At 72.1% G+C, this 53,271-nt stretch carries 60 protein-coding genes and 1 pseudogene; 29 read left to right on the top strand and 32 right to left on the bottom strand.

Features of this window, described 5'->3' with window-relative positions:
• Nucleotides 1–73: 73 nt before the first annotated feature.
• From FLX08_RS30745 to FLX08_RS30735, 3 genes are all read right to left on the bottom strand, one after another.
• A complete protein-coding gene (locus tag FLX08_RS30745; protein WP_142623764.1) occupies nt 74–607 on the bottom strand; it encodes a hypothetical protein in 534 nt (177 codons plus the stop codon).
• 97 nt (nt 608–704) lie between these two features.
• Nucleotides 705–1,478, bottom strand: coding sequence for an SDR family NAD(P)-dependent oxidoreductase (locus tag FLX08_RS30740; protein ID WP_142623763.1), 774 nt, complete (start codon nt 1,476–1,478; stop codon nt 705–707).
• Nucleotides 1,479–1,548: 70 nt separating this feature from the next.
• Nucleotides 1,549–2,118: a MarR family winged helix-turn-helix transcriptional regulator gene (locus FLX08_RS30735; RefSeq protein WP_244313020.1), complete on the bottom strand. Its 570-nt coding sequence runs from the start codon at nt 2,116–2,118 to the stop codon at nt 1,549–1,551.
• 96 nt (nt 2,119–2,214) lie between these two features.
• Here FLX08_RS30735 and FLX08_RS30730 point away from each other — a divergent pair, with 96 nt between their 5' ends.
• The 5 genes from FLX08_RS30730 (at nt 2,215) to FLX08_RS30710 (ending at nt 9,996) form a co-directional block, all read left to right on the top strand.
• On the top strand, nt 2,215–5,523 hold the full coding sequence (locus tag FLX08_RS30730) for an efflux RND transporter permease subunit (protein WP_341874359.1): 3,309 nt from the start codon (nt 2,215–2,217) through the stop codon (nt 5,521–5,523).
• Nucleotides 5,524–5,705: 182 nt separating this feature from the next.
• Nucleotides 5,706–6,410 carry an ArsR/SmtB family transcription factor gene (locus FLX08_RS30725; RefSeq protein WP_142623761.1) on the top strand — a complete coding sequence of 235 codons (705 nt, stop codon included), beginning with the start codon at nt 5,706–5,708 and terminating at the stop codon, nt 6,408–6,410.
• The gene (locus tag FLX08_RS30720) at nt 6,407–7,723 is read left to right on the top strand and encodes an MFS transporter (RefSeq protein WP_142623760.1); all 1,317 of its coding nucleotides are present in this window, start codon (nt 6,407–6,409) and stop codon (nt 7,721–7,723) included. The genes FLX08_RS30725 and FLX08_RS30720 overlap by 4 nt, the downstream gene beginning before the upstream one ends.
• A 57-nt stretch (nt 7,724–7,780) precedes the next feature.
• Nucleotides 7,781–9,208, top strand: coding sequence for an adenylosuccinate lyase (gene purB / locus FLX08_RS30715; protein WP_142623759.1), 1,428 nt, complete (start codon nt 7,781–7,783; stop codon nt 9,206–9,208).
• A gap of 8 nt (nt 9,209–9,216) precedes the next feature.
• Nucleotides 9,217–9,996, top strand: a complete 780-nt coding sequence (locus FLX08_RS30710; protein WP_208761765.1) for a GNAT family N-acetyltransferase — start codon at nt 9,217–9,219, stop codon at nt 9,994–9,996.
• A gap of 45 nt (nt 9,997–10,041) precedes the next feature.
• On the opposite strand, the gene FLX08_RS30705 is transcribed toward FLX08_RS30710, so the two are convergent.
• Complete coding sequence (locus FLX08_RS30705; protein WP_167530630.1) at nt 10,042–10,779, bottom strand: HAD family hydrolase; 738 nt, start codon at nt 10,777–10,779, stop codon at nt 10,042–10,044.
• Nucleotides 10,780–10,876: 97 nt separating this feature from the next.
• Here FLX08_RS30705 and FLX08_RS30700 point away from each other — a divergent pair, with 97 nt between their 5' ends.
• Nucleotides 10,877–11,410: an ArsR/SmtB family transcription factor gene (locus tag FLX08_RS30700; protein ID WP_244313018.1), complete on the top strand. Its 534-nt coding sequence runs from the start codon at nt 10,877–10,879 to the stop codon at nt 11,408–11,410.
• Nucleotides 11,407–11,853, top strand: coding sequence for an SRPBCC family protein (locus FLX08_RS30695; protein WP_142623757.1), 447 nt, complete (start codon nt 11,407–11,409; stop codon nt 11,851–11,853). Before FLX08_RS30700 ends, FLX08_RS30695 begins: the two co-directional genes overlap by 4 nt.
• Nucleotides 11,854–11,893: 40 nt before the next feature.
• Here FLX08_RS30695 and FLX08_RS30690 read toward each other — a convergent pair whose 3' ends face one another.
• The 3 genes from FLX08_RS30690 to FLX08_RS30680 form a co-directional block, all read right to left on the bottom strand.
• Nucleotides 11,894–12,652 (bottom strand): MerR family transcriptional regulator, encoded by a 759-nt coding sequence (locus tag FLX08_RS30690; protein WP_142623756.1) that lies wholly within the window; start codon nt 12,650–12,652, stop codon nt 11,894–11,896.
• 107 nt (nt 12,653–12,759) lie between these two features.
• A complete protein-coding gene (locus FLX08_RS30685) occupies nt 12,760–13,905 on the bottom strand; it encodes an RNA polymerase sigma factor (RefSeq protein ID WP_142623755.1) in 1,146 nt (381 codons plus the stop codon).
• Complete coding sequence (locus FLX08_RS30680; protein ID WP_142623754.1) at nt 13,902–14,309, bottom strand: YciI family protein; 408 nt, start codon at nt 14,307–14,309, stop codon at nt 13,902–13,904. Before FLX08_RS30680 ends, FLX08_RS30685 begins: the two co-directional genes overlap by 4 nt.
• Before the next feature lie 109 nt (nt 14,310–14,418).
• On the opposite strand from FLX08_RS30680, the gene FLX08_RS30675 reads away from it, so the two are divergent.
• Both FLX08_RS30675 and FLX08_RS30670 read left to right on the top strand, forming a co-directional pair.
• Nucleotides 14,419–15,273, top strand: a complete 855-nt coding sequence (locus FLX08_RS30675; protein ID WP_244313017.1) for a MerR family transcriptional regulator — start codon at nt 14,419–14,421, stop codon at nt 15,271–15,273.
• Entirely contained in the window at nt 15,270–15,824 is a 555-nt protein-coding gene (locus FLX08_RS30670) for a GyrI-like domain-containing protein (RefSeq protein ID WP_142623753.1), read from the top strand. The genes FLX08_RS30675 and FLX08_RS30670 overlap by 4 nt, the downstream gene beginning before the upstream one ends.
• Nucleotides 15,825–15,832: 8 nt before the next feature.
• Here the strand turns inward: FLX08_RS30670 and FLX08_RS30665 are convergent, their stop codons facing one another.
• Both FLX08_RS30665 and FLX08_RS30660 read right to left on the bottom strand, forming a co-directional pair.
• Complete coding sequence (locus FLX08_RS30665; RefSeq protein ID WP_142623752.1) at nt 15,833–16,924, bottom strand: tyrosine-type recombinase/integrase; 1,092 nt, start codon at nt 16,922–16,924, stop codon at nt 15,833–15,835.
• Nucleotides 16,925–16,977: 53 nt separating this feature from the next.
• Nucleotides 16,978–17,433 carry a ribosomal protein L7/L12 gene (locus tag FLX08_RS30660; protein WP_142623751.1) on the bottom strand — a complete coding sequence of 152 codons (456 nt, stop codon included), beginning with the start codon at nt 17,431–17,433 and terminating at the stop codon, nt 16,978–16,980.
• 215 nt (nt 17,434–17,648) lie between these two features.
• Between FLX08_RS30660 and FLX08_RS30655 the strand changes: the two genes are divergently transcribed.
• The 3 genes from FLX08_RS30655 to FLX08_RS30645 all read left to right on the top strand — a co-directional run bounded on the left by FLX08_RS30655 (nt 17,649) and on the right by FLX08_RS30645 (nt 20,424).
• Entirely contained in the window at nt 17,649–18,476 is an 828-nt protein-coding gene (locus tag FLX08_RS30655; RefSeq protein ID WP_167530629.1) for an MBL fold metallo-hydrolase, read from the top strand.
• Between the two features lie 146 nt (nt 18,477–18,622).
• Nucleotides 18,623–19,480: a helix-turn-helix domain-containing protein gene (locus FLX08_RS30650; protein WP_167530628.1), complete on the top strand. Its 858-nt coding sequence runs from the start codon at nt 18,623–18,625 to the stop codon at nt 19,478–19,480.
• Nucleotides 19,481–19,542: 62 nt separating this feature from the next.
• Nucleotides 19,543–20,424: an NmrA family NAD(P)-binding protein gene (locus FLX08_RS30645; protein WP_167530627.1), complete on the top strand. Its 882-nt coding sequence runs from the start codon at nt 19,543–19,545 to the stop codon at nt 20,422–20,424.
• Nucleotides 20,425–20,446: 22 nt separating this feature from the next.
• Here FLX08_RS30645 and FLX08_RS30640 read toward each other — a convergent pair whose 3' ends face one another.
• Nucleotides 20,447–21,397, bottom strand: coding sequence for a DUF2218 domain-containing protein (locus tag FLX08_RS30640; RefSeq protein WP_341874358.1), 951 nt, complete (start codon nt 21,395–21,397; stop codon nt 20,447–20,449).
• 117 nt (nt 21,398–21,514) lie between these two features.
• Here FLX08_RS30640 and FLX08_RS30635 point away from each other — a divergent pair, with 117 nt between their 5' ends.
• Nucleotides 21,515–22,150 (top strand): ArsR/SmtB family transcription factor, encoded by a 636-nt coding sequence (locus tag FLX08_RS30635; RefSeq protein WP_167530626.1) that lies wholly within the window; start codon nt 21,515–21,517, stop codon nt 22,148–22,150.
• Here FLX08_RS30635 and FLX08_RS30630 read toward each other — a convergent pair.
• Nucleotides 22,042–22,890, bottom strand: coding sequence for a phosphotransferase enzyme family protein (locus FLX08_RS30630; RefSeq protein WP_142623745.1), 849 nt, complete (start codon nt 22,888–22,890; stop codon nt 22,042–22,044). The genes FLX08_RS30635 and FLX08_RS30630 overlap by 109 nt on opposite strands.
• 74 nt (nt 22,891–22,964) lie before the next feature.
• Here FLX08_RS30630 and FLX08_RS30625 point away from each other — a divergent pair, with 74 nt between their 5' ends.
• From FLX08_RS30625 to FLX08_RS30615, 3 genes are all read left to right on the top strand, one after another.
• Nucleotides 22,965–23,870 (top strand): aminoglycoside phosphotransferase family protein, encoded by a 906-nt coding sequence (locus FLX08_RS30625; RefSeq protein WP_142623744.1) that lies wholly within the window; start codon nt 22,965–22,967, stop codon nt 23,868–23,870.
• A 12-nt stretch (nt 23,871–23,882) separates the two neighbouring features.
• Complete coding sequence (locus tag FLX08_RS30620; protein ID WP_208761764.1) at nt 23,883–24,398, top strand: ATP-binding protein; 516 nt, start codon at nt 23,883–23,885, stop codon at nt 24,396–24,398.
• 108 nt (nt 24,399–24,506) lie between these two features.
• Entirely contained in the window at nt 24,507–24,926 is a 420-nt protein-coding gene (locus FLX08_RS30615) for an ester cyclase (RefSeq protein WP_167530625.1), read from the top strand.
• Nucleotides 24,927–24,977: 51 nt separating this feature from the next.
• On the opposite strand, the gene FLX08_RS30610 is transcribed toward FLX08_RS30615, so the two are convergent.
• Together FLX08_RS30610 and FLX08_RS30605 are read right to left on the bottom strand one after the other, a co-directional pair.
• Entirely contained in the window at nt 24,978–25,745 is a 768-nt protein-coding gene (locus FLX08_RS30610) for a group II truncated hemoglobin (RefSeq protein ID WP_142623742.1), read from the bottom strand.
• 57 nt (nt 25,746–25,802) lie between these two features.
• The gene (locus tag FLX08_RS30605; protein ID WP_142623741.1) at nt 25,803–26,690 is read right to left on the bottom strand and encodes a LysR family transcriptional regulator; all 888 of its coding nucleotides are present in this window, start codon (nt 26,688–26,690) and stop codon (nt 25,803–25,805) included.
• 179 nt (nt 26,691–26,869) lie between these two features.
• Here FLX08_RS30605 and FLX08_RS30600 point away from each other — a divergent pair, with 179 nt between their 5' ends.
• Entirely contained in the window at nt 26,870–28,105 is a 1,236-nt protein-coding gene (locus FLX08_RS30600) for an MFS transporter (RefSeq protein WP_142623740.1), read from the top strand.
• An 11-nt stretch (nt 28,106–28,116) separates the two neighbouring features.
• On the opposite strand, the gene FLX08_RS30595 is transcribed toward FLX08_RS30600, so the two are convergent.
• Entirely contained in the window at nt 28,117–29,064 is a 948-nt protein-coding gene (locus FLX08_RS30595; protein ID WP_142623739.1) for an alpha/beta hydrolase, read from the bottom strand.
• 41 nt (nt 29,065–29,105) lie between these two features.
• Here FLX08_RS30595 and FLX08_RS30590 point away from each other — a divergent pair, with 41 nt between their 5' ends.
• Nucleotides 29,106–29,582 carry a MarR family winged helix-turn-helix transcriptional regulator gene (locus FLX08_RS30590; protein ID WP_142623738.1) on the top strand — a complete coding sequence of 159 codons (477 nt, stop codon included), beginning with the start codon at nt 29,106–29,108 and terminating at the stop codon, nt 29,580–29,582.
• 97 nt (nt 29,583–29,679) lie between these two features.
• On the opposite strand, the gene FLX08_RS30585 is transcribed toward FLX08_RS30590, so the two are convergent.
• Nucleotides 29,680–31,029, bottom strand: a complete 1,350-nt coding sequence (locus tag FLX08_RS30585) for a nitroreductase/quinone reductase family protein (protein WP_142623737.1) — start codon at nt 31,027–31,029, stop codon at nt 29,680–29,682.
• A 550-nt stretch (nt 31,030–31,579) separates the two neighbouring features.
• Between FLX08_RS30585 and FLX08_RS30580 the strand changes: the two genes are divergently transcribed.
• Nucleotides 31,580–32,311, top strand: a complete 732-nt coding sequence (locus FLX08_RS30580; protein ID WP_142623736.1) for a dienelactone hydrolase family protein — start codon at nt 31,580–31,582, stop codon at nt 32,309–32,311.
• A 13-nt stretch (nt 32,312–32,324) separates the two neighbouring features.
• Here FLX08_RS30580 and FLX08_RS30575 read toward each other — a convergent pair whose 3' ends face one another.
• Entirely contained in the window at nt 32,325–32,663 is a 339-nt protein-coding gene (locus FLX08_RS30575) for an HIT family protein (protein ID WP_280117143.1), read from the bottom strand.
• A gap of 249 nt (nt 32,664–32,912) precedes the next feature.
• Between FLX08_RS30575 and FLX08_RS30570 the strand changes: the two genes are divergently transcribed.
• Nucleotides 32,913–33,338, top strand: coding sequence for a VOC family protein (locus FLX08_RS30570; RefSeq protein WP_208761768.1), 426 nt, complete (start codon nt 32,913–32,915; stop codon nt 33,336–33,338).
• 324 nt (nt 33,339–33,662) lie between these two features.
• On the opposite strand, the gene FLX08_RS30565 is transcribed toward FLX08_RS30570, so the two are convergent.
• The 6 genes from FLX08_RS30565 to FLX08_RS30540 form a co-directional block, all read right to left on the bottom strand.
• Nucleotides 33,663–34,532, bottom strand: coding sequence for an ABC transporter ATP-binding protein (locus FLX08_RS30565; RefSeq protein ID WP_142623733.1), 870 nt, complete (start codon nt 34,530–34,532; stop codon nt 33,663–33,665).
• A gap of 20 nt (nt 34,533–34,552) precedes the next feature.
• Nucleotides 34,553–35,353: an ABC transporter permease gene (locus FLX08_RS30560; protein ID WP_142623732.1), complete on the bottom strand. Its 801-nt coding sequence runs from the start codon at nt 35,351–35,353 to the stop codon at nt 34,553–34,555.
• The gene (locus tag FLX08_RS30555; RefSeq protein WP_142623731.1) at nt 35,350–36,039 is read right to left on the bottom strand and encodes a hypothetical protein; all 690 of its coding nucleotides are present in this window, start codon (nt 36,037–36,039) and stop codon (nt 35,350–35,352) included. The genes FLX08_RS30560 and FLX08_RS30555 overlap by 4 nt, the downstream gene beginning before the upstream one ends.
• A 31-nt stretch (nt 36,040–36,070) precedes the next feature.
• On the bottom strand, nt 36,071–36,988 hold the full coding sequence (locus FLX08_RS43060; protein ID WP_142623730.1) for an anti-sigma factor family protein: 918 nt from the start codon (nt 36,986–36,988) through the stop codon (nt 36,071–36,073).
• Complete coding sequence (locus FLX08_RS30545) at nt 36,985–37,539, bottom strand: RNA polymerase sigma factor (RefSeq protein WP_142623729.1); 555 nt, start codon at nt 37,537–37,539, stop codon at nt 36,985–36,987. The genes FLX08_RS43060 and FLX08_RS30545 overlap by 4 nt, the downstream gene beginning before the upstream one ends.
• Nucleotides 37,540–37,695: 156 nt before the next feature.
• Nucleotides 37,696–38,631, bottom strand: coding sequence for an RNA polymerase sigma-70 factor (locus FLX08_RS30540; RefSeq protein WP_142623728.1), 936 nt, complete (start codon nt 38,629–38,631; stop codon nt 37,696–37,698).
• A 191-nt stretch (nt 38,632–38,822) separates the two neighbouring features.
• Here FLX08_RS30540 and FLX08_RS30535 point away from each other — a divergent pair, with 191 nt between their 5' ends.
• Nucleotides 38,823–40,163: an FAD-binding oxidoreductase gene (locus FLX08_RS30535; protein ID WP_142623727.1), complete on the top strand. Its 1,341-nt coding sequence runs from the start codon at nt 38,823–38,825 to the stop codon at nt 40,161–40,163.
• 15 nt (nt 40,164–40,178) lie between these two features.
• On the opposite strand, the gene FLX08_RS30530 is transcribed toward FLX08_RS30535, so the two are convergent.
• Both FLX08_RS30530 and FLX08_RS30525 read right to left on the bottom strand, forming a co-directional pair.
• Entirely contained in the window at nt 40,179–41,132 is a 954-nt protein-coding gene (locus FLX08_RS30530) for a diacylglycerol/lipid kinase family protein (protein WP_142623726.1), read from the bottom strand.
• Nucleotides 41,133–41,161: 29 nt separating this feature from the next.
• The gene (locus FLX08_RS30525; protein WP_142623725.1) at nt 41,162–41,560 is read right to left on the bottom strand and encodes a DUF3224 domain-containing protein; all 399 of its coding nucleotides are present in this window, start codon (nt 41,558–41,560) and stop codon (nt 41,162–41,164) included.
• 200 nt (nt 41,561–41,760) lie between these two features.
• On the opposite strand from FLX08_RS30525, the gene FLX08_RS30520 reads away from it, so the two are divergent.
• Nucleotides 41,761–42,555 carry an ATP-binding protein gene (locus FLX08_RS30520; RefSeq protein ID WP_142623724.1) on the top strand — a complete coding sequence of 265 codons (795 nt, stop codon included), beginning with the start codon at nt 41,761–41,763 and terminating at the stop codon, nt 42,553–42,555.
• Nucleotides 42,556–42,600: 45 nt separating this feature from the next.
• Here FLX08_RS30520 and FLX08_RS30515 read toward each other — a convergent pair whose 3' ends face one another.
• Nucleotides 42,601–43,050 (bottom strand): universal stress protein, encoded by a 450-nt coding sequence (locus tag FLX08_RS30515; protein WP_208761763.1) that lies wholly within the window; start codon nt 43,048–43,050, stop codon nt 42,601–42,603.
• A 197-nt stretch (nt 43,051–43,247) separates the two neighbouring features.
• Between FLX08_RS30515 and FLX08_RS30510 the strand changes: the two genes are divergently transcribed.
• Genes FLX08_RS30510 through FLX08_RS30500 form a run of 3 tightly spaced genes read left to right on the top strand, consistent with a single transcriptional unit; the run spans nt 43,248 to nt 45,758 of the window.
• Nucleotides 43,248–44,183, top strand: coding sequence for an ABC transporter ATP-binding protein (locus tag FLX08_RS30510; RefSeq protein ID WP_208761762.1), 936 nt, complete (start codon nt 43,248–43,250; stop codon nt 44,181–44,183).
• Between the two features lies 1 nt (nt 44,184).
• The gene (locus FLX08_RS30505) at nt 44,185–44,958 is read left to right on the top strand and encodes an ABC transporter permease (RefSeq protein WP_142623722.1); all 774 of its coding nucleotides are present in this window, start codon (nt 44,185–44,187) and stop codon (nt 44,956–44,958) included.
• Nucleotides 44,958–45,758: an ABC transporter permease gene (locus tag FLX08_RS30500; RefSeq protein WP_142623721.1), complete on the top strand. Its 801-nt coding sequence runs from the start codon at nt 44,958–44,960 to the stop codon at nt 45,756–45,758. The genes FLX08_RS30505 and FLX08_RS30500 overlap by 1 nt, the downstream gene beginning before the upstream one ends.
• A gap of 14 nt (nt 45,759–45,772) precedes the next feature.
• Here the strand turns inward: FLX08_RS30500 and FLX08_RS43520 are convergent, their stop codons facing one another.
• From FLX08_RS43520 to FLX08_RS30490, 3 genes and pseudogenes are all read right to left on the bottom strand, one after another.
• On the bottom strand, nt 45,773–46,201 hold the full coding sequence (locus tag FLX08_RS43520; RefSeq protein WP_425280652.1) for a DNA glycosylase AlkZ-like family protein: 429 nt from the start codon (nt 46,199–46,201) through the stop codon (nt 45,773–45,775).
• 133 nt (nt 46,202–46,334) lie between these two features.
• A pseudogene (locus FLX08_RS43515) lies at nt 46,335–46,814 on the bottom strand (DNA glycosylase AlkZ-like family protein); the annotation flags it as partial.
• Between the two features lie 129 nt (nt 46,815–46,943).
• Nucleotides 46,944–47,366, bottom strand: coding sequence for a VOC family protein (locus tag FLX08_RS30490; protein WP_142623720.1), 423 nt, complete (start codon nt 47,364–47,366; stop codon nt 46,944–46,946).
• 135 nt (nt 47,367–47,501) lie between these two features.
• On the opposite strand from FLX08_RS30490, the gene FLX08_RS30485 reads away from it, so the two are divergent.
• Nucleotides 47,502–48,530, top strand: a complete 1,029-nt coding sequence (locus FLX08_RS30485; protein ID WP_142623719.1) for a helix-turn-helix transcriptional regulator — start codon at nt 47,502–47,504, stop codon at nt 48,528–48,530.
• 77 nt (nt 48,531–48,607) lie between these two features.
• On the opposite strand, the gene FLX08_RS30480 is transcribed toward FLX08_RS30485, so the two are convergent.
• Together FLX08_RS30480 and FLX08_RS30475 are read right to left on the bottom strand one after the other, a co-directional pair.
• Nucleotides 48,608–49,213: a YdeI/OmpD-associated family protein gene (locus FLX08_RS30480; RefSeq protein WP_244313013.1), complete on the bottom strand. Its 606-nt coding sequence runs from the start codon at nt 49,211–49,213 to the stop codon at nt 48,608–48,610.
• A 25-nt stretch (nt 49,214–49,238) separates the two neighbouring features.
• A complete protein-coding gene (locus FLX08_RS30475) occupies nt 49,239–49,688 on the bottom strand; it encodes a carboxymuconolactone decarboxylase family protein (RefSeq protein WP_142623718.1) in 450 nt (149 codons plus the stop codon).
• A 173-nt stretch (nt 49,689–49,861) separates the two neighbouring features.
• On the opposite strand from FLX08_RS30475, the gene FLX08_RS30470 reads away from it, so the two are divergent.
• Nucleotides 49,862–50,812: a helix-turn-helix transcriptional regulator gene (locus FLX08_RS30470; RefSeq protein WP_142623717.1), complete on the top strand. Its 951-nt coding sequence runs from the start codon at nt 49,862–49,864 to the stop codon at nt 50,810–50,812.
• Nucleotides 50,813–50,866: 54 nt separating this feature from the next.
• On the opposite strand, the gene FLX08_RS30465 is transcribed toward FLX08_RS30470, so the two are convergent.
• Nucleotides 50,867–51,682: a helix-turn-helix domain-containing protein gene (locus tag FLX08_RS30465; protein ID WP_142623716.1), complete on the bottom strand. Its 816-nt coding sequence runs from the start codon at nt 51,680–51,682 to the stop codon at nt 50,867–50,869.
• Nucleotides 51,683–51,843: 161 nt separating this feature from the next.
• On the opposite strand from FLX08_RS30465, the gene FLX08_RS30460 reads away from it, so the two are divergent.
• Nucleotides 51,844–52,605, top strand: coding sequence for an SDR family oxidoreductase (locus FLX08_RS30460; protein ID WP_142623715.1), 762 nt, complete (start codon nt 51,844–51,846; stop codon nt 52,603–52,605).
• A gap of 21 nt (nt 52,606–52,626) precedes the next feature.
• Here FLX08_RS30460 and FLX08_RS30455 read toward each other — a convergent pair whose 3' ends face one another.
• On the bottom strand, nt 52,627–52,950 hold the full coding sequence (locus tag FLX08_RS30455) for a VOC family protein (protein ID WP_142623714.1): 324 nt from the start codon (nt 52,948–52,950) through the stop codon (nt 52,627–52,629).
• Between the two features lie 113 nt (nt 52,951–53,063).
• On the opposite strand from FLX08_RS30455, the gene FLX08_RS40900 reads away from it, so the two are divergent.
• Complete coding sequence (locus tag FLX08_RS40900) at nt 53,064–53,207, top strand: hypothetical protein (protein WP_167530624.1); 144 nt, start codon at nt 53,064–53,066, stop codon at nt 53,205–53,207.
• Nucleotides 53,208–53,271: the final 64 nt, after the last annotated feature.

Genomic DNA, 53,271 nt, shown 5'->3' with positions numbered 1-53,271 from the left:
GCCCCGGCGCGGCCGGCCCGGCGGCTCGCAGGATCGGCGGATCAGCGGTATGGCCGGTGGTGGTCACGTCGGGTCACGAGCCGTGGCGGATCGGCATGTCCTGGGTGATCGAGCACAACTCCGGATCGGTTCCGCAGAAGCCGGACTCCACGTCGAACCTGCCGTGGTCGGTGATGGCCTGCTGCGCCTGGCCCCGGACGAAGGCGGGGCTGATGACGCCGGTCAGGTTCTGGTTGTAGTGGCCCGCGCCGGACTGCCCTTGGCCGCCGCCTGCGCGCCCGCCCTTGATGACCTGGCCGCCGCCCGTACGCCCTCTTCTGCTCAGCTGCCCGCCGCCTCCGCCCGGACCGGGCGTGCGCGCGACACTGAGCTTCGCACGGGGGTGATGCGGGGCGACGCGGGCCATCGCCGGCTGGGCGGCCACGACCCCCGCCGCGGCGATCACGAGCGCGGCCACGACCAGCCGCCGGGTCGAACGGCCCCCCGCGGGGACCTTGGTGTCGCGCGGGTCGCGCGCGCGGGAGCGGGACATCTCGGTGCGTGCCTTCCTGTTCCTGCCCCGGCGTTCGCTGTCGCTCGTCCGGTTGCGCCGGGACGTGACCCTCATACCCGGCCTGGAACTCGGTAGCTGCGGCGCGGGGCCAAGTAGCGATCAGCGGTCGGCCACGGCCCCGGAAACCCGCAGGCGGGCTCCTGGCAAGGACCTAGTGGACGCTGAAGCCGCCGTCGACGCAGATGGCCTGGCCGGTGACGTACGACGAGGAGCCGGAGGCGAGGAAGACGGCCACGCCGCGGAAGTCGTCGGGGACGCCGTTGCGGCCGGTCATGGTCCGGGCGGCCATCTGCTCCACCCGTCCGGGCACGGCCTGGGCGGGCTCGGTCAGCGGGGTCAGGATGAAGCCGGGGATGAGCGTGTTGCTGGTGACCCCGTGCGCCGACCACGCCTCGGCCTGGGAGCGGGTCAGGCCGCAGATGCCGGCCTTGGCCGTGCCGTACACGCCGCTGTCGCCGAAGGCGCTGATGGACTGCTGGGAGCCGATGTTGATGATGCGGCCCCGGCCCCGGGCGGCCATGCGGGGGCCGAAGTGCTGTCCGAGCAGGAACGGCGCGGTGAGGTTGACGGCGACGGTCTGGTCGTAGTCGTCGGCGGTCAGCTCGGCCATGGGCTTTCTGATGTTGTTGGCGGCGTCGTTGACGAGAATGTCGATCTCGCCGAAGAAGCGGTCCGCCTCCTCGCACACGCGGGCGACGTCGGCGCGGTCGCCGAGGTCGGCGCTGATGGCGGCGGCGCGCACGCCGTGGCCGTGGAGCCTGTCGACGGCCTCGGCGAGCTCTTTCCGTCTCCGGGCGACCACGACCACGGCCGCTCCGGCGCGTCCGAGCGCCTCGGCGATGGTGTATCCGATGCCGGAGCTGCCTCCGGTGACGAGGGCGACCCGGCCGGTGAGTGAGAAGAGTTCCTCGATGTAGGTCGGCATGCCGCCGGAAGGTAGCAGCAGGCCGGAGCGCGCCTGGCGGCCAGGGGCGAAGGACGAAACGAAGGGCAGGTCAGGGGGACGGGTCGGGCGGGCCGGCGTCTTCGGCGTGCATCTCGCGCATCACGTCCTCGATCCTGCGCATCACCGTCTCCATGGTGCGCAGGGTCTCGGTGTCGAGGCGCCGAAGGAGGCGGATGTAGCCTCCGGTGCCGGCTTCGACGATCTCGCTGGTGAGCCGCCGCCCGGCATCGGTGAGTTCGACGCGGCGTACGCGGCGGTCGTGGGGGTCCTCGTGCCGGCTGGCCAGGCCCTGGGCCACCACGCGGTCGACGATGCCGGTGACGGTGCCCAGGCCGACGCCGAGGTGGCGGGCGAGCTCCTGCCCGGAGGTGGACCCGGCGAACGACAGGAACATGACGACCTTGAGCTGCTGCATCGTGAGGGTGGAGGCGAGCAGCGGCATCGAGCGGTCGCGGGCGAAGAAGCGGCCCATGCTGCGCTGCAGCTCGGCGAGGCGGGTGATGAGACACCCGCGCTCGGCGTCCTCCCCGATCTTCTCGCGGGTGGCGGGGTCGTCCTGCGGGCGGGGGGCGGACGCCGCGCCGGTTCCGGCGCGCCGCTCGGCTGGGCTGTCGTTCACTGTCACCTCTCGGGTCAAGAGGTTACCAGCCGTTAATGCGACAGCTGAATGTTCGCATGAGGCGAAGTGTTAGGCTTGAGAAAACAGTTTCCCCCGATGTCAGGAGCTCGGATGACCTCCTTGGCCAGGCTGAGCCTTGGCAACCGCACTCTCGTGATCATGATTGCGGTGGTGCTCGCGGGTTTCGGCTTGTTCGCGATTCCCTCGCTGAAACAACAGCTTTTCCCGTCGCTGGAGTTCCCCGCGGCGTTCACGGTGGCGAGTTATCCGGGTGCCGCTCCCGAGATCGTCGAGGAGCAGGTCACCAAGCCGATCGAGAGCGCGTTCCAGGGTATCGCCGGCGTCACCGACATCACCTCCACCTCCCGTGAAGGGATGTCGCAGGTGCAGGTGGCGTATGAGTACGGCACCGACATCGACCAGATGATCGGGAAGATGCAGCAGGCCGTCAGCCGGATCAAGGCGCAGCTTCCGGCCGACGTCGATCCGCAGGTGGTCGCGGGCAGCACCGACGACATCCCGGTGATGGCGATCGCGGTGGGCGACGGCGGCGACCAGCACGCCATGGCCGACAAGATCGAGAAGATCATGGTGCCGGAGCTGCAGTCGATCGAGGGCGTCCGCGACGTCACCGTCAGCGGCGCCGCCGAGCAGCAGGTCGTCATCACCCCCGACCAGGGGAGGCTCGCCCTGCTGGGGCTGTCGGCCGCGGCCATCCCCGATCTCCTGCGGGCCAACGGGGTGTCCATCCCGGCCGGCACGCTGACCGAGGGCGGCAAGTCGTTGACCGTGCAGATCGGCGACCCGGTGCGTACGGTGAAGGACCTCGAGAACCTCTACCTGACCCCCGCCGCGCCCGCGGCGGGCCAGGGCGCCGTGGCCGGGCAGCGCGGCGGCGCGAGCACGGGACAGGCCGCGGGACAGACCGCGGGCCGGGGCGCGGGTCAGAGCGGCGTGGCCGGGCAGGGGACGGCCGCAGCCGCCGCGGCGGCGCAGGCCCGCGCCGCCGGGGCCCGGCCGAAGCCGGTGAAGCTCGGCGACGTGGCCGACATCAGGGTCGAGGGCGCCGTGGCGACCACGCTCACCCGCACCAACGGCACCCCGACCCTGGGCGTGTCGGTGACGATGGTGCCCGACGGCAACGCCGTGCAGATCTCCCACGCGGTGAACGACGCCCTGCCGGACCTGACGCGGGAACTCGGCGACACGGCCGAGCTGACCGTGGTGTTCGACCAGGCACCGTACGTCGAGCGGTCTATCGAGGACCTCACGACCGAGGGCCTGCTGGGCCTGGCGTTCGCCGTGCTCGTGATCCTGGTGTTCCTGCTGTCGGTCCGCTCGACCCTGGTCACGGCCGTGTCGATCCCGCTGTCGGTGGTGATCGCGCTGATCGCGCTGTGGATCGGCGACTACTCGCTGAACCTGCTGACGCTGGGCGCGCTGACGATCGCCGTGGGCCGGGTGGTCGACGACTCGATCGTGGTGCTGGAGAACATCAAGCGCCATCTCGCCTACGGCGAGGAGAAGCGGCGGGCGATCCTCGGCGCGGTGCGCGAGGTGTCCGGCGCGGTGACCGCCTCCACTCTCACGACGGTCGCGGTGTTCCTGCCGATCGCCTTCGTCGGCGGGATGGTGGGGCAGCTGTTCAGCCCGTTCGCCATCACGGTGACCGTGGCGCTGCTGGCGTCGCTGCTGGTGGCGCTGACCGTCATCCCGGTGCTGGCGTACTGGTTCCTCAAGGCGCCGTCGCTCACCCCGCAGGAGATGCAGGCTGCACGCGAGGACGCCGAGCGCAGGGAGCTGCGCAGCCCGCTGCAGCGGATCTACCTGCCGGTGCTGCGGTTCGCGACGCGGCGGCGCCTGATCACGGTGCTGATCGGGGTGGTGGTGTTCGCCGCGACGATGGCCCTGGCGCCCAACCTGAAGACGAACTTCCTCGACAACTCGGGCAACGACACCACGCAGATCAGCCAGCGGATGCCGGCCGGGACCGCCCTGGCGACCACCGACGCGGCGGCCAGGAAGGTCGAGGCGGTGCTGGAGGCCGACGGGGGCGTGAAGTCCTACCAGGTGACGGTCGGCGGCGGGAACCGCTTCCTCGGCGGGGTGGGCGGCAGCGCGGATCGCGCGTCGTTCTCCGTCACACTGAAGGAGGGCGTGGACACCTCCGCGCTGGAGGAGCGGCTGCGGCAGCGGCTGAAGGGCCTGGCGGGGATCGGCGACGTCACGGTCGGCGGCAGCGGCGGCGGGTTCAACTCCGACCAGGTGCAGGTCATCGTGCAGGGCGCGGACCAGGCCGCGCTGAAGACGGCGGCCACCGCGGTGCGCGACGCCATGGCCAAGATCGACGGGTTGCGCGACGTGGCCTCCAACCTCGAAGACAGCATCCCGCGGGTCGAGGTGCACGTGGACCGGGAGAAGGCCGCCGCCAGGGGCCTGACCGAGGCCGGGATCGGGCAGCTGGTCGCGCAGGCGTTCCGCGGCGCGCCGGTCGGCTCGATCGACGTCGACGGCCGCTCCAGCGACGTGATCCTGCGCGCCGGCGGTGACGCGCCCGAGGACATGGCGGCGATCAGGAAGCTCGAGATCCCCACGGCGACGGGCCCGGTGAAGCTCGGCGACGTCGCCGACGTGGTGAAGGCCGACGGCCCGACCCAGATCACCCGGCAGGACGGCGACCGCACCGCGACGGTGTCGGGCACCGCCGACGCGTCCAACCTCGGTGCGATCACCACGAAGGTCACCGACACGCTGAAGACGCTGACGCTGCCGGCCGGGGTGACGTACAAGATCGGCGGTGCGAGCTCCGAGCAGCAGGACGCGTTCGCCGACCTGGGGCTGGCCATGCTGCTCGCGGTGGCGATCGTCTTCATGATCATGGTGGCGACGTTCCGCAGCCTGGTGCAGCCGCTGATCCTGCTGGTGTCGATCCCGTTCGCGGCGACCGGTGCGATCGGGCTGCTGCTGGCCACCGACACGGCGCTCGGCGTGCCCGCGCTGATCGGCATGCTGATGCTGATCGGCATCGTCGTCACCAACGCGATCGTGCTGATCGACCTGATCAACCAGTATCGCGAGCAGGGGCTGGGCGTGGTGGAGGCGGTCATGGAGGGCGGCCGGCGGCGGCTTCGCCCGATCCTGATGACCGCGATCGCGACGATCTGCGCGCTCACGCCGATGGCGCTGGGCGTGACCGGTTCGGGTGGGTTCATCTCCCAGCCGCTGGCCATCGTCGTGATCGGCGGCCTGATCTCCTCGACGCTGCTGACGCTGGTGCTGGTGCCGACGCTCTACACGGTGGTGGAGCGGCTCAAGGAGCGCATGCGCCGTACGCCGAAGCCGCCCGCCTCGGGTGAGGACGAGCTGACCGTGTACGGCAAGGAGGCCCTCGAACCGGCCCAGTGAACCCGGCCCAGTGAACCCGGCCCAGTGAACCCGGCCCAGTGAACCCGGCGCAGTGAACCGGCCGATCGAGCCCGGCGGCGTGAACCGCGCCTCATGAACCGGGCCGCCACGACCAGGTAACCGCAAACAGTTCTTCGCGAAGAAGTCTTTGCGAAGAACTGTTTGCGGTTTATGGTGTCGGCATGACCGATCACGGCGATACCCCCCGCAACCCGCTCGCGGAGGACGCGGTCGTCCTCGACGCCAAAGGACTGCGCGCGCTCGCCCATCCCGTGCGCGTGCAGGTGGTGGGCCTGCTGCGCAAGCACGGCCCGTCGACCGCCACCCGGCTCGCCGAGCTGCTCAACATCAACTCCGGCGCGGCCAGCTACCATCTGCGCCGGCTCGCCGCCGCGGGATTCGTCGAGGAGGACACCGCCCGCGGCAACGCGCGGGAGCGATGGTGGCGCGCGGTTCACCAGTCCACCTATCTCGACGACCTGGACCTGGCCGAGCAGGAGCCCGAGGCCACGCTGGCCTACCTGCAGTCCGTCGCCGCCACCTACGCCATGCGCACCCAGCGGACGATCAACGAGCTGCCGACGATGCCGCGCGATTGGCGTGCCGCGGCCGACATGAGCGACTGGGCGCTGCGGCTGACCCCGCAGGAGGCCGTCGCCCTGCGCGAGGAGCTGTGGGAGGTCATCGCCCGCCACCGCCGCGACAGCCCGGAGGCGGCCGGCGCCCCCGCGGACGCCGAGCGGGTGTCGCTCATCGTGCAGATCCTGCCCGAACTGGACGCGCCCCCCGCTCAAGAAGAAGCCGCACCGGAAGACACCGCACCGGAAGAGACCGCCCAGGAAAACACCGTTCAGGAAAACACCGCCCAGGAAGACGACCCCCGATGACGGGCCAGGAAACGCGCACGGACGGGCTCCCCGGCGGTCCCTCCCGCGCACGGAGGCTGCGGCCGCTCGGCGGGCTGCTCGCGGCCATGGCGGTCGCGCTGACCGGCACCCGGGTGTCGGCCGTCGCGCTGCCGTGGTTCGTGCTGGTCACGACCGGCAGCGCCACCCAGACCGGGCTGGTGGCGTTCTGCGAGATGACTCCGTACGTGGTGGTCAAGGCGCTGACCGGGCCGCTGGTCGACCGGACCGGCCCGCGGGTCGTCTCCTGGAGCACCGACGCGGTCAGCGCGGCCGCGGCCGCCGCGATCCCCCTGCTGCACGCCGCGGGCCTGCTGACCTTCCCCGTGCTGCTGGCCCTGGTCGCGGTGATCGGCGCCGTACGCGGCCCGGGCGACCTGGCGAAGGAGATCATGGTCCCGGAGGCCGCCGAGCGCGCCCTGGTGCCGCTGGAGCGCGCCACCGGACTGTCCGGCGTGACCGAACGGCTGGCCTCGACCCTCGGCCCGGCGGCCGGCGGCTTCATGGTGGCGCTGCTGGGACCGCTGACCGGCCTGGTCCTCAACGCCGTGTGCTTCGCCCTCGGGTCGCTGATCATCGCGTTCGCCCTGCCGCGCGGCATGGGCCACCCGGCCGACGAGGCCCCGGCCGCATCCGAGTCCGGCTACTGGCGGCGTTTCGGCGAGGGCTTCGCGTTCCTGCGCGGCGAGCCGCTGCTGCTCACCATCATCGTCATGGTCGGGATCACCAACCTGCTGGACGCGGCGTTCGGCACCGTGCTGCTGCCCGTGTGGGCCGAGCGGTCCGGCAACGGCCCGACCGCGATCGGGCTGAGCAACGGCGTGTGGAGCGCCACGGCGGTCGCGGGAAGCCTGGTCGCCGCGGCCGTCGCGCACCGGATGCCGCGCCGGGTCGTGTTCTTCGCCGGGTTCCTGCTGGCCGGGGCGCCGCGGTTCCTGGTGCTGGCGGCCGACGTGCCGATGTGGGCGGTGCTGGCGGTGTTCGTGGTGAGCGGGGCCGGTGGAGGCTTCCTCAACCCGATCCTGGGGGCGATCGCCTTCGAGCGGGTGCCGCATGCCCTGCGCGGCCGGGTCAACGCGCTGGGCGACGCGATGGCGTGGGCGGGCATCCCCCTGGGCGGGCTGATCGCCGGGGCGGCGGTGGCGTGGACCGGCCTCGTGCCGGTGTTGCTGGTGGCCGGCGCGGCGTACTTCCTGACCACCAACCTGGCCGCGCTGCTGCCGCAGTGGCGGGAGATGGACCGCCTGCGCGGCCGGGGCGCGCAGCAGTCCCCGGCGGCCGAGCCCGTCACGTAAGGCCCTTCCGGCACCTGCGGACAGCCGGAGGGAACGGCCTCAATAGACTGGGCCAACGTGAATGCCAAGCCGCGTATCCCGAATGTCCTGGCCGCTCGTTACGCCTCGCCCGAGCTGGCCCGTCTGTGGTCCCCGGAGCACAAGGTGGTGCTGGAGCGCAGGCTCTGGCTCGCCGTGCTGAAGGCCCAGGCCGACCTCGGGATCGAGGTGCCCGAGCAGGCGATCGCCGACTACGAGAAGGTGGCCGAGCAGGTCGACCTGGCCTCCATCGCCGAGCGGGAGAAGGTCACGCGGCACGACGTGAAGGCCCGCATCGAGGAGTTCAGCGCCCTGGCCGGGCACGAGCACGTCCACAAGGGCATGACCTCCCGCGACCTGACCGAGAACGTCGAGCAGCTGCAGATCCGCGACAGCCTGCTGCTGGTGCGCGGGCGGGTCGTGGCGCTGCTGGCCCGCCTGGGCCGCCTGGCCGCCGAGCACTCCGCGACCGTCATGGCGGGCCGCTCGCACAACGTCGCCGCGCAGGCGACCACGCTCGGCAAGCGCTTCGCGACCGCCGCCGACGAGCTGCTGGTGGCCTACGAACGCCTTGAGGACCTGCTGGAGCGCTACCCGCTGCGCGGGATCAAGGGCCCGGTCGGCACCGCGCAGGACATGCTCGACCTGCTCGGCGGCGAGGAGCGGCTGGCCGAGCTGGAGGACCGCGTCGCCGCGCACCTGGGGTTCGCCCGCCGCTTCACCAGCGTCGGCCAGGTCTACCCCCGCTCGCTCGACTACGACGTGCTGACCGCGCTGGTGCAGCTTGCCGCCGCCCCGTCGTCCCTGGCCAAGACCATCCGCCTGATGGCCGGGCACGAACTGGTCACCGAGGGCTTCAAGGAAGGCCAGGTCGGCTCGTCGGCGATGCCGCACAAGATGAACACCCGCTCCTGCGAGCGCGTCAACGGCCTGACGGTGATCCTGCGCGGGTACGCCTCGATGGCCGGGGAGCTCGCCGGCGACCAGTGGAACGAGGGCGACGTGTCCTGCTCGGTCGTCCGCCGGGTCGCCCTGCCCGACGCGTTCTTCGCCTTCGACGGCCTGGTGGAGACCATGCTGACCGTGCTGGACGAGTTCGGCGCGTTCCCGGCGGTCATCGAGGCCGAGCTGGGCCGCTATCTGCCGTTTCTCGCCACGACCAAGATGCTCATGGCGGCCGTGCGGGCCGGGGTCGGCCGCGAGACCGCCCACGAGATCATCAAGGAGCACGCCGTCGCCTCGGCGCTGGCCATGCGCTCGCGCGGCGCCGGCAACGAACTGCTCGACCGGCTGGCCGCCGACGAGCGTTTCCCCCTCGGCCGGGCCGAGCTCGACGCGCTGCTGGCCGACCGCGCCTCCTTCGCCGGCGCGGCCGCCGGTCAGGTGGCCGCCGTGACCGCGCGGATCGGCGAGATCACCGCGCGCCATCCCGGCGACGCCGCCTACGTCCCGGGCTCGATCCTGTAGGGACACGCGTGCGCGAACTGGTGAGCGAGGCCGAGGTCGTCGCCGCCTCGGGCGACGACGACCTCGTGGTGTGGGCGGCACAGGGCATGCGGCCCGGCGTACGCGCCTGGGCGTACGGGGAGGCGGTGGCGGTGGCCAGCCCCGAGGCGTCGCGGCGCGACCGCCTGGTGGTGCGGGGCCCGGCCGCCCAGGCCGCCCCGCTCGTACGGCACGCCCTGGCCGAGTGCGGCCCGTCCTACCGGCCCCTCGGCGACGCGGAGCTGATCGAACGCCTCATCGAGGCCGTGCCCGAGCTGGAGCTGGCCGGGCACTTCTCCTGGATGGGCACCGAGAAGCTCGCCCCACCCCGCCCGGAGGTGACGAGCCCGGAGGTGACGAGCGGGCAGGGGACCGGTCCGGAGGGGGCGGCGTCCTGGCTGGCGGACACCGCCGCCCCGGAGGTGACGGCGCTGCTCGCCGCCGCCAGCCCCGGCTCCTACGCCGTGCCGGGCCTGCCGCGCGTACGCCGCTGGGCCGGCGTCCGGGACGGCTCGGGGGCCCTGCTGGCGGTCGCGGCCGACGCGTGGTCGGCGCCGACGGTGGGCCTGCTGGCCGGCGTCGCGACCGCCGAACCGGCGCGGGGACGCGGGCTGGGGGAGCGGGTGTGCCGATTCGTGGCCGCCGCGCTGATCGCGGAACACGGCCGCGCGGCGCTGATGGTGGACGACTGGAACCGGGCGGCCATCGTCGTCTACGAACGGCTCGGCTTCGCCCGCCGCCGCGTGGCCGCCGCGGGCCTGCGTACCTGACCGGGCCCTGCGCGGGTCAGGCGGGCGCAGGTCAGAGGGCGCGGTTCAGGCGGCGCGTGACGGGCCGAGCAGGCGCGGGCGCAGCGCGGCCAGCACGTCGGGCAGGTCGCGCAGGGTGGTGATTCTCGTCACGGCGGGGGAGGAGGCGCCGGGCTCGGCACGGTAGCGGTCGAGCCACACCCCGTGCATACCGGCCAGGGTGGGGGCGACCGCGTCGAGCAGGAGGTTGTCGCCGACCATGAGCACCTCCTGCGGGCGCAGGCCGAGCTTGGCCGCGGCCGTGTGGTAGCACTGCGAGGCGGGCTTGAACGCGCCGAGCGTGTCGGGCGTCAGCACCACTTCCATGCGGTCCATCAGCCCGATGCTGCGCAGCTTGGCCTCCTGCTGCAGGGCCACGCCGTTGGTGAGCACGCCCAGCGCGGGGGCGTCGTCGAGGGCCGTCAGCGCGTCCAGCGTCTCGGCCACGTCGGCGAAGGCGGTCCAGGCGGACTCGTAGTGGGTCAGGAAGCCGGCGAAGGCCGTGTCCGGGTCGGACGGCGCGGGCAGCCCGAGCCGCCGGCAGAAGTCACGCAACCGCCGGCGCCGCTGCTCGGCGAACGAGCACTCCCCGGCCTGCCAGGCGGGCACGTGCTTGTCCTCCAGGTCGAGCCACAGCGCCGGCGCCTCCGGCAGCAGCTCATGACCGGGGCAGACCGACTCGGTCCAGCGGGTCGCGGCGTGTGCGACCGCCCGGCGATGATCGAAAAGGGTCTCGTCGAGGTCGAACAGAATGGCCCTGATCACGAGTCCCCATCTTGACTGGGTCGTGTTACCGGCGCGTTTCCTGTCAGTGAAGCCCCCGAGGATGACAGGTAGGAAATTTCCTACGTATGATGGTGCCGTGGACGTCACCCCCACCGCCGCAGGGCCCCAGTCGCCGTCGCCTCCCGCGTCACGGCCGCCGGCTGCGTCGACTCCGCCGCCGCCGTCGCCGTCGTCGTCGTCTTCTGAGGACGAGATCTTCGCCGCGCTCGCCAGCCCGGTGCGGCGCGAGGTGCTGCGCCTGCTCCGCGAGCGCGGGCCCCGGTCCGTCCAGGAGCTGGCCTCCGGCTTCTCCATGGCCCGGCCCAGCTTCTCGGAGCATCTGCGGGTGCTGCGCGAGGCGGGACTGGTCAGCGAACGCAGGGACGGCAGGCGCCGGCTCTACAGCCTGGAGCCCGTTCCACTCGTCCGGGTCCGCGACTGGCTGGACCCTTACGAGCGGTTCTGGCGCGACAAGCTGTCCGCTTTGCGCCACCTGCTCGACGACGCCGAGACCGCGGACACCGGAACGACGACAGACAGCAAAACGACAGACACCACGACATGCGCCGGCGGTCCGCCGTACGACAGCGGCGGCGGCCCCCGCGCGGACCAGGACGAGGAGAGGCCATGAACGACGCCGACGACCCGACCGTGCTGCGCCTGGACGAATACCTGGCGCACCCGCCCGCCCGCGTGTGGCAGGCCCTAACCGACCCGGACCTGCTCGCGCAATGGTTCATGCCGGGCGACTTCCGCCTCAGCGTGGGCCACCGCTACACCATGCGCGGGACGGCCATGCCCGGCACCGGGTTCTCCGGCACCGTCAAGGCCGAGGTGCTGGCCTTCGAGCCCGAACGCATGCTCCGCCTGGGCTGGCGCGACGCCGACCCGGCCAGCCCCGCCGGCGCCGACTGGACGATCACCTGGACGCTCGAACCCGAAGGCCGGGGCACCCGGCTGTTCCTCACGCACGAGGGCTTCGACCCCGGCAGCGAGATGCAGCGGCGGGCCCGCTCCATCATGGACGGCGGATGGCGCCGCCTGATGACCGGTTCGCTGGCCGCCGTGCTGTGACCCCTCCCTGAGTCCCCTTTGCGCCTGACCCCCCCGGGGGTCAGGCGTGCCGTGCCGCGTTGGCGTGGATGGCGTCGCGGATCCAGCGGCTCAGGCCCTCGGCGACCCGCTCGTAGTTGACCGCGAAGCGCTGGTCGGCCACGTACGTCTCCCCGAGACCCTTGTGGATCTCGTAGGTGCAGTCGTAGAACCAGCGGGTGATGTGCGCCCGGTGCCGTTCGGCCGCGTCCATCGCCCGCTCGCCGTCCGCGGGCGCCCCCTCGGCGAAAGCCGCCGCGAACGCCTGCAGCACCTCGCCGGCCTCCGCCGTGATGGCCCGCCAGTCGTCCCTGGTGTAGCGGGCCGTCCGGCGGCGGGTCTGCTCGAACGCGTCGGTGCCGCCCCAGCGTTCCTCCGCCTCCTCGGCGAACTGCGCCGGGTCGAAGTCGCCGAACATCTCGAACCGCTCCTCCGGCGTGAGGGAAATCCCCATCTTCCTCGCCTCCATGGCATGTTGGACCGCCGCCGCCATCGCCTCCAGCCGCCCGATCCTGCGTCGCAGCAACTCGTGCTGGCGGCGCAGGTGGGTCACCGGGTCCGAGCCCGGCTCGTCGAGGATGACGGCGATCTCCTCCAGGGAGAACCCGAGCTCCCGGTAGAACAGCACCTGCTGCAGCCGGTCGAGGTCCGGCTCGCTGTAGCGCCGATATCCGGCGGCCGTGCGCTCGCTGGGCCGCAGCAGCCCGATCTCGTCGTAGTGGTGCAGCGTCCGCACGGTGATCCCCGCGAAGCGGGCGACCTGGCCGACCGAGTAACCCACGGGCTCTCCTCCCTTCCGGGTCCAAGCCTGCGGCCTCTCGTTACGTGAGGGTCAACCCGGTCGCGTCCCGATGCCTGGACGTCACCAGCGGCCGCACCTCGGCACGTTCACGGCGCGAGCAGTTGCCGCACCCGCGCGGCCTGCCGGGTGAGGTGGTCGCGCTCGGCCACGCTGGTGGCGGCGCGGGCGGCCTCGGCGTACAGCTCGGCGGCCAGCGGGAGATCGCCGGCGCGTTCGTGCAGGTAGGCCGTCACCGCGGCGTAGCGGGGCAGGCCGGGGTCCACGCCGTCCAGCGCCGCCAGGCCGGCGCGCGGCCCGTCGGCCTCGCCGACCGCCACCGCGCGGTTGAGCCGCACCACCGGGCTGCCGGTCAGGCGCAGCAGCTCGTCGTACCACTCCACGATCTGCACCCAGTCGGTCTCGGCGGCGCTGCGGGCGTCGGCGTGCAGGGCGGCGATCGCGGCCTGCGCCTGATATTCGCCCAGCCGGTCGCGGGCCAGCGCGGCCTGCAGGATCGCCACCCCCTCGGCGATCAGGCGGGTGTCCCAGCGCGACCGGTCCTGCTCGGCGAGGGGGACCAGGCGGCCTCCCGGGCCGGTGCGCGACGCGCGCCGGGCGTGGTGCAGCAGCATGAGCGCGAGCAGCCCGGCGGCCTCGGGCTCGCCGGTCAGGGCGGCGAGCTGGCGGGTCAGCCGGATCGCCTCGGCCGCCAGGTCGACGTCTCCGCCGTACCCCTCGTTGAACACGAGATAGAGAACGCGCAGCACCGTGCCGAGATCGCCGGGCTGGTCGAGCGGCAGTCCCGCGATCCGCCGTTTGGCCCGGCTGATCCGCTGCGCCATGGTCGCCTCGGGGACGAGGTGGGCCGCCGCGATCTGCCGCGTGGTCAGCCCGCCGACCGCGCGCAGCGTCAGGGCCACGGCCGAGCTGTGCGGCAGGGTGGGGTGCGCGCACAGGAAGTACAGCCGCAGCGTGTCGTCGGTCGCGGGCGGGGGACCGGGCGGAGGCTCGGCCTGCACGGCCAGCTCCCGGCCCCGCCGCGACGCCTCGGCGCGGGCGGCGTCGAGGAACCTGCGCCAGGCGGCCGCGACCAGCCAGGCCTTCGGATCGCGCGGGGGATCGGCGGGCCAGGTGTCCAGCGCCCGGATCAGGGCCTCCTGCACGGCGTCCTCGGCCGAGGCGAAGTCGGCTCCGCGCCGGACGAGGACACCGATCACCGCGGGCACGAGCTCCCGCAGCAGCGACTCGTTCACTCGGTGACCGTGGGCGGCTCGGTGAGGAACGGCCGGACCTCCAGCCACTCGTGGATGGGCTTGCCGCCGGGCCCGGGAGCGGCCGACAGCTCCCCGGCGAGCTGGACCGCCCGGTCCCAGGAGTCCACGTCGATGACCATCCAGCCGGCGATGAGGTCCTTGGTCTCGGCGAACGGGCCGTCGGTCACCGGCGGGCGCCCTTCGCCGTCGTACCGTACGAACGCGCCCTCGGGGGACAGGCCCTGGCCCTCGACGTACTCGCCCGTCTCCTCCAGGCGGGCCGCGAAGTCACGCATGAACTGCACGTGCGCGTCGACCTCCTCCGGCGTCCACGTGTCCATCGTCCCGCAGTCGACGACGGGGGCCGGGCCGCCCCGGTAGTGCTTCAGGATCAGGTATTTCATCGTCGTTCTCCTGTGTCGTGGGGCCTGTCGTGGCCGCTCGCATCCCTGGGACGGAGCCGGCACCACATTCTCGACACCCGGCACGACAATTTCTCGAAAGAATCCGGTGGTGGACTCTCCCACCGGGGGAGAGGCCATGCTGGGGCACGTGCACGACGACCTTCTGTCGATCGGGCAGTTCGCCCGCCTCGCCCGGCTCAGTGTCAAGCAACTGCGCCACTACGCCGCACTGGGGCTGCTCGAACCCGCCTGGATCGACCCCGCCAGCGGCTACCGCTACTACCGGACCGCACAGGCCCGCGACGCGCTCGTCATCGGCCTGCTGCGCTCCCTCGACGTCCCCCTGCCGGTCATCGCGGACGTGTTGTCCGGCGGCGACGGGGGACAGGACGCCCCGGCAGGGGGCTCCGCGGCCGCCGCGCTCGCGCGGGTCAGGGACGACCTGGAGGCCGAACTCGCCCGCCGCAGGCGCACCCTCAACAGCCTCGAACGCATCCTCGCCACCGGCCTGCCCGGCGCCGAGGTCACCCTCGTCGCCGAACCGCCACGCCCCGCGATCGTCGTCCGCGACCTGGCGGCCACCCCCGAGGACATCGGCCGCGCCACCTCCGCCTGCGTCGCCCGCCTGCTCGCCGCCGCGCCGCCCGCACCCGCCCTCGTCGGGCTGTTCCCGCTCGACTACGGCGAGTCCGTCCCCGTCGCGGTCGCCCTCACCGGCACCGGCCTGCCGCAGGTGCCCGGCGCCGCACCCGAGATCCTGCCCGGCGGCACGTTCGCCGTCGCCGCGCACGTCGGCCCCTACGACCAGATCCCGCTCACCGCCCACGCCCTGCTCGCCTGGTGCGCCGAACGCGGGCACGCCCCCACCGGCCCGCTCCGCGAGGCCTACGTCTCCGACCCCGCGACCACCCCGCCCGAGCGGCTGGTCACCCACCTGATGATCGCTCTGGAGGACGAACGATGAACTGGTATTCCGCCGCCGACACCCCCGAACTCGCCGAATTCGGCCCCGTCACGGGACTCGGCGTCACCGGGCGCGGCGCGCCCGGCGGACCCGCACACATGGCCGCGATCACCGCCCTGTACGCCGTCGCGGGACCACTCACCGGACTCGCCGGACTGCCCATGCCCGTGCTCGAAGGCCGCTGGTGGGTCGAGGACACCACCCGCCATCCCCTCGACGTGCCCAGGGACGAATGGCACTGGCACCTGTTCCTGCGCCTGCCCGACACCCTCGACCCCGCCCTCGCCGAGCAGGCCCGCGAGGCCGCCCGCCCCGCCCCCGGCATCGACGCCGTCCAGCTCGTCACCTTCACCGACGGGCGGTGCGTCCAGATGACCCACCACGGCTCCTTCGCCGAGGAACCGAAGTCGCTCGCGCTGATGGACGAGTTCATGCGCGCCCACGGCCTCGTCCCGGCCGGCCTCCACCACGAGATCTACCTGAGCGGCGTCCAGGAGACCGATCCCGCGGCGCTGCGCACCATCCTGCGCCAGCCCGTGCGCGACGCCTGACCACCCCGCTAGGCGTCCGGCCCGGCCTGGTCGTCCCGTACGGCCCGGCCGCGCCGGCGGCGCAGCAGCGGGTGCGACCCCATCGCCACCTCCAGCTCCCCGGGCAGGTCGTCGCGGTAGCGGCCGAGCGTCGACAGGTCGCTGTGGCCCAGCACCCGCCGCACCGCGTCCATGTCCGTGCCGTCGGCCAGCAGGTGCGTCGCCGTCGTGTGCCGTAACCCGTGCGGCGTCACCGCCCGGCGCCGCCCGGGATCCACCTGCCGCTGCACCCGGTCGATGACCGCCTGCACGTCGCCCCGCGCCAGCCGCCTGCCCCGCCACGACAGCAGCAGCGCCTTCTCGCCGTCCCCGCCCGCCCGCACCGCCAGGTACGCGTCGAGCGCGGAGGCGACGGCATCGGGCAGCGGGACGTCCCGGGTGCGCCCGCCCTTGCCGAAGATGCGCCAGTAACGCACCCCGTCGTTGGTGTAGAAGTCCTCCACGTTGGCCCGCACCAGCTCCGACACGCGCGGGCCCAGCGTGGTCAGCAGCAGCACCACCAGCGCGTCACGCACCTCCGTCCGCTGGTCGGCCCGCCTGCGCCGCCCCGCCCCCGAACCGGCCGTCTCCGCGGGCGGCGCGGCGGGCGAGGCCGCCGCCTCGATCAGGCCCTCGGCCTGCTCCCGGGTCAGCGCCCGGCGCTCCGGCCGCAGCCCGCCCCGCTCGCGCGCCCGCACCGACGAGGCCGCCATCGGATCCAGATGCACCCACCCCGCCGACGTGGCGTGCCGGAACAACGCCGACACCGACCGGCGGAACCTCGCCTGCGACGCCGCGCTCTGTCCCGTGTTTCCCCCGCTGCTCTTGTCCTGCCCGTCGCGCTTCCTGCGCTCGTCCGGCTTGCGCGCGAAGGCCAGCAGCACCGCGTCGACGTCCTCGCCGGTCAGGTCGTCCAGCACCCGGCCCGGCCCGGCCAGCCGTACGAACGTGGCCACGTCGCGCGCGTACACCTCGGCCGTGGAGGGCGACAGCGCACCGGTCACCGTCTTGGCGCGGACCAGCTCCACATAGCGATCCCCGGCCTCCTGCACGGTCAGCCTGTTCACCTGTACGGGCAGCATGATCGACACCGTACCGACCCGCACCGACAGCGGACAGCCCGGCGGCGTGTCTTCTACGCCTCGCCGGCGACGTCGATCGCGTCGACGAACCGCTCGGCCTCCGCCTGGCCCATGCCCGTCTCGCCGCGCACCAGGAACACCGCCTGCTCGCCGCGCCCGGCCGCCTTCAGCTCCCGCACCCGCGACGCCAGGTCCGGCCGCGCGTGGTCCGGAGCCACCGGCAGCGGCCGCCCGGCGGCCAGGGCCTCGGCCAGGTCCTTGGCCTCCTTCAGGCCGAGCCCGGTCTGCTCACGGATCAGCTTGATCGCTTCGATTTTCTTGTTCTCGGCGTACAGCTCCCGCACCCGGTGCTGCAGGTCGGCCGAGACCGGCGGCAGCAGGCCGGGGCTGCGCCAGGCCAGCGGCCCGGCGGGGCGTGCGCCGGCCCGCACCGCCGCGAGACCCACACCGAGAAGCGCGATCACGATGACGGCGAGGACCAACACCTCGACCGTGCCCAAGCCGAACATGTGATCATCGTAAGCCCCGCCCCATGCAACAGTCAGCCCTTCCGGACGAGCGCCGTCCCGTCTCCGTGCCGAAGCCGTGCCGCCGTCGCGTGCCTGACCACGACATGGACAGGCACGCGACGGCCGAGCCCTCGAATACTCGGGTCATGAGTTCGACCGCGACAACTCCAGCCCAGGCTCCGGGATTCGCGCGCACCAGCGTCGGTGGAATCACCGTGACCACCGTCTACGACGGGGCGCTGCCCATCCTCGCCACCGACATGCACGGCGAGTCGCCGGAGCGGATCAGCGAGCTCCTGGCTGACGGATTCCTCCCACCGGAGGGCGACCTCCTGACGGCCGTGAACACCTTCCTCTTCCGGACGGGCGGACGCACGGTGCTGGTCGACGCGGGCGCCGGCACCTCCCTCGGACCAGGCACCGGTCATCTGCTGGAGAACCTCCGCGCCGCCGGAGTCAGCCCGGAACTGGTCGACGACGTCCTCATCACGCACCTGCATCCCGACCACGCTTTCGGTCTCGTGACCGCGGGCGGGGAGGCGGCCTTCCCGTCCGCGACCGTCCACCTGTCGGCACTCGACGCTCAGCACTGGTTGAACGACGCCGCGGCCGCTGAGGGCGTGCACGCACAGATCCACCGATGGGCCGCGCAGGCGCTGACGCCCTATCGTGCCCGCGGCCGGTTCTCCACCTTCGCCTACGGTGAGCAGCCGGTGCGGGGCGTGACCTCGGTCGATCTCCACGGCCACACCCCAGGTCACAGCGGCTACCTGGTGAGCGGTGACGGGGAGCGGCTGCTGTTGTGGGGTGACACCATGCACAGTCACACCGTTCAGTTGCGGGCCCCGCACGTCGCGATGGACATCGACAGCGATCGGCCTGGTGCCCGCGCCGCCCGCATGCGCATCTTGGACGAGATCCGGATGCGGGGGTGGGTGGTCGGGGGCGCTCATCTTCCCTTCCCCGGCATCGGGCGTATCCGGTTCCGTCAGGGTGAGGCCCGGTGGGTGCCCGCGCCGTACCGTCCGCTGGAGTGCGCATGACCATCGACCCTGCCTCAGCCGCCCCTGCCTCAGCCGAGACGGCCGCACGCGGCGCCTGCGCGCGTTCCCGCGCGAGCGGCGCGGGCCCGCAGAGCAGGATGCCCGGCGCGACCAGGCCACTGGGCGCGAGACATGATGGAGGGGTGATGGCCGGCAAGTCGTCGTCGGAGGAGCTCGGTGAGTTTCTCCGGGCACGTCGTGCCGCAGTGACCCCACAGGAGCTCGGCATCACCCCCTCGTACGGCGACCGCCGGAGGGTGCCGGGGCTCAGACGGGAGGAGCTCGCCGAGCTGGCCGGGCTCAGCACGACGTACTACACCCGCTTGGAGCGAGGCGAGAGCCATCAGGTTTCGGATGCGATCCTGGAGGCCGTCGCACGGGCGCTGAAGCTGTCACCCGACGAGCGTGCGCACCTCTACCGCCTGGCACGGGCCCTCCCGCCGGTCCGGGGGACCGGCAACGAGGACCACGTCCGCGATCCCATCCGTGACCTCGTCGGCAGCAGCCTCGGCGCGGTCGTGCTCGTGGGACGGCGCACCGACATCCTCGCGGGCAACCCGCTCGGATACGCGCTGTGGTGCCTCACGACCGCCGAGATCGCCGCCATCGGGACACCTGACGCGCCGAATCAAGCCCGGCGGGTCTTCCTCGGCCCTCGTTTCCGCGATCTGTTCGCCGACTGGGAGCGCCAGGCCGAGGATCTCGTGTCCTACCTGCGGCTGGCGACGGCGGAGCGGCCCGACGACCTCGCCCTCCACCGGCTCGTCTCCGAGCTCGCCACCGGCAGCGAGGACTTCGCCCGCCTGTGGCGCGACCACCCGGTACGCGACTGCCTGCACACCGTCCGCCGCTATCGGCATCCCCTCGTCGGCGAGCTGGAGCTGAACGAGGAGATTCTCCGCCTGCCCGACGATCCGGGGCAGCGTCTGATCGTGAGCGCGGCCAAGGCGGGCACGCGCTCGGCCGACCGGCTCGCACTTCTCGGCGTCCGCGTCGCCGGCTGACCGCCGGCCCGCGCGCACGCCGGTCGTCAACCCAGTCAAGATCCGATACGCGAGGAGCACGTGTGATTGTCGTCTCATCCGCCACCAGCGACACCGGTTCCGCCGTCGCCGAGGCATTGCTCGCCGCCGGACACCGGATTCGGGTGCTGGGCCGCGACCGCGGCCGGCTTCAGCGATTCGTGGAGCGCGGCGCCGAAGCGGCCGAAGTATGTCCCGACGACCCCCACGGCCTCCGGGAGGCCTTCGCCGGTGCCCGCGCGGCGTTCGTCATGATCGCACCCGGCCTCATCCCCGGCAGCAGCGACTTCCCCGCCTACCAGCGGCGCGTGATCAGCGCTTATCGTCAAGCGCTCGACGCGCTCGACGGCCTCACCCGGGTCGTCGGCCTGAGCGGCTGGGCCGCGAGTTACGCCGGTGCCCGTGGCCCGGTGTGGGGGCTGCGGCCGTTCGAAGAAGCGCTCGACACCCTGACCGGTGTGGAGGTGACCCACCTGCGGGCCGGGTGGTTCATGGAGAACACCCTGCCGATGATCGAAGAGGTGCGGGCCACCGGCACCGCCCACGGGCTCATCCCCGGGGACATCCCTCTCCCGGCCATCGCCACGGCCGACATCGGCGCCGTCGCCGCGGATCTTCTCACCGGGCGCCGCAGGGCCGGCACCGGCACGCTCGAACTGCAGGGTCCCCGGGACATCACGCTCGACGAGATCATCGCCGCTATCGGACAGGCAGTTGGACGCCCTGGGGCGCGCTACGAACGGATCGACGCCGCCGCGATGCGCGAGCGTCTTCTCGCTGCCGGGTTCTCCCCGCACATGGCGGACGGCACCACCGCCATGATGACCGACGTCGCCGAACGCCGGATCGTCATGACCCAGCCGCGTGACACCGAGACCGCGACACCGACGACCTTCGAGGAGTTCCTCGCCCGTGTGATCGGCTGACCCCCGCACAAGCCCTCGCGGGTCAGCCCACCCGCCGGGCGATCGTGATCCCGTCGCGCACCGGCAGCATCACCGACTCGACCCGGCTGTCCCGCGCGATCGTCTCGTTCAGGCGGCGTACGGCCACCTGCGCGTCCCCCTGGAAGGCCGGGTCGAACACGCGCCCGCCCTGGAACACGTTGTCGAGCACGACCAGCCCGCCCGGGGTGAGCCGGGTGACCACCTCCTCGTAGTAGTCGGGGTAGCCCTGCTTGTCGGCGTCGATGAAGGCGAAACCGATGGACGGCTCGGCGGGAAGCGCGCGCAGCGTCTCCAGCGCCGGCCCGATCCGCAGGTCGACGCGGTCGGCCACACCGGCGCGCTCCCAGTAGTTCCTGGCGATCGACGTCCACTCCGTGCTCACGTCGCACGCCAGCAGCCGCCCGTCCGGCGGCAGTCCCCGGGCGATGCAGATCGAGGAGTAGCCGGTGAACACCCCCACCTCGACGGCCAGGCGGGCGCCCGACAGGCGCACCAGCATCGTCAGCAGGGCGCCCTCGTCGTGCGAGACCTGCATCCCGGCCGCGCCGCCCGTCTCCTCCCGCGTCCTGACCACCAGGTCGTTCAGCACCTCGTCGGCAGGGGAGCAGTGCGTGAGCAGGTAGTCGTCCACGACCGGCGACACGGCCCACGCCGCGTCGCCCGCGACCGGGGGCGACCAGTCGGCCGCGAGCTCCTCCTGGGTGGCGAACCGCAGCAGGTGACGGGCGACGACGTCCTGCACGCCGAGCAGCGATTCGGCGTCGGCGGCGGTCGCGATCATCTCCAGTCCGCCGTCGTGCGGCCGCAGCACGCACCGCCCGGACCGCACCTCGATGACCGCCCGGCCGTCGCCGCCGAGCACGGCCTGCGCCTTGTGGCCCATGTGCGACACGAGCTGCTTGATGTAGCGCTCGGGCCTGTCGGTGACGACGTGCGCCGTCGAATGAGGCATCGGCTTCCTCCAGTGACACATCAAGCGTTGATATTTTCCGACGCTTCCGGTCCGGTGATTGTGATGGGCGGCTCGCCGGTTTGTCAAAGCGTCGACCATCCTCGACACTTTTCTCCCGTGAACGACGAGAAGACGACGGGGGAGCGTCCCGGCACGCCCCCGGGCGGGCCCGAGCTCCTGGAGCTGCGCACCCCCGAGCAGTTCAAGGCCCTCGGCCACCCCGTCCGTCACCGCATCGTCAACCTGCTCCGCCAGCGCCCCGCCACACTGGGAGAACTGGCCACGGCACTGCACGCCGCCAAGGGCACCGTCGCCTACCACGTCCGCGTCCTGCGCGACGCAGGCATCGTCCGCCTCGCCGGCACCCGGCACGTACGCGGCGGCACCGAACAGACCCTCGCCCTGGTCAGCCGCGGCTTCCGGCTGCACAAGGACGCCGAACCCGGACCCGGCTTCCTCGTCAGGGCCGCCCTCGCCGAGATGCTCCCCGCCCGGCCGGGACAGCCCGAGCACACCCAGCTCAACCACCTCTGGCTCACCCGGCAGGAGGCCGACGCGCTCATCGCCCGCCTCCGCGACCTCCCGCCCCCTCCCGGGCGCACCCCACCCCCCGGCGGCGAGCCGTACGGGCTGCTGCTGTCGCTCTACCCCGCCGACATCCCCACCCTGCCGCCCGTCCCTTCGGACGGAGGCTCCGGCGAGGGGGACGGCGACAGTGCCGAGGACAGCGCCGAGACGAACAGCGCCTCGTGACGCGCGACGTGCGCGCTGTCGGTGACATACAGCACGTCGTGCCCCTCTGCGACATGAGCGGCGAACGCCTCATGACCCGCCGCCGCCTCCGCACGCATGTGGGCCACCAGATGCGCCAGCCGCGCCCGCGCCGTCCGCGGCAACGCCTCCCGGTCCGCCGCGCCGAGCCCGTAAGCGTCGGCGAACACCCGCAGCCGCCGCGCCTGCTCCTCCACCCCGGGAGCACTCTCGTCACGGCCGCGATCGTGCAACGGCACGAACCGGTAGGCGGCATAGGCCACATCCCACACCCGCGGCCCCGGATGCGCGGTGTCGAAGTCGATGAACGCCACCGGCCGCCCCTCCCGGAAGACGCAGTTGTACGGCGCCACGTCACCGTGGCAGACCACCTCCGCCGGAGCGCGCGGCGGGAAGTACCACTCGGCGCCCTCCGGCGGCGCGAACCCCACCGTCGCGTCGTGGTAGCCCCGCAGCAACACCCCGGCCCCGGCCAGCGCCTCATCGGTCATCACGTACGCCGGCAGGGGATAGCCGGGCACCTCGCCCGGGACGAAGTCCAGCACCTCCCGGCCCTCGCCGTCGCACCCGTACGCTCTCGGCGCTCCGCCGAACCCTGCCACCGCCAGATGGCCCAGCAGGGCGTGCACCACCGGTGTCCACCGGCGGGCCGGCCGGCGCACCGTGCCTCCCACCCGGACGACACGGTTGACTCCGCCCCCGGTCAGCTCCTCCTCTGCCATGCCGTGATCGTAGGAGAACCGGCGCGGGGGAAAACCCGTTGCACGGCCGCGAGGGCGGCGGCGACACTCCCGGGGTGGCCGACCAACCGCACCCGGACGGGCGCGCCGGAATCGACGCGGCACTGGTGAGACGACTGATCGCCGACCAGTTCCCGCAATGGCGCCACCTGCCCGTGACACCGGTCCCGGTCGACGGCTGGGACAACCGCACCTACCGGCTCGGCGAGACCATGACCGCCCGGCTCCCGACCGCGGCCGGCTACGCACCGGCCGTCGCCAAGGAACACCGGTGGCTGCCGATCCTCGCCCCCTTGTTGCCCGTCGCCGTGCCCGAACCGCTGGTCAAGGGCGCCCCGGGGGCGGGATATCCGTTCGAATGGTCCGTCCGGAGGTGGCTGGACGGGGAGACCGCCTCCGCCGACGGCATCGACGACCTGCCCGCGTTCGCCGTATCGGTGGCCGAGTTCCTGCTCGCCCTCCAGAGCGCCGACGCCACCGACGGGCCGCGGGGCGGCGCGCACAGTTTCCACCGCGGCACGTCCCCGGCCCACTACGACGACGAGACCCGCCGCGCCCTGGCCGCCCTCGAGGGCCGGGTCGGCACCGCGCGCGCCAGGGCCGTCTGGGACGCCGCCCTGGAGGCGACCTGGCAGGGCAGGCCCGTGTGGTTCCACGGCGACATCGCAGCCGGAAACCTGCTCGTCGAACAGGGACGGCTGACCGCCGTCATCGACTTCGGCACCTCGGGCGTCGGCGACCCCGCCTGCGATCTGGTCATCGCCTGGACCATGTTCAGCGGGGACAGCAGGCGCGCCTTCCGCACGGCCGTACGCCAGGACGACGCCACCTGGGCGCGGGCCCGGGGATGGGCGCTGTGGAAGGCCCTGATCATCCTGGCCCAGGTCATCGGCACCAACGAGAGACAGGCCGCCGGCCGGCTTCGCGTGATCGACGAGATCCTGGCCGACCACGACGCCTGACCGTGCGGGACAATGAGGTATGACCCCGGCGCGGACCCCGGAGCGATGACCAGGCGGGAGGTCGCCGTCCTCGTCGGGCTGCAGGCATCCGGCAAGACCACCTTCTACCGGCAGCACCTGGTGGCGACACACGTCCACGTCAGCAAGGACAACTGGCCGAACGCCCGCCGCCGGCAGCGGCGCCAGCTCCGGACCATCGCCGAGTCCCTGGAGCAGGGGCGCGACGTGGCCGTGGACAACACCAATCCCTCACCCGAGGAGTGGGGCCCGCTCGTCGTCGCCGCACGGGAGCACGGCGCCCGGGTCGTGGCCTACTGGTTCCCTCCCGACCTCGCGGCGTCCCTGGAGCGCAACGCGCTACGGCCCGGCCGTGCGCGGGTGCCCGAGGTCGGCATGTACGCGACGGTGAAACGCCTGCGCCGCCCGCGCCTGTCGGACGGGTTCGACGCGGTCCGTACTGTGACCTTCGACGGCCGCGGCGGCTTCGCCGTACGGGAGGAGGACGATCCCGGCGAGCGGCCGCGCTGAAGCGGTGAGCAGGCGCGGCAGGCGTGAACAGGGCCCGGCAAAAACTGCGGCGAGAGGGGCGCGCCGCCGCGCTCGCAGGGCATCCACCGATAAGGGAGGGCCGACATCGTGGGTGAAGCCCGCCGGGTGCGCGACAGATACAACGCCTCGTTCAATGCGCATGACATTGGCGCGCTGCTCAGCACGGTCGGCCCCGACGCGGCCATCCTCAGCCCCGAAGGCCTCGCCGAGGGCCGCGAGGAACTCGGCTCCTACCTGGAGGAGTTCTGGGCGGCGTTCCCGGACGTGCACACCGTGGTCCTGGAGTCGTTCGACGCCGGCGACACGACGATCGACGAGGTCGTGTTCATCGGCACCCACAAGGGGCCCTACGTGGGACCGGGCGGCAAGGTCATCCCGCCGACGGGCCGCCCGCTGAACCTCCGCGCCTGCTACGTCTGCACGATCGAAAACGGGTTGATCGTCAGCATGCGCGTCTATCTCGACCAGCTGGAACTGCTGTCCCAGCTCGGCGTGCCGCCCGCGTGACCCGCCGAGGATTTCACGACGTGGGATCAGGGGTGGGATCAGGAGGTGGGATCAGGAGGTGGGGGAGTAGGGCGGGGCCACACCCCACCCCCATCGGGGCACCGGAGCCTGCTGCGGAGGACGGGCGCCGGGCTGGGAGTTGGCCAGGGCGAGACGGGTGCCCCACTCGATGTAACCCGCGAAGGCGGCGCGAAACTCGGGATCGCCGGGCAGCCCGGCTACGTCGGCGGCGTCCATGAGCAGACCCACCCAGCGGCGGCGCTGAGGTTCGCTGATGGCCTTGCCGAGATGCTGGACCAGCATGTGGTGGTAGCCGCCCCGCTCGTTGGTGTAGCGGGACGGCCCGCCGAACACCTCCGCCAGCCACATCGCGACATACTTCGGGTGGCCCGGGTCCATGTGGGCGAAGAGCGGACCGATCAGGTCGTCGGCGAGAACCTGCTCGTAGAACGTCTCGGTGAGCCGCTCGAACGCCTCGGCGCCACCCGCCCAGTCGTACAGGCTCGGCACCGAGGATCCGGTGCCGCGCACCGCGGTGCGCTCGTAGTGCCGCATCTCCTCGATCTGCCGCACATAGGGCTTGATCGCGGAGAAGAACGCCGCGAAGTGCTCGCCACCCCGGAAACCCTTCAGGTGATCCTCGGCCGAGGTCCACATGATGCGCAGGATGTACCATCCGGGCTCGTCCACGCACCGGGACAGTTCGTAGTCCACACACTGCGGCGCGGCCGCCAAGGGCACCGCGGCACGTGCGTAGGCGGCTTCGAACGCTTCCGCGTCCTGCCGGTCGATCCGGTAGCGGATGTACTCGACGATCATGTGAGCACCACTCCGGAGGTCGCGCCGTCGAAAGATACGATCATGCTTTCAGTGTAATCATGTAACAGCGACATGCGCGGGGTAACCGGCGTCGATCAGCTCAAGGAAGGCCGTGGCCGCCGGAGACGGCCGGTTGTCCCAGATCAGGTGCTCCACCCGGGTGGGAGCGTCGCGAAGACGGATGACGCGCAGGCCGGGAAAGCGCGGCGCGTACGCGGCGGGAAGCATCCCCACGCCGAGGCCCTGCCGCACAAGATCGACCATGAGGTCGGCGGACGACACCTCGAAGGGCACCTCACGCCGCACCCCCGCGGCCGCGAAGGCCTCGTCCGACTGCGCCCGACCGGCCGCGCCGACACGGAAGTCGATGAACGGCTCGTCCGCCAGGCCCCGCAGGTCCGCCTCGGTCTCCGCCCGGTGATAGTCGGGTGCGACCACCGCGACCAGCTCGCCGCCGCCAAGACGGCGACTTCGAACGCCCCGGGGCTCCGCACGCGGCGGCAGGCCGAGGAACGCGACGTCGACAGCGCCCTGCCGGACCCGCTCGACCAGCTCGTCGCTGCCCGCCGCGGTGAGCGTGATGCGCACCCGCGGATAACGCCGGCGATAGTCCCGCAGGGCGAGCGGCAGATCGACGGCCGCCACCGTGGGGATGGTGCCCACGGCGAGCCGCCCGCGGATCTCCCCGGCGGCGGCCGCGACCTCGGCCCGCGCGCGGTCCGCGGCCTCCAGGCACTCCCGCGCCGCCGCGAGGAACGCCTCTCCGGCCGGCGTCAGCCGCACGCGCCGGCTCGTCCGCTCGAACAACCGCGCGCCCAGCTCCCGCTCCAGGGCCGCGACCTGATGACTGAGCGCCGACTGCACCACCCGGCAGCGCTCGGCCGCCCGGGTGAAGTTCCTGGTCTCCGCGACCGCCACGACATACCTCAGTTGCTGCAGCTCCACCCGACCATGATGAACGACGATCGATGTTGATGAAAACTATGTGTTGGACTCATCGATAGGCGATCGCCCACCCTGGATGACGGCGGCCACAGGGCCCTCCGCCGCCGCCCCCCTCCGCCGCGCCGCGTGGCCGAACGACGCCCCGCCGGCAGGCGAACGACCAACCAGAAAGAACACCAATGGCCACCCAAGGCACACACCCGCACTCGGCCGCCAGAGCATGGCTCGGCGTCGCGGCGATCACCGCCAGCCTCTTCGTCTTCCTCACCACCGAGCTGATGCCCGTCGGCCTGCTCACCCCGATGAGCACGAGCCTGCGCATATCCGTGGGCGCCGCCGGGCTGATGGTCACCCTGTACGGCGTCTCCGCCGGCCTCGGCGTGCCTTTCATCGTGGCGTGGACCAGGCGCGTCAACCGGCGCGTCCTGCTGTCCACGCTCCTGGCGATACTGACCGTGGGAAACACGATCACCGCGATCTCCCCGGACTATCCGCTGGTCCTGACGACACGGCTCGTCATGGGCTTCGCCAGCGGGGTGTTCTGGGCCATCGGCGTGAGCATGGCCATGCGCCTCGTCGCGGAACGCCACACGAGCCGGGCCGCCGCGATCGTGATGTCCGGCATCTCGATCGCCGCGGTCGTGGGCATACCACTCGGAACGGTCCTGGAAAGCCTCACCGGCTGGCGCACCACGTTCCTCATCTGGGCCGGCCTCAGCGCGCTGGTCTTCCTCACGGTCGTCACCGTCATCCCGTCGCTGCCGTCGACGAACGCGGTCTCGGTGCGGGAGGTCTTCGGCCTCCCGCTGAAGAACGTGCCGCTGCGCCTGGTGCTGTTCACCATCGTCCTCTTCGTGCTCGGCCACTTCGGCGCGTACACGTTCGTCCGCCCCTACCTGGAGGACAGCGCGTCCGCCACGCCCTTCTTCATCACCGCGGCGCTGATGGTGTACGGCGCGGGCGGCGCCGCCGGCAACTTCGTCGCCGGATACACCGTGACCAAGAGCCTCAGGGGCAGCTTCATCGCCGGCTGCGCGGGACTCGTGACGTCGTTGCTGCTGCTGCTCACGATCGCGCACGGGCAGGCCGGAGCGGTCATCACGCTGGTGCTCTGGGGCGTCTCCTTCGGCGTCGTCCAGCTCTCCCAGGTCAACCTGACCCAGGCCGCCGCGCCCGACACCTTCGAAGCCGCCATGTCGCTCAACACCATGGCGTACAACACCTCCATCGCACTCGGCGCGCTGTTCGGCGGCCTGTTCGCCGATCACCTGGGCGTCACCAGCGTCGTCTGGTTCGGCGTGACGCTGACGGCGGCCTCGCTGCTCCTCACCCTCGCCACCCGCCGGAGGGCCACCCGCCCCGTCCCCGGCGACGCACCGGCGCCCGCCCCCGCGCAGACGGCCGACCGGGCATGAGCACCCACTGATCACGACCCGGCCGAGCGGCTCCCGGCGGGGGAGAAAACGCGCGGCGCGCCCCCGGCGCGGATCCGCTGGCCGAGGAACAAGGCCGCCCGGTCCAGCGCCTCGTCCGCCTCGTCCAGCACACCGGCGAACGACTGGAACACGTGCGGCACGCCCGCGGTGACGTCCAGGATCACGTCCACTCCCGCCGCCCGGGCACGCTCGGCCAGGCGCGTGGAGTCGTCCAGCAGGAGCTCGTTGGTGCCCACCTGAAGCAGCATCGGGGGAAACCCGGTCAGATCGGCGAGGACCGCCGGGCTGAGCAGAGGCTGGCGCGGGTCGGCCCCGCCGAGGTACATGGCCCCGGTGCGTTCGAGAGCCTCCCGGGTGAAGATCGGATCGATGCCTTCCTTGGTGTCCACGCTCTCGCCCGTACGGGTGGCGTCGAGACCGGGGGAGAACGCCACGATGGCGGCGGGCAGCGGAAGACCCGCGTCGCGCGCGGCGAGGCAGGTGGTGACCGCGAGGCCGCCGCCCGCGGAGTCCCCGGCGAACGCGACGGCCGAGGGGTCTTCGCCGCTGTCGAGCAGGGCGCGGTAGGCGCCCACGGCGTCGTCGATCGCGGCGGGGAACGGATGCTCGGGGGCGAGCCGGTAGTCCAGCGAGTAGGCCGCGAAGCCGGTCCTGACCACCAGGTTTCCCGTCAGCGACAGGGCGGTCTCGGGGGATCCGAAAACCCAGCCGCCGCCGTGGAAGTACAGGATCGTCCCGGCGCGTTGCCCGTCGTCCGGCTCGACACGCAGAGCGGGCCGGTCGCCGAGCGTCGTCCGCGTGACACGAATGGCGTCCGGCACGATCATCTGCGCCATCAGCGCCGCGAAGCCGGTGCGGAGGGCCTCGACCGACCGGGGTCCTTCGGGTCGCGGCCGTCGCAGTATCGCGTCGATCCGGGCGCGCTGTTGCTTGCTCATGAGTGCTCCCACCAGAAGTAGATGCCCGTACACTATATGCCGTGGCATCTAAATCGAACGGGGACCCAACCGGCCTCCAGGGCTTCTTCGCCGATCTCGTCCGATGCGAGACGCGCCTCTACAACGCCCTCAACGACCGGCTGCGGGAACGGCACGGGATCGTCACCTCCCAGTTCGAGGCCCTGCGCCACCTGCGCGACCACCCCGGATCTCGCGTGGCGGACCTCGCCGCCGAGTTCGCCGTCGGCATCGGCGCGACCAGCAAGGGCGTCGACCGCCTCGAAAAGCACGGATGGGTCGTCCGCCGGCCCAACCCGGCCGATCGCCGCTCCTCCCTGCTGGCCCTGACCGACGAGGGCACGCGGCTCGTCGACGCGGCGGAGGCCACCGTGACCGACGCGCTGGCCGAGCTGATCGGAGACACCCTCGACGGCTCCCCGGGGGAGGCCACCCGGCAGGTCCTCGCCACGCTGCGCTCCCTGCTCGAACGCCGCCAGATCGGCATGCCCACAGGCTGACGCGAGCCCCACCACCCGATCGGCCGCGACCCTCCGAGAAGGGACGCCGGCTCGTTCCGATCGGGTGGTCAGAGGCGTCTTCAGGGGCGGGTCAGCATCACCTCGGGCTCCCCGCCCGGGTGCCGGCGACCCAGTCCGCGAGGCGGCGCAGGAACGTCACGGCCAGGGGAGGAGGGTCCTGCGCCATCACACTCGCGTGAAAGGCATGCGGCATGCCCTCGTACAGGTCCACGGTCACGTCGGCACCGGCGGCCGCGGCGGCCGCCGCGAAGCGCCGCGTGTCGTCCAGCAGCACCTCAGCGGTCCCGGCCACGAGCAGCAACGAGGGCAGGCCGCGCAGATCCCCGTGGAGCGGAGACTGGGGAGCCCGATCGGCGGGGGCTCCGGCCAGATACTGCGCGATGACGTGCTCGGCGACCCGGCGATCGATCACGTCTCCGCCGTCGTCGACGTCCAGGGACCGGCTCGACAGGGTCAGATCGGTCAGCGGGGAGACCGCGACGGCCGCGCCGGGCAGGGGATCGCCCGCCTGCTTGAGCGCCAGCAACGCCGACAGGACGAGTGTCCCGCCCGACGACTCGCCGCACACGATGACGCGATCGGCCGGCACCCCCTGCTCCAGCAGGCTCCGATACACCGCCACGACGTCGTCCAACGCCGCGGGATACGGGTGGGCGGGGGCCAGCCGCTGGTCCACCTTGAACACGGGACGCCCGGTGGCCTCCGACAGCCGCCAGGCCATGAGAGGCTCCAGCGCCGGCTGGGCGCGCTCGAAACCGCCTCCGTGCACGTACAGCGTGACGCCGTCCCCGGCGGCCGGCCCTCCCGCCGCGCCGACCCACAGCCCCGGAACGCCTCCGGTGTGCGCGAGCGCGGGCGTCACGTCGGCGCCGAGCGCCGGAGCACCGGTGACCAGGGACTGCATCGCGGCCATCACGGCCGGGCGGTCGCCGGAGCCGGCGGGGACCCGCGTGACGCGCAGACGATCCCCGTCACGCGGCGAAGCGGCGCCTTCCGGCAGGTCCGAGAAGGAAACGGCACGCGGAGTCAACGCCACGACCGGCAGGACGCGGCCCGACCTCACCTCGTAGTCGGCCCAGCCGGCATCGGCTTCCACGGCCCGGGCGAACAGCCGATCGCGTTCCTCACCCTCCAGAACGGTGGCCTCCGCCTCGATCGTGAGGATCCCGGTCTCCACCGTGACACGGGAATCGGCACGCAGATTGTGATACCAGGCCGGGTGGCGCGGCGCACCGCCGGCCGAGGCGATGACCAGCATCCGGCCTCCCTCGTCATCCAGGTAGCCCAGGGGGACCGTACGACGGACCCCCGAACGGGCGCCGGTGGTGGTCAGGAGGAGCAGCCTGACTCCCTCGAAAGGGCCGCCCACCTTCCCACGGTTGGCGCGGAACTCCTCGATGATCTGCTGATTGAAGTCGTACGGCATTCTCTGCTTTCTTGTTCCGGGCTTTTCTTGATGCCGGGATTTTTTTGATGCCGGGATTTCTTGATGCCGGCGTTTTCCGGGCATGGCGAATCGACCGCCTCGCCGCATCAGGGCAGGCGGTTGTGAAGGAATGGCGGAAACGCGCACGGCACAAAGGGGACGACGGGCGGCGATTTCGCCGGCGCCGCAGGCCGCGCCGAATACGCGGAAGGAAGAATTTCAGATCACGAGGTCGAAGATGCGGCGGGCCTCGCGCCCGCCCGGCCCTCACGCCGTGGCCGGGTGCCTCACTCGCTTGTGGCCCATGGCCGACCCGGCAGTCACGGAGCTCACGCTATCGCCACCTCGGGAATGCGGCAATACCGCACCCGTCCCCATTTGTGACACGGTGGGGGACGGGCCCGCCCTGCCGTGATAAGTTCACCGTCACCGCGCATCGCGGCGACCCGAGGAGGTGAGACCGATCAACGCTGTGACAGGTCGGGACTCCCTCCTTCGCATCGCCTAGGGGAGTGCCCGCAGAAGGCATTTTCGAAAGGCGTGAAACGCCGTGCGCTTCATCTCCCACACGTCGTCCGACGGCGTCACCGAACAACTCTTCACCCTCGATGAACTCCCCGGTGTGCTCTGGACACCGGAAAACGCCACCGGCGCTCGTCCTCTCATCCTGATGTGTCATGGCGGCGGCCGGCACAAGAAGGACCCCGACATCCTGGCCCGCGCGCACCGCTACGTCACCGGGGGCGGTTTCGCCGTCGCGGCGGTGGACGTGCCCGGCCACGGCGACCGTCCGACAGACGACAGGTACGACAAGATCGCGACGGAGAACCAGGCTCGCGTGGCGGCGGGGGAGGAGCTCGCTCCGCTGACCGCCGCCTTCCAGGCGCTCGTGGCTCGCCAGACCGTCCCGGAATGGCGGACGGCGCTCCAGGCGCTCCAGCGGCTCGACCACGTCGGCATCGGCCCGGTGGGCTACTGGGGCGTGTCCTTGGGGTGCGGCCTCGGCGTTCCGTTCGTCGCCGCCGAACCCCGGGTCCGTGCGGCGGTGCTGGGCATGGGCGGGGCGTCGGCATCGGCCGAGGCCGCCGCGAGGATCACCGTGCCGGTGCGGTTCCTGCTCCAGTGGGACGACGAACGGGTGCCGAGGGCCCAGGGCCTGGCGCTGTTCGACGCCTTCGCCTCGGCCGACAAGACCCTGCACGCCAACCCGGGCAGGCACGGCGAGCTCCCCGAGTGCGAGATCGACAGCTCACTACGCTTCTTCCAACGACACCTCGGCTGAGTCCACCTCCGCGTCACGCGTGAGCGGACAGGACCGCGCGCAGGCGGCCGGCGAGGTCGGCCGCCTGCTGCGCCGACCAGGGAATCACTCCGTTCTCGGTCATCAGCGCGTGATACTGCTGCTGCTCGTAAGGGGTGCCTGGAGGCAGGGGAGCGATATGCCAGTGCAGGTGGGCGTTGCCCTGCCGGCTGCCCAAGGACAACAGGTAGGTGCGCTCGGAGGGGACGACCGCCTCGACCGCCAGGGCGATCCGGCGGACCGTCCGCATCAGCCGTAGGTAGGCGTCTTCGTCAAGGTCCCGGACGGCATGCTCGACATGGGCTCGGGGAGCCACCAGGACCTTGCCGGGCACTATAGGCGGCCATGAGCCTGATCAGCCGGTGTCCGATCATCGACCGAAAGAACGGACACCGCGTTCTATACCGGACAGAATTCACCTTCTGTCCGATATAGGGATGAACGGGGACATTTGCCGTATTCGTGGAGGGGTGTGCGGCCGGGAGCATGATCTCGGGATAGGAGTGTCGAGAATGCGGCGCCGGCTCCGTCCCGGGTGTGCCCGCAGCCGCAACGAAGGAGGATCACCGTGACGATTCGGCGGATGGACAACGTCGGCATCGTGGTCGACGACCTGGAGGCCGCCATCGCGTTCTTCGTGGACCTCGGCATGGAGCTGGAGGGAAAGGCGCTGATCGAAGGGCCCTGGGCGGCACGTCTCGTCGGGCTCGACGACCAGAGCGTCGACATCGCGATGATGCGGACCCCGGACGGCCACGGGCGGATCGAGCTGGCGAAGTATCACACGCCGGCGGCGATCGGCGGCGTGCCGCAGGACGCCCCGGCGAACACGCTGGGCATCCGCCGCATCATGTTCGCCGTCGACGACATCGACGAGGTCATCGCGCGGCTGCGCACCCACGGCGCCGAACTCGTCGGCGACGTCGTCCAGTACGAGGACGCGTACCGGCTCTGCTACCTCCGCGGGCCCGAGGGAATCGTCGTCGCGCTGGCCGAGGAACTCGGCTGACGGCGCCTCGTTGCGGCGACCGCGCAAAGACGGTGTCGCGCACTCCGAAAACCCCAGGTGGAAGCCCCTTCCGGCATTGCTCGATAATGAACATTATGTCAAGTTGACTGTTCCGGCCACTCCTCCAGCCGGTCCGTGCCCACGTGTGGCCGGCGTTTCGCCGGCCACGACGCTCGCGTGCTCGGACGTGAGCCCGGGTTGGGATCGGCGGGTGTCGGCGCCAACGACGTCGGGACGTACGGCGAGCCCGGCAACCGGCCGGCCGCGCCCTCGCTCTGCGGCGCGGCCGGCCGGTTACGTAGGGTGACCTCTCCCCCGGGCTGTTCAGCCGTTGGCGCCCGCGTGCATGAGCGCGACGTACCCCTCCTCCAGCGAGGGCTGGACCGGTACGGCGCGGGGGTCGGGCCGGGCGGAGCTGACGAGACGGTAGTGGGTGCCGTCGGGGCGGCTCACGGCGGAGACGACGACGCCGGTGGCGGGTGGCGGTCCCTGGCCGACCAGTTCCCAGGTGACGCCTTCGGCCCGCTGGACGATGTCGGCGACCGGGCCGTTGAAGACGACCCTGCCCCGGGTCATCACGGCCGTGTCGCGGCAGGTCTGGGCGACGTCCTCGACGATGTGGGTGCTGAGCAGCACCGTCCGGCCGGCGGCGATGGTGGCCAGGAGCGTGCGGAAGCGGATGCGTTCCTCGGGGTCGAGACCGGCGGTGGGTTCGTCGACCACGACCAGGGCGGGGTCGCCGAGCAGAGCCTGCGCGATGCCGACACGGCGGCGCATGCCACCGGAGAAGCCGCGCAGCTTGCGGGGGGCGGCGTCGGCCAGGCCGACCATGTCGAGCAGCTCCCCGATCTGGCGGCGGCGGGCGGCGGTGTCGTCGAGTCCCTTGAGCAGGCCGACGTAGTCGAGGAACTCCCGGGCCGACAGGTCGGGATAGAGGCCGAGGTCCTGGGGCAGGTAGCCGAGCCGGCGTTGTACGGCCAGGCGGCCGGTCCTGGTGGCCAGGTCGTGGCCGCCGACGCGTACGGTGCCCGCGGTCGGCGGAAGGACTCCGGCGAGTACGCGCATGAGCGTGGTCTTGCCCGCGCCGTTGGTGCCGAGCAGGCCGTACATGCCGCCGGGGACGGTGAGGTCGAGTCCGTCGAGGGCGGTGACCTTGCCGAAGGTGCGGCGCAGCCCGGTGATCTGGATGTCCATGCGAGGTGTCTTTCTGGCGGTCAGGCGGACAGGTTTCTGCGGCGCAGCAGCGGTGAGGCCAGGGCGAGCGGCGGGATGCTGAGCGCGAGGAGCAGGGCGATGGCGGCGACGGCCGCCGCGCCGCCGGGCTCGGGGCGCAGGAACTGCAGCCAGCCGTCGGCGCCCGCGTACAGGGCCCGCTCCCCCATCAGCCAGGTCGCCGGGTAGTCGCCCAGCGGGGTGAGCAGGGTCCCGGTCAGTGAGGGGAACAGGTCGGGGTTGAGCATGTTGCCCCAGAACCAGTAGCCGACGAACAGCGCCCGGAACAGCGGGGCGGTCGTCAGCAGCGGGCAGACGAGGGCGAAGGCGGCCACGAAGGCCAGCCCGGGGAGGGTGACCAGGACGAAGGCGACGGCCGCCCAGGCGAACAGGGCGGGATCGTGCCGGTGGGCGGTCTCGCCGGCGGCGGCGATGAGCAGGACCAGCGCGGCGGGGACCGCGGTGGAGGTCAGCCCGCCGAGGTACTTGCCGGCGACGAGCGCGCCCCGGCCGATCGGGAGGCTTTCGAGCAGGGACGCCAGGCCGAGGCGGCGGTCGCGGGTGAGGCGGTCGGCGAGCACCATTCCGAAGCCGATCGGCAGGAGGAGGGCCATCAGCAGGGCCCAGCTCGCCATGACCTCGCGGGGTGGTGTGCCGGGCGGCAGGTGGCGTGGCCCGCGGTCGCCCTGGCTGAAGGTGAGGACGACGGCGAGGGTGGCGGTGGTGATCCACAGGGACCGTTTGCGGATCTGCATGCGGAACTCGTAGCGGGTCACCGCCCACGTCTGGCGCAGGGTGGTCATGTCTCCTCCTCGGTGAGCAGGCGTTCGGGGCGGCGCAGCAGCATCAGGGCGAGGGCCGTGAGCAGGGCCCCGGAGGCGGCCAGGGCCGCGCGGTTGGCGTCCCAGTCGGTGGGGACGCCGATGCGGGTGGTCATGAACAGGAAGAACGGGCGGAGCCCGGGGGTGGTGGCGAAGGTCGCGGCGAACAGTTGTTCGCCGAGCCATATGGCGGCGACGGTGGTGGTGGCGAGCACGACGCTGCGGCCGAGTGCGGCGACCAGGAGGGCGAGCCCGGTGAGCCACAGGAGCGGGGCGGCCCAGACGAGGGGCGCGTACGGCAGGCCGGGGCCGGTCCACCAGCCGCCGGCGGCGAGTGCGGCGGAGAAGGCGATGGCCAGGGTGGCGGTGAGGCCGCCGAGGACGGCCAGGCGGCGGCCGAGGGTCGTGGTGTACGGGGTGGGGAGGGTGAGCTGGAGTTCGCGGCTGGGGTCGCGGGAGACGACGGCGACGGCGGCCATGCCGGCGGCCAGTGGGATGAGTGCTTCCAGTCCGGTGAGCAGGAAGCGTTCGAGCTGGGGGCGTGCGGTGCCGAAGGCCGCGGCGGTCGCGGTGAGGGCGAGGGTGACGGCGAGTGCGGCGGCGGGGGCCGCGCACGCGGTCCAGCCGGCGCGGCGCAGTTCGTGCCGCCACAGGGGTAGGTGCTTCACGGGGAGTTGGTACCGGCGGGGGCGTTCGGGTTCATCGCGGAATGTGTCCGGCGTGCCGGGGCAGGCGTGGGCCGAGCAGGAGTGTGGCGGCCACGAGGGCGGCGGCTGCGGTCAGTACGGCGGGGCCGGGGGTCCACAGGGGGTCGGCGAGGCGGAGTGCGGCGGGGCTGAGGCCGGTCGGGGTGACCTGGCCGATCGACAGGGCGCGGGCGAGCCAGAGTGCGAGGGCGGTGGTGACGCCGGCGGAGGGCCGCCAGAGGACGGACAGGGCGAAGCTGGTGGCCGACAGGGGCACGAGGGGGCCGAACCAGGCGGTGACCAGTCCGGCCGCTCCCCCGCCGGGGGTGAGTGCGGTGAGTGCGAGGGTGGCCAGCAGGCCGGCGGTGACGGTGGCGGTGAGCACGAGGGTGAGCCGGGCGAGCAGGACGACGCGGGGTGGGGTGGGCAGGGCGGCGGCGAGTTCGGCGGGCGGGTCGTTGTCGGTTCCGCAGGCTCCGGCGACGGCGAGCGCGGCCGCGAGTGGCACGGTCATGGCGAGGACCTGTGCGGCGTGGCCGGTGGGGGCGAGCGCGGCCAGGACGGCGCCTCCGGCGATGAGTGCGGCGGCGAGGGTCCAGACGGGCCATCGGATGAGGGTGCGCTGGCGGGTGAGGATGGCGAGTGCGCGGTGGAGTGGCCGGGTGCCGATGTCGCCCCGGTAGGTGGGGACGGGCCGGGTGGCGGCCGGGCCGGGGGTGGGTGTCAGGTGGTGGCGGATGGCGGTGAAGAGGCTCGGGGGCGGTGGGGCGAGGTGTGCGGTGGCGTCGCGTACGGCGGTGGCGGTGGCCTGCCAGGCGCGGGCCTGGGTGGCGCAGGAGGTGCAGCCGGCCAGGTGGGCGGTGACGGCGGCGGCGTCGCCGGTGAGGTGGCCTGCGGCGTAGGCGGGCAGTCGGTGGGTGGGGTGGGTCATCGTGTTCTCCCCTCGGCTTCGACGGGCAGGGCTCGGGCGAGGGTGGCGCGGGCGGTGAACAGCCTGCTTTTGACGGTGCCGACGGGGATGTCCAGGATCTGGGAGATCTCGGCGTGGGACAGTCCGGCGGACAGGGCGAGGGTGAGGACTTCGCGGTGGGCGGCGGGCAGTGTGGTGAGTGCGGCGGCGACGGCGGCGGTGTCGGCGCGGGCGAGGGCCACGGTTTCGGGGTCGGGTTCTGTGGAGGGCAGGTGGGCGGCTTCGTCCAGGGGGTGGGGGGCGGGGCGGTCGCCGTTCATGCGTTTGAGTGCCTGGCGGCGGCAGATGCCGTACAGCCAGGTGCGGACGGTGGAGCGGCCTTCGTAGGCGTGGGCCGAGCGCCAGAGGGCGATGAAGGTTTCCTGGAGGGCCTCCTCTGCGGCGCCGCGGTCGCGTAGCAGTCCTTGGGCGTAGGCGAGCAGGGCGTGGGCGTGCCGGGTGTAGAGCAGTTCGAAGGCGTGCTCGTCACCGGCGGCGACCAGTCGCAGCAGCGGGAGGTCCGTGTCGTCCATCGTGTGTGGGTACTGTGCCGGGTCGCGGGGTTCGGCGCGAGTCGGTGTGATGCGCCTCACGCAAAGGCCCGGCCGCGAGGATGGGCTCGCTGCTGGGCCGTGCTGCAGATGGGCCGGTGGTCCGGGTCTCCCCCGTACGGGCCGGCCGGTCGGGTGTCAGCGGGTCACGGTGGTCTCCCGCTCCATGTGTGACAGTTTCTCCGGGTTGCGTACGGCGTAGAGGCCGGTGATGCGGCCGTCGTCGATGCGTACGGTGATGACGGTGTCGACGTGGCCGCCGACCCGGACCATCAGTGCGGGATAACCGTTGACGTGTGTGGGCTGCAGCGAGGCCGCGGGGGTGAGCCTGCTCAGCAGGTGGGCCACCTGGTCGGCGCCCACGATGGGGGTCAGGGCGGCCTGCTTGAGTCCGCCGCCGTCCGCCAGGAAGACGATGTCGGGGGCGAGGATGTCGAGCAGGTGTTGCAGGTCGCCGGTTTCGACCGCCCGTTTGAACGCCTGGAGGGCGTGGCGGGTCTGGTCTGGCGTGGCGGCGTCGCGGGGGCGGCGGGCGGCGACGTGGGAGCGGGCGCGGTGGGCGATCTGGCGGACGGCGGCCTGGCTCTTGCCGACGGCGTCGGCGATCTCGTCGTAGTCCAGGTCGAATACCTCGCGCAGCACGAACACCGCCCGCTCGGTCGGCGACAGCGTCTCCAGCACCAGCAGCATCGCCATCGACACGCTCTCGGCGAGCTCCACGTCCTCGGCCACATCCGGCGCGGTCAGCAGCGGCTCCGGCAGCCACGGCCCGACGTACGACTCCCTGCGGCGGCCGAGTGTCCGGAGTCGTTTCAGGGCCTGGCGGGTGGTGATGCGCACGAGGTAGGCGCGCTGGTCGCGTACGGCGTGGAGGTCGACGCCCGCCCACAGCAGCCAGGTCTCCTGGAGGACGTCCTCGGCGTCGGCGGCCGAGCCGAGCATCTCGTAGGCGACGGTGAACAGCAGGTTGCGGTGGGCGACGAACGCCTCGGTGGCCCGGTCCATGGCGGGCTCCATGGCGGGCTCCGTCCGGCCGCCGAGCGGCTGGGGCGTGTCCGTCGGTCTCTCGCTCATTCGCGGGTTTCCTGTCTGGTGGTTCTCGGCCGTTGCGTCCATACGATCCCGGTGCCCGCTGCTTTGTGACACGTGGGGCCGGTGACGCACGTCACACAGCCGTGCTGTCACAGGGCTCGGGTGGCCGGGATCTCTTGCTCGTCAGGACGCCGCGCCGGTGCGCGGCGCGGCACGAGTGAGGAGCACACGTCATGAACGCAGCGCTTGAGACCCTTCGCCGTGACTTCGGTGGCGAGGTCATCGAACCGGGAGCGGCGGAGTACGCGTCGGCCGCGCGGACCGCGCTGGTGCAGGGCAGTCCGGCCTGTGTCCTGCGGCCCAGGAGTGTCGGGGATGTGCGGGCGGGGGTGAGATTCGCCGCGGATGCGGGGCTTGTGCTGTCGGTGCGGGGCGGCGGTCACGGCTTCGCGGGCTTCGGCACGAACGACGGCGGTGTGGTGATCGACCTGAGCGGGCTCGCGGCGGTCGAGGTCGTCGACAAGGAGCGGCACATCGTGCGGGTCGGCGGTGGCGCCACCTGGGGTCGGGTCGCGGCCGCTCTGGCCCCGCATGGGCTGGCGATCTCCTCGGGTGACACCAGGAGCGTCGGCGTCGGCGGGCTGACGTTGGGCGGCGGCATCGGCTGGAAGGTCAGGAAGCACGGTCTGGCGTTGGACAGCCTGGTCGCCGCTGAGGTGGTGACCGCTGGCGGGGAGGTCGTGCGGGCCGGTGTGGAAGAGAACGCCGAGTTGTTCTGGGCCCTTCGGGGTGGCGGTGGCAATTTCGGGATCGTGACCGCGTTCGAGTTCGCGGCGCATCCGACGACGGACGTCTTCTTCGGGAAGATCGCGTTTCCCGCGGAGGAGGCCGCCGCCGTGCTCCAGGGGTGGGCGGACTGGCTGCGCGGGGCGCCGGAGGAGCTGACGTCCATTGCGAATCTCGCCAATCCTCTGGCCGGTGGTCCTCGGGCGCCGATGGAGGTGCAGGTCGCTTTCGACGGGGACGACCCGCACCTCGCTGCTCGGGCGATCGATCCGATCCGCCGGCTCGGCACGGTGATCGCCGACGATGTCGCGCTGCGGCCGTATGCCGACACGCTCGTGGACGGTGCCGTCGCGCCGCCGGGGATTCGCCTGTTCACCCGGAGCGGGTTCGTCGAGAGGGAGTCGGTGACCGAGGTCGTGCGGATTCTCGCTGCGGCCGGGGCGGCGGAGGGGGCGCCGTTCATCTCCGTACGCAGTGTGGGCGGCGCGGTGGCCCGGGTGCCCGGCGACGCCACGGCGTATGCGCATCGCCGGGCGGAGTTGATGATCGGGACCACGGTCGCGGGGCCGGCGCCGGTCGTGGAGGCTGCGTTGCCGGGCCTGGAGGCGATCTGGGGCAGGCTCGCGCCCCACGTCGGCGGTGCGTACGTGAACTTCCTCGCGTCGGCGGGTGAGGAGGATGTGGCGGCGGTCTATCCGCCGCGGACCTACGAGCGGCTGTCGGCGGTCAAGCGTCAGTGGGACCCCGGCAACCTGTTCGCCCGCAACCACAACGTGCGGCCTCGGTAGGCCGTGCGGTTGTGGTCAGGTGGTGGTGTCGGGCAGGCAGACGGTGACGGCGTGGGGCACGGCTTTGATCGTGATGCGGGTGACCCGGTCGCGCACTCCCCCGTCGAGTTCGTACGCCATGGGGGTGCGGAGCTTGACCGTCACCTTCCTGGCACGGGTGATGCGGACGAAGGGGGACTTTTCGGCGTGGCCGGCGCTCATGCGGCCGAGGGTGCGGGCCCATTGGATGGGGCCTTGCGCGGTGGAGACGCCGACGTCGAGCCGGCCGTCGTCGTGGCGGACGTCTTCGAAGACGTCGATACCGCCGGTGACGGTGCCGACGTTGCCGACGAGGACGCAACTGGCGTCGCCCTCGAACCAGTCGTCGCCGTCGACTTTGATCTTCATGGGGGTGACGGCGCCGCCGACGTGGCGCAGGCCGGTCCAGATGTAGGCGAGGCGGCCGAGGCGGTCCTTGAGCCCGCGGTCGGCGTCGGCGATCATCTCGGCGTCGAGGCCGACGCCCGCCATGACGGCGAAGTGCTCCCCGTTGATCTTGCCGAGGTCGAGTTTGGCGCGGCGGCCCTCGAAGCCGATGCGCACGGCCTCGGCGAGGTCTTCGGGGATGCCGAGGTTGCGGGCGAGGAGGTTGGCGGTCCCGGCGGGGACGACGGCGATGGTGGCGTCGCTGCCGGCGAGGGCGTCGACGCAGCGTTGCACGGTGCCGTCGCCGCCCCAGAGGAAGAACAGCTCGGCGCCGTCCTTGAGTGCCCGGCGGACCTTCTTGGGGGCCTTCTTGCTCTTGGGGACCTCATACCAGAGCAGGTCGTCGACGTCGTAGCCGGTGATGAGCTTGCGGAGCTCGTCGAGGCCGCCGCCGAGGGTCTTCTTGCGGTGTGCGATGACGGCGACGCGGGGTGCCGGGGTGCGGGGGGTGGCGGGCGCGGCGGCGTGGTCGTCCGCGGGCTGCCGGTCAGCGGGTTTCACCATGCATCGGCGGCTACCCGGATGGGGGGTGGTCAGTCCTCGGGGAGGGTGTAGTCGAGGAGGTAGTGGTGGCCGTCGTCGTCCACGCGGATGGTGCCCTCGCCGGTGAGGCCGGTCAGTTCGCCGGTGCCGCTGGTGGGGACGATCTGCCATTTCAGCCACTGTTCGCCGTTGTGGCTGCCGGCGCTGTGCTGCAGCGCGAAGGTGCCCTTGCGGCCGTGGAGGGTGCCGTCGACGTGTTCGACACCGACGTAGGCGGCGGGGCCTTCGGGGGTGACGACGGTGAGGATCTCGGTGGTGCTGGTGCCGACGATGTCGCCGTGGAAGGTCTTGGCGATGGCGTTGCGGCCGAAGGTGGCGCCTTCCTTGTCCTCGGTGGCCAGTTCGGTCCAGTTGGTGATGTCGAAGGTGCCGGTGGCGTGTCCGTTCATGGGTCCAGGGTGCCGCGTGTTCCTGTCATCTTCTGTCAGGTAGGGCGGCGTCCAAGGAGTGAGCGGGAGGAGAAAGTTAGGCGAATGCCGTGAAGCCCGCCACTTTGCCGGCGTTCATGACAGATGATCGGAGGCATGGGTTTTCCCCGACCGGCCGTCCCGGTCCTCGCCGGCCGGTCCGTCCAGGGCCTGCTGTCACGATGCTGATCTCGCCTTTCCCGTCCCAGGAGGGCCGCAGGATCGCGTACAAGGTGTTCGGGTCGGCCGCGACGGCCCCGCGCCGGGCGCGCGCGTTCGTCCGGTGCCAGTTGCGGGGGTGGGAGCTCGGGGACCTGGCCGAGACGGCGGAGCTGGTCGTGTCCGAGCTGGTGACGAACGCGGTGCGGGCGACGGACGCCGTGGTCAGCCCGCCGATGGCCTCGTCGATGTTCCCGGTGGCCCTGCGTACGGTGGCGTTGCGGGTGCGGGTGGCGCCGGGGCGGCGCAGCCTGTTCATCGAGGTGTGGGACGTCAGCGACCGCGAGCCGGTGCCGAATGGCGAGGTGGACGGCGAGCTGGGCGAAAGCGGCCGGGGGCTCGTGCTGGTCGGCAGCCTGGCCCGGCGCTGGGGTCATTATTCGGCGCCGGATCGCGGCAAGATCGTGTGGTGTGAGCTGGCCATCGCGCCGCCGGAGGGGACGCGTTCGCCAGGGGTGGCGGGTGCTCCGGCGGCGGGTCGGCAGAGTCCGGGCCAGCAGCGTCCGGGTCTGCGGGGTCAGGGTCTGCGGGGTCAGGGTCTGCAGGGTACGGCTGTCGCGGACGCCGCCGAGGAGACGCCAGCGTCTGCGGGGGTGCCTGTGGGGGTGCCTGCGGAGACGTCGCCGGGGATGCTGCCGCGGCGGGTGCGGCGGCATCCGGTGGGCGTGCGGGATGACGGCCCTGACGAGGCGACGTTGCTCCGGGTGCTCGAGGGCCTGCGGGCGCTGGACGTGTCCGGGCCGCCCGAGCGCCGCTGACCCTCCAGCCGGTTGCGCTTGTCCTCCGGTGGTCGCGCGGCGCGTTCAGGGGACGACGGTGACCGGCCAGCGGCCGGTGCGGACCAGGCGGAGCGCGACCGAGCCGATGAAGCGGTGGCCGGCCTGCGTGGAGGCTCCCACCACGACCGCGTCCGCCCGGATCTCGTCGGCGATCCTGGCGAGGACGCCGGCGGCGTCGCCGTGCTCGGTGCGGAAGGTGTAGTCGACACGGGAGTGGGCGGTCTTGGCGAAGTGCTCCACCTGTGCGCGCAGGTCTGCGGCGATCTCCTCCCCCGCCTCGATCACCGAGGCCGACGCGGCCGGCACCATCGTGCTGATCGCTCCGGGATTGGCGACGTAGACGAGGACGACGTGCGAACCCTGGCGGCGGGCGAGGCCCCAGGCGTAGGCGGCGGCGCGCAGGGAGGTCTCCGAGCCGTCGATGCCGACGAGGATCACTCGCGGGCCGTCGGTGCCCAGCTCGAACGTGTTCACGCAAGTCAGGGTACGGCTCGCCGGGGGCGGACGCATCCGGGCCCGAGCCTCGGGTGCGGGACCGGTGGATCTCGGGTGGATCCCGTGGCGGCGCGGCGGTTTCCGCGTGGCCGCCGGGGAGGCGGGGCGGGGCCGGGCCGGGCGGCGCGGATAACCTGTTGCGGAAATGTCGGGGCCGTTGGTTAGGGTCTCGGATCGTGGCCGATCAACCTTTGATCTACGCGCGCGGCCTGGTCAAACGCTTCGGGGAGTTCACCGCTGTCGACGGGATCGATCTCGACGTTGCGCCGGGAGAGGCGTTCGGTTTCCTCGGGCCCAACGGGGCCGGCAAGTCTTCGACCATGCGGATGATCGGGTGCGTGTCCACGCCGACCACCGGTGAGCTGCGGATCCTGGGCATGGACGCGGTGCACGACGGGCCGAGGATCCGCGCACGCCTGGGGGTGTGCCCGCAGCTCGACAATCTCGATCCCGACCTGACGGTGCGGGAGAACCTGGTGACCTACGCCCGCTATTTCGGGCTGTCGCGGGCGGAGAGCCGCAGGCGGGCCGACGAGTTGCTGGAGTTCGTGCAGCTCGGCGACCGCGCGGGCGGGAAGGTGGAGCCGCTGTCGGGAGGCATGAAGCGGCGGCTGACGATCGCGCGGGCGATGGTGAACGACCCCGATCTCGTGCTGCTCGACGAGCCCACGACGGGGCTGGACCCGCAGGCCCGTCACCTGTTGTGGGAGCGGTTGTTCCGGCTCAAGCAGCGGGGCACCACGCTGGTGCTGACGACGCACTACATGGACGAGGCCGAGCAGTTGTGCGACCGGCTGGTCGTGATGGACGGCGGCAGGATCGTGGCGGAGGGGTCGCCGAGGTCGCTGATCGAGACCTACTCCACGGCCGAGGTGGTCGAGGTGCGGTTCCCCGGCATGCCCGAGGCGGGGCCGCGATTCGCGGCGGCGCTGGAGGGGGTGGGCAAGCGGGTCGATCCGCTGCCCGACCGGGTGCTGGTCTACGTGGACGACGGTGACGCCGCGCTCGCCGAGATCCACCGGCGTGGGCTGGAGCCGTCGAGTGTGCTGGTGCGGCGGTCGACGCTGGAGGATGTGTTCCTCCATCTGACGGGCCGGACGCTGGTGGACTGAGATGGCCGTGACGCGTGGGGTGCATCCGACGATCGCGGTGCTTGAGCGGCACCTGACCCTCTACCGGCGGCTGTGGCAGGCGTCGGTTTTCTCCTCGTTCGTGCTGCCGGTGCTGTTCCTGCTGAGCATCGGCATCGGCGTGGGGGGTTATATCGGCAGGGTGCAGGGGGTCGATTACCTGTCGTGGATCGTGCCGGGGGTGCTCGCCTCGACGGCCTTCCAGATCGCGGTGGGTGAGTCGACCTATTCGGTGCTGGGTGACTTCAAGTGGGTCAGGGCCTATCACGCGATGCGGGCCACGCCGGTGGGTCCGGCGGACATGGTCCGGGGGCATCTGCTCTACCTGGTGTTCCGGGTGACGATCGCGGTGGTGGCCTTCCTGGTCGTGGTGGTGTTCTTCGGCGGGCTGCATTCGCCGTGGGCGCTGGTCACTCCCCTGGTGTGCGCGTTCCTGACGGTGTCGGTGGCGGCGCCGGTGATGGCGTTCGCCGCGACGATCGACCATGACAGTTACTTCTCGTTGCTGTTCCGGCTCGTGGCGCTGCCTTCGACGTTGTTCGCGGGGGTGTTCTTCCCGGTCGAGCAGCTCACCGCGGTGTTGCGCCCGCTGGCGTACGCCTCGCCGTTGTGGCATGCGGTGGAGCTGTGCCGGGCGGCGACGCTGGGCAGGGCTCCTGCTTGGCCGGCTTTGGTGCATGTCGGTTGTCTGCTGCTGTGGGCGGCGGCGGGCCTTTTCCTGGCGGTGCGGGCGTTCCGCCGGAAGCTGGAGGACTGATGGTGACGACGCTGGTGGCGTCCCGGGTCTCCCCCGGCCGGGTGGGCGCCGTCATCGGCCGCAACGTGGGGGCGCTGCGTTCCGGGCCGTCGTACTGGATCGTGCTGCTGTCGGGTTTCTTCGAGCCGCTGCTGTATCTGCTGTCGATCGGTGTCGGCGTCGGCGCGCTGGTCGGTGACCTGACGGTGGACGGGCGGACGATGTCGTACGCGTCGTTCGTCGCGCCGGCGATGCTGGCGGTGTCGGCGATGTCGGGGGCGCTGGCCGAGACGACGTTCAACTTTTTTTTCAAGTTGAAATACATGAAGACGTTCGAGGCGGTGCTGGCGACGCCGGTGCGGCCCATCGAGATCGCGGTGGGCGAGCTGGTGTGGGCGATCGTCCGGGGTTCGCTCTACACCGCGATCTTCCTGGTCGTGATGGTGGCGATGGGGCTGGCCGAGCCCGGCTGGGCGGTGGCGGCGTTTCCGGCGACCGTGCTGGTGGGGCTGGCCTTCGGCGGGCTGGGGATGGCCGTCAGCACGCTGATGCGCGGCTGGCAGGACTTCGACCTGATGGGCACCGGGCAGTTCGCGTTGTTCCTGTTCTCCGGGACGTTCTCCCCCGTGCAGGATTATCCGGTCGGGGTCGAGGTGCTGATCCAGATCACGCCGCTCTATCACGCGGTGGAGCTGGTGCGGGGCCTGTGCATGGGCGTGCTGGAGTGGGGGCTGCTGGGGCACGCGGTCTACCTGGCCGCGCTGGCCGGGGCGGGTGTCTGGTTCGCCTCCCGGCGCCTGACGCGGGTGCTGTGCGACTGACGACGTTCCGGAGCTCAGGCGGCGGACGGGCCGATCCGTACGCGGTCGCTGTCGCCGTCCGACAGGAACGCCGCCAGTGACCTCCCCTCCTCGGTGACGGCGGCATGTTCGGATCGCGACAGGCGGCGCAGCGGAGTGACGGTCACGGTGACGGTCTCGCTGCCGGTCGGGGTGCCGGCCGCGGCGTCCCAGGTCGCGGAGACCCGGCCGTCCACCAGGACGACGCGGGCGCCGGCGACCGACAGGCCGCGGTGGGCGTCGTCGACGATGCGGCTGCGGTCGTGGTAGCCGAGGATCGCGTTGTCGAACGCCGGCAGGAAACGCACGGGCGCGGGGGTGCCGGGATCCGGACGCGGCGCGTCGGGCAGGTCCAGCAGTTGCCGGCCCCGTTCGTCGCGGAAGGCGACGAGTTCCCCGCGTACGGCGTCGACCGCGGCGGGCAGCCCGGCCAGGCCGCACCAGGCGCGCAGGTCGGCGGACGCGGCGGGCGCGCAGGTCGGCGGACGCGGCGGGCCCGAAGGCGGCCAGATAGCGGCGGACCAGCGCCTGGCCGGCCGGGTCGGACCCGTCCGGGGACAGCGGGGCGATGTCGCGTCCCAGCCAGGTGGCGAGGGGGACGTTGCGTACCCCCGCCTTGGTGCGCCACAGCCCGCGCGGGGGCAGCTGGGCCATGGGGATGAGCGCGGCGACGAGCAGCTCGCCCAGGGCCCGGCGTGGCGGGGCGGGCCAGCGGCCGGTGAGCGCGTCGACGAGTTCGGCCATCGTGCGGGGCCGTCCGTCGGCCATGACCTCCCGGCCGGCCGCCGCCACCTCGTCCGGGTCGAGCCCGGCCAGCTCCCGGCGGTAGGTGGTCAGCACCCGCCGGCGGAGCATGGTGTCGTGCCGGGCGCGCCAGGCCAGCGCGTCGCCGGCGGTGACGAGGTGGACGGTGCGGCGCATCAGGTGGGTGCGCACCACGTGCCGCCCGGTCAGCAGACCGTCCAGGGCCGCGGGGCGGAAGTCGCGCACCCGCGACCACAGCCCGGCGAACGGCTCCTGCGGTTCCTGTGCCTGCATGCCGCACAGGTGCGCGACGACGTCGAGTGCCGGTGTGCCGGTGCGGTCGAGCAGGAACTGCCGGGCGAGCGTGGCGCGGTTGAGCGCGCGGTTGTCGAGGACCGTCATGGCGTCCGTCCGCCGCTGCGTTCAGCCGTTGTGGGGGGCCGCGACGTCGAGGACCCAGACGACGCCGAAGGGGTCCTTGAGCATGCCGTAGAGCGGGGCCCACTGCACGGGCTCGAGCGGCCGCACGACGGTCGAGCCGGCGGTCAGCCTGTCCCACAAGGTGGTGATCTCGTCGGTGTCGTCGCCGCGTACGGAGACGAAGACGGCGTTCTCGCCCGGGTGCCACGGCGTGTGGGAGGGCACGTCGTAGGCCATGACGTGGAAGCCGTTGTCCGCGGTCACCTGACCCCACATCACCCAGTCCGCTTCGTCGGGATTCTGGGTGATGTCCGCGTCCTTGTAGGTGACGGCGACGACGTTCCCGCCGAAGACGGAGTGGTAGAAGCCGAGCGCCGCGCGGGCGTCGCCGCGGAAGTTCAGGTGGGTCGTGGTGGTGACGGACATGGTGGCTCCTCGCCTTGCGATCTCTCGTACAGACGCCGGAAGCGGCCGCGCATGCGTCGCGGCCGGCGTCGATGACCGTCACGTTTCCATGGGTAGCGGACAGGATTCGTCCTCTTCTGGAGCAGGATGGGTCTCATGCCGAAGACGTCCGCGCGGCTGCTCGCGCTTTTGTCGCTGCTGCAGGCCCGGCGCACCTGGCCGGGTGAGGACCTGGCCGGGCGGTTGGGCGTAAGCACCCGTACGGTCCGCCGTGACGTCGATCGTCTGCGTGAGCTCGGTTATCCGATCACGACGTTCAAGGGGCCCGACGGCGGATATCGGCTGGACGCCGGTTCGCGGCTGCCCCCGCTGCTGTTCGACGACGACCAGGCCGTCGCCCTCGCCGTGGCGCTCCAGACGGTCACCACGACCGGCGCCGGCGTCGGGGAAGCGGCGGCGCGTGCGCTGAACACCGTCCGGCAGGTCATGCCCGCACGGCTGCGCCACCGGATCGACACCCTCCAGGTCACCGCCGTCGAGCGGCCGGCGGCGCGGCCGGACGTACGGGTCGACGGCCGTGTGCTCGTGGCGCTCAGCGCGGCGGTTCATGCCGGTGAGGTGCTGCGCTTCGACTACGCGGCCGCTTCCCCTTCGGGAGCAGGCGACGGCGGGGTGCCGGCGCCGCCGCGCCGGGTGGAGCCTCATCACCTGGTCACCTGGGGCGGGCGCTGGTATCTGGTCGCCTGGGATCTCGACCGGGAGGACTGGCGGACCTTCCGTGCCGACCGGATCACGCCGCGCTCCCCCACGGGGCCGCGTTTCGCCCCGCGCGAGGTGCCCGGAGGCGATGTGGCCGCCTTCGTGGCCGAGAGGTTCCGGGGCTTCGACGGGTCGGGCGACTGGCTCTGCCGCGGTGAGGTGATCCTCGACCTGCCCGCCGCCGTCGTGTCCCCGTACGTCCGCGACGGCGTCGTGGAGGAGCTCGGCCCGGATCGTTGCCGGCTCGTCCTGGGCTCGTGGTCGTGGCCCGGCCTGGCCGCCGCCATCGGCAGGTTCGACGCCGAGATCGAGGTCGTCGGCCCGGCCGAGCTCAGGGAGGCGTTCGCGCATCTGGCCCGCCGCTGTGCCAGGGCCGCGGGCGGCATCCCACTGGCCGGCCGCCTCGATCCGCCCCCGGCGTCGTAGTGTTCCGGTCGGGCCGGACGCCGGGCCGCCCCTGGGTGGGCGTGGCGGAGCGAGGCGGGCGGAGGAGTGGCCGGCGTTCAGCCGCCGAGCGTGCGCCTTTGCGGGTGGATGGCCTCGCCACGGGCGAGCATGTCCACGAACTGGGCGATTCGGCGGGCTCGGGTCTCGGCGCGTTTGGCGTTCGCGACCCGATAGAGGATGGCGTAGCGGTTCTGGGCGGTGAGGATGTCGAACATCGCCTGTGCCCGGGAATTCGCGGCCAACGCCGCGGCCAGGTCGGCCGGCGCCTCGATGCCGGCCTGTCCCGCGTAGGCCGCCTCCCAGCGGCCGTCGGCCTTGGCGCGTTCGACCTCGGTCATCCCGGCCGGGTGCATCCGGCCCTCGCCCGTCAGCCGGGTGACGATGGAAACGTTCCGCGCCGACCAGGCACTCTGCCGTCCTCGAGGGGTGAAGCGCCGGAAGAAGGTGGTCTCGTCCCGCCGTCGTAGCCGGCCGTCGATCCAGCCGTGGCACAGGGCCTCGTCGAGCGCCTGGTCATAGGTCAGGCTGGTGGGCCGGGTTGTGTCCTGCTTGGCGAGGACCAGCCACACCCCTGCCGAGCCGTCGTGGTGCTCGCCGAGCCACTGCCGCCAGGCCCGGGCATCGGTGACGGTCAGTTCCGGTAGTTCGTCGCTCATCGTCATGTGCCCCCTGATGATCCGCCCGCCGTCACCAGGCCTTGCCGGCCGGCTCCCGGATCGTGTGGTTGAGACGGTTGAAGAGGTTGGTGAGCGCGATGTTCAGGATGATCGCGGACAGCTGCCTGTCGTCGAAGTGGGCGGTAGCGTCGTCCCAGATCTCGTCGGTCACGCCCGGCGCGCCGTCCTGGATCCGGGTCGCGGCCTCGCTCAGCGCGAGCGCCGCCCGCTCCTCCTCGGTGAAGAACGGAGCCTCACGCCACGCCACCACGCTGTGCAGCCGCTCGTCGGTCTCCCCGTGCTTCTTGGCCGACTGCACGCCGGCGAACACACACGGGCTGCAGCCGTTGATCTGGCTGGCCCGCAGATGGACCAGTTCGAGCACGAGCGGGTCGACGCCGCCGGCGTGGATCGCCTTCTGCAGATGCTGGATCCCGGTGATCAGGTCGGGAGTCGCCACGCTCTTCATACGCGCTTCCATGGGTCCTGCCCCTTATCGCTTACGTGCACCCCGCCCGGGCCCGTCATCTGACGCACCCTGGCGGCGGTCATCGTCGTCATGGACTTCCCGGCCGAGACGTTCTCGGCCGTGCCGGCGACGTTACGGTATGACCCGGTCAGAAACGGTCCTGGTTATCGAGCAGACTGTGAGCCGTGGTCAACACCTCGGCACGGCTGCTGCGGCTGCTGTCTTTGCTGTCGGCGCGGCAGTCCTGGACGTGCGCGGATCTCGCCGCCCAGCTGGAGATCACCGAACGGACGGTGCGCCGGGACATCGCCCGGCTGCGTGAACTCGGCTACGGCATCGAATCGGAGATGGGCCCGTGGGGCGGCTACCGCCTCGGGCCCGGGGCCGGCATTCCGCCGCTGATCCTCGACGAGGAGGAGGCCCTCGCGGTCGCCGTCGGGCTGCGCACCGCCGCCTTCAGCGGAGTCTCCGGCAGCGACCAGGCGGCCCTGTCGGCGCTGCTGAAACTCCGCCAGGTGCTGCCGTCCAGGATCGCGGCCCGGCTCGGCGAACTGGACGCCGCGTTCGCCCACACCGCGCACCCCGGCGACGGCCAGATCTCCCCCGCGCTGCTGCTCGACCTGGCCACCGCGTGCCGGCGAGGCGAACGCACCCGGTTGACCTACCGCGACGGCGCCGGGACGACGTCCACCCGGCAAGCAGACCCCTACCGGCTCATCTACACAGGCCGCCGCTGGTATCTGCTCGCCTACGACCTGACGCGGCAGGACTGGCGCACCTTCCGTACCGATCGCATCGTCGACGCCACGGCCACCGGGCAGGCCGCCGCCCTGCCCGACCCGCCGGATCCCGCACAGGCGGTCGGCACGGGCATCGCGCTGAGGCCCTACCCGATGCGGGTGACCGTCCGCCTGGCCGTACCGGCCGATGAGGCCCGCAGGCTGGTGCCGGCGACGGTCGGCGTCCACCGCCCGGACGGCGATGACGCCACGATCGTCGACATCGGCGGGCCGGACGCCGACAGCCTGGCCCGCTACCTGCTCAGCCTGGGCCGGCCGCTCCGGATCCTGCACCCGGAAGAGGTCCGCCAGGCATTCCTCGCCCGCACACGGCAACTCCTCACCGACAACCAGTGACACGATCGCCGGCACCTGGGCCGGGGAGCCGGTCCAGGCGGTTGATGCTCGTCGTCAACGGCATTCCATGGAGGCGAGGAGGCGGAGCTTCTCGTCGCTCTCGCTGTCCTGATCGGCGTAGTAGAGCACCAGGAGCAGGCCGTCCACGGGGAGCTTGTCCCGGTGCAGGCTCAGCTCGCCGACGACGGGATGGTTCACGGTGGTGGTGCCGCCGTCCAGGGTGCGGATGTCGTGGCGCGCCCAGAGCGTCCGGAAACGCTCGCTCGACAGGGCGAGCTCGCCCACCAGTTCCACGAACCGCGGGTTGTCGATGTCGTCCCCGGCGTACTTCCTGAAGGCGGCGATGAATCCTTCCGCGGAGCGTGTCCAGTCCTGCTGGAACGCCTGCTCCTCGGGATCGAGCAGCAGAGACCGCAGCCGGTTGTACCCAGGCTGGAGGCGCGGAGAGAGCGCGACCGCGAGCCGGTTGGAGGCGAGCACGTCGAACGCGCGCCCCTCCACGAAGGCGGGAACCTGCACGCTCGCCAGGAGCTGGTGCAGCCGCGCGGGGACGCGTTCGGGCTTCCTGCGCCGCCGGGATTTCGGGCGTGCGGCGGCCATGCCGAGAAGGTATTCCTGTTCGATCTCGTCGAGGTGCAGGACCCGCGCGAGCGATTCGAGCACCTGCGTTGAGGGATTCTTGTCGCGGCCACGCTCCAGCCGCAGGTAGTAGTCGGCGCTGATGCCCGCGAGCATGGCGACCTCCTCCCGGCGGAGCCCGGGTACGCGCCGGTTCGCACCCGGCGCGAGCCCGGCCTGCTGCGGGGTGACCAGGGCCCGGCGGGCGCGGAGGTAGTCGCCGAGCAGGTTGGCGCGGTCGTCGTCGCTCATGTCCGTCATCGTATTTCGGACTTTTTCGGCCAAGGGGGCCCTGGCAGGACCCCGGTAGACGGGGGCACTGCCCCCGGCCGGAACACGGCTCGACACTGAAGACGCCGCCGGCGCTGCGCCGACCGGCCTTGCCACCGACCCGCCCTGAGCAGGAGAAATCCATGGACGTCACCAACCGCACCGTCTTCATCGCCGGCGCCACCTCGGGAATCGGGCTCGAACTCGCCCGCCGCTTCGCCGCGGCCGGCAGCTCCGTGATCGTCGGCGGCCGGCGAGCCGGCCTGCTCGACCGGCTCGCGGCCGAGGGGTTCGGCACCGTTCCCATCGACGTGACCGACCAGGACAGCGTCGGCCGTGCCCGCGACACGATCCTGCGCAGCCACCCGGACCTCGACACGATCGTGACGATGTCGGGGATCATGATCCCCGAGGACCTGCGCGATCCCGCGCATTTCAGCGCCGCGCAGCAGACGATCGACAGCAACCTGCTCGGCACCATCCGCGTCATCGACGCGTTCACCCCGCACCTGGTCGGGCGCGGCGCCGGTGCCGTCATCACGGTCAGCTCGGGCATCGGGTTCCTGCCGTTCCCGCTCATGCCGACGTACGCGGCGTCGAAGGCCGGCGTGCACGCCTACACCGAGGCGTTGCGCGCGCAACTGGACGGCACGGGCGTCGAGGTGGCCGAGCTCGTCCCTCCGGCTGTCGCCACCACGCCCGAGCAGGCGCGGCTCAACCCCCGCGCGCTCGACCTCGCCGAGTTCGCCACCGAGGTGATGGACCTGCTCCGGGCCGACCCAACTCCCCACGAGATCCTCGTCAAGGGCGTGCTGATGCACCGGTGGGCCGAGCGCGACGGCACCTACGCCGATCTGGTCGCCCAGCGGTCGCAGGCGCTCGCGTCGCTCCCGGGCCGTCAGTAGGCCCCCGGGCGGTCCCGCACGTCAGGACACGCAGAGGCAGAACTCGTTGCCTTCGGGATCCCGCCAGACCTGCCAGAGATCCTCGTGCATCTCCCCCACCGGGGTGGCCCCGAGCGCGGCGGCACGGGCGGCCGCGGCGGCGAAGTCGTCGGCGACCAGATCCAGGTGGACGCGGTTCTTCGCGGTCTTGGGTTCGCGGACGCGTTGCAGGGCCAGGCCGGGACCCAGACTGATCCAGTCGTCCTCACGGCGGGTGATGTCCCGCTCCAGCAGGCGGCTCCAGAACGCGGCGAGCCCGTCGAGGTCGTTGGCGTCGATGACCACGCCACCCAGGCGAATGCTCATGGCTTCCTCTCGGCGTACGGATCGGTCACGGCCGGGCCCGGTTGTCCGGTCCTGGCCGGATCCCGACCATGGCAGCAGGAGTATCTTCCGCGGAAGAGCGAGGGAGCGCGAGCATGAGCCCCGTTGTCGTACGCCGTCTCACCGGTGAGGACTGGTGCACCTGGCGGCTGCTGCGCCTGGCGGCACTCGCCGACGCGCCCGGCGTCTTTCACGGCGAGCGCAAATACGTCATGGCCAGAGGCGTCGGCGACGGGTGACCCCGATCCCGGCGGCTCGTGGGCGGCGCGCCCGGCACCGTGGCGGGGTTCGGGCGCCGTACGC

The organism is Microbispora hainanensis, from assembly GCF_006874475.1.
Lineage (GTDB): Bacteria > Actinomycetota > Actinomycetes > Streptosporangiales > Streptosporangiaceae > Microbispora > Microbispora hainanensis.
This window is presented reverse-complemented; position numbering and strand designations above follow the sequence as displayed.

What these genes read in the sequence shown, in the direction of transcription:
- FLX08_RS30745 (WP_142623764.1), bottom strand. Translation starts at nt 607, where the DNA reads ATGAGGGTCACGTCCCGGCGCAACCGGACGAGCGACAGCGAACGCCGG.
- FLX08_RS30740 (WP_142623763.1), bottom strand. Translation starts at nt 1,478, where the DNA reads ATGCCGACCTACATCGAGGAACTCTTCTCACTCACCGGCCGGGTCGCC.
- FLX08_RS30730 (WP_341874359.1), top strand. Translation starts at nt 2,215, where the DNA reads ATGTCAGGAGCTCGGATGACCTCCTTGGCCAGGCTGAGCCTTGGCAAC.
- FLX08_RS30725 (WP_142623761.1), top strand. Translation starts at nt 5,706, where the DNA reads ATGACCGATCACGGCGATACCCCCCGCAACCCGCTCGCGGAGGACGCG.
- FLX08_RS30720 (WP_142623760.1), top strand. Translation starts at nt 6,407, where the DNA reads ATGACGGGCCAGGAAACGCGCACGGACGGGCTCCCCGGCGGTCCCTCC.
- FLX08_RS30695 (WP_142623757.1), top strand. Translation starts at nt 11,407, where the DNA reads ATGAACGACGCCGACGACCCGACCGTGCTGCGCCTGGACGAATACCTG.
- FLX08_RS30680 (WP_142623754.1), bottom strand. Translation starts at nt 14,309, where the DNA reads ATGAAATACCTGATCCTGAAGCACTACCGGGGCGGCCCGGCCCCCGTC.
- FLX08_RS30670 (WP_142623753.1), top strand. Translation starts at nt 15,270, where the DNA reads ATGAACTGGTATTCCGCCGCCGACACCCCCGAACTCGCCGAATTCGGC.
- FLX08_RS30665 (WP_142623752.1), bottom strand. Translation starts at nt 16,924, where the DNA reads ATGCTGCCCGTACAGGTGAACAGGCTGACCGTGCAGGAGGCCGGGGAT.
- FLX08_RS30660 (WP_142623751.1), bottom strand. Translation starts at nt 17,433, where the DNA reads ATGTTCGGCTTGGGCACGGTCGAGGTGTTGGTCCTCGCCGTCATCGTG.
- FLX08_RS30650 (WP_167530628.1), top strand. Translation starts at nt 18,623, where the DNA reads ATGGCCGGCAAGTCGTCGTCGGAGGAGCTCGGTGAGTTTCTCCGGGCA.
- FLX08_RS30640 (WP_341874358.1), bottom strand. Translation starts at nt 21,397, where the DNA reads ATGCCTCATTCGACGGCGCACGTCGTCACCGACAGGCCCGAGCGCTAC.
- FLX08_RS30630 (WP_142623745.1), bottom strand. Translation starts at nt 22,890, where the DNA reads ATGGCAGAGGAGGAGCTGACCGGGGGCGGAGTCAACCGTGTCGTCCGG.
- FLX08_RS30620 (WP_208761764.1), top strand. Translation starts at nt 23,883, where the DNA reads ATGAGGTATGACCCCGGCGCGGACCCCGGAGCGATGACCAGGCGGGAG.
- FLX08_RS30610 (WP_142623742.1), bottom strand. Translation starts at nt 25,745, where the DNA reads ATGATCGTCGAGTACATCCGCTACCGGATCGACCGGCAGGACGCGGAA.
- FLX08_RS30600 (WP_142623740.1), top strand. Translation starts at nt 26,870, where the DNA reads ATGGCCACCCAAGGCACACACCCGCACTCGGCCGCCAGAGCATGGCTC.
- FLX08_RS30595 (WP_142623739.1), bottom strand. Translation starts at nt 29,064, where the DNA reads ATGAGCAAGCAACAGCGCGCCCGGATCGACGCGATACTGCGACGGCCG.
- FLX08_RS30585 (WP_142623737.1), bottom strand. Translation starts at nt 31,029, where the DNA reads ATGCCGTACGACTTCAATCAGCAGATCATCGAGGAGTTCCGCGCCAAC.
- FLX08_RS30570 (WP_208761768.1), top strand. Translation starts at nt 32,913, where the DNA reads ATGGACAACGTCGGCATCGTGGTCGACGACCTGGAGGCCGCCATCGCG.
- FLX08_RS30565 (WP_142623733.1), bottom strand. Translation starts at nt 34,532, where the DNA reads ATGGACATCCAGATCACCGGGCTGCGCCGCACCTTCGGCAAGGTCACC.
- FLX08_RS30560 (WP_142623732.1), bottom strand. Translation starts at nt 35,353, where the DNA reads ATGACCACCCTGCGCCAGACGTGGGCGGTGACCCGCTACGAGTTCCGC.
- FLX08_RS43060 (WP_142623730.1), bottom strand. Translation starts at nt 36,988, where the DNA reads ATGACCCACCCCACCCACCGACTGCCCGCCTACGCCGCAGGCCACCTC.
- FLX08_RS30545 (WP_142623729.1), bottom strand. Translation starts at nt 37,539, where the DNA reads ATGGACGACACGGACCTCCCGCTGCTGCGACTGGTCGCCGCCGGTGAC.
- FLX08_RS30540 (WP_142623728.1), bottom strand. Translation starts at nt 38,631, where the DNA reads ATGAGCGAGAGACCGACGGACACGCCCCAGCCGCTCGGCGGCCGGACG.
- FLX08_RS30535 (WP_142623727.1), top strand. Translation starts at nt 38,823, where the DNA reads ATGAACGCAGCGCTTGAGACCCTTCGCCGTGACTTCGGTGGCGAGGTC.
- FLX08_RS30530 (WP_142623726.1), bottom strand. Translation starts at nt 41,132, where the DNA reads ATGGTGAAACCCGCTGACCGGCAGCCCGCGGACGACCACGCCGCCGCG.
- FLX08_RS30525 (WP_142623725.1), bottom strand. Translation starts at nt 41,560, where the DNA reads ATGAACGGACACGCCACCGGCACCTTCGACATCACCAACTGGACCGAA.
- FLX08_RS30520 (WP_142623724.1), top strand. Translation starts at nt 41,761, where the DNA reads ATGCTGATCTCGCCTTTCCCGTCCCAGGAGGGCCGCAGGATCGCGTAC.
- FLX08_RS30505 (WP_142623722.1), top strand. Translation starts at nt 44,185, where the DNA reads ATGGCCGTGACGCGTGGGGTGCATCCGACGATCGCGGTGCTTGAGCGG.
- FLX08_RS30500 (WP_142623721.1), top strand. Translation starts at nt 44,958, where the DNA reads ATGGTGACGACGCTGGTGGCGTCCCGGGTCTCCCCCGGCCGGGTGGGC.
- FLX08_RS30490 (WP_142623720.1), bottom strand. Translation starts at nt 47,366, where the DNA reads ATGTCCGTCACCACCACGACCCACCTGAACTTCCGCGGCGACGCCCGC.
- FLX08_RS30485 (WP_142623719.1), top strand. Translation starts at nt 47,502, where the DNA reads ATGCCGAAGACGTCCGCGCGGCTGCTCGCGCTTTTGTCGCTGCTGCAG.
- FLX08_RS30480 (WP_244313013.1), bottom strand. Translation starts at nt 49,213, where the DNA reads ATGACGATGAGCGACGAACTACCGGAACTGACCGTCACCGATGCCCGG.
- FLX08_RS30475 (WP_142623718.1), bottom strand. Translation starts at nt 49,688, where the DNA reads ATGGAAGCGCGTATGAAGAGCGTGGCGACTCCCGACCTGATCACCGGG.
- FLX08_RS30465 (WP_142623716.1), bottom strand. Translation starts at nt 51,682, where the DNA reads ATGAGCGACGACGACCGCGCCAACCTGCTCGGCGACTACCTCCGCGCC.
- FLX08_RS30460 (WP_142623715.1), top strand. Translation starts at nt 51,844, where the DNA reads ATGGACGTCACCAACCGCACCGTCTTCATCGCCGGCGCCACCTCGGGA.
- FLX08_RS30455 (WP_142623714.1), bottom strand. Translation starts at nt 52,950, where the DNA reads ATGAGCATTCGCCTGGGTGGCGTGGTCATCGACGCCAACGACCTCGAC.
- FLX08_RS40900 (WP_167530624.1), top strand. Translation starts at nt 53,064, where the DNA reads ATGAGCCCCGTTGTCGTACGCCGTCTCACCGGTGAGGACTGGTGCACC.